Source organism: Robertmurraya mesotrionivorans, assembly GCF_050971805.1.
Classification (GTDB): Bacteria; Bacillota; Bacilli; order Bacillales; family Cytobacillaceae; genus Robertmurraya_A.
Genome location: NZ_JBPCCH010000022.1, coordinates 1 through 57,671, shown reverse-complemented (window position 1 = coordinate 57,671; position 57,671 = coordinate 1). Strand labels below are relative to the sequence as shown.

Genomic DNA, 57,671 nt, shown 5'->3' with positions numbered 1-57,671 from the left:
TCGTTAAAGGCATTAATAGTCTTATTACATTCCCAGATATCCCTGCGCTGAGTAACAGCAATCCTCTATTGGTGGCCTCTCGAATAATGCTACCAACTAGTTCTTTATCTGGCTGTTTAGAAGTCTTATCCTTTACAATTTCAAACGCACACATCGCCCCTAACCCACGGATGCCATCCACTTGCTCAAATCGATCGGACCATTGTTGAAACTTGTTCATTACTAATCTTCCAATCCGTTCCGCTCTTGCATTCAATTGCTCTTCTTCTATTATATCTAGGACAGCGAGAGCAGCTTGACACCCTAGCGGACTCCCCGCATACGTTCCACCAATTTCTCCTGGCTGACTTACATTCATAATCTCTTCTCGGCCAATCACTCCGCTGATTGGAACACCAGCTGCCATAGACTTTGAGATCGTTAGAAGATCTGGCTCTACGCCAAAATGTTCGATTGCAAAGTAACGGCCCGTACGCCCAAAGCCGGTTTGAATTTCATCTGCAATAAATAATATTCCGTGTTCTTTACAAATAGTATAAACCCGCTGTACAAATTCCCGATTTGGAACGATAAAGCCTCCTTCTCCTTGCACCGGCTCCATGACTACTGCCGCAATCGTTTCTGGAGCGACCTCCGCAAGAAGGAATTGCTCAAACTGCTGGATCATGTATTCAGTATATTGTTCTTCATTCATTCCATTTGGCTTCCGATATTCATATGGATATGGAGCTTTATATACCTCAGGAGCAAATGGTCCAAATCCATATTTATATGGTTTCACTTTGCTTGTCATCGTCATCGTCATTAACGTTCGTCCATGAAAACCTCTCGTAAACGACACAATTCCTTGTCTTTTCGTATATTTTCTAGCAATCTTCACTGCATTTTCAACAGCTTCTGCACCACTGTTAAAAAAGGCTGCTTGTTTTGGAAAATTGCCAGGAGCGAGCTTTGTTAATTTTTCTGCCAACTTGATATAAGATTCATACATCATGACATTAAATCCGGTATGAACAAAGTGCTCCGCTTGATCCTTTAAAGCCTGAACAACCTTCGGGTGGGAATGGCCAACATTGATCGTTCCTATAGCACCAGCAAAGTCGATAAATGTATTGCCATCAATATCCTCCACCAAGGCTCCCTCCGCCTTATGAACAAATGCAGCACAATTGTTACTAATTCCTTGTGGAACGACTTTTTTCCTTCTCTCTAATAACTCCTTTGATCGTGGTCCAGGGATGGACGTTTTGATTTGAACAAATTGTTTCATGTATCCGACACCTTCCTAAATGGAAAAGGAGGCTCCCCTCCTTTTCCACGTCTATATTTTTTAACGAATGGTTTGTAGAACTTCTTTAAAGGTTTGTATAACTGTATTTACTTCGTCGTATTTAATCGTAAGTGGAGGCTCAATTCGAATTGTTTTTGAGTTTACTAGAGTTCCAGCAACAAGAATTCCTCGTTCAAACATTCCTTTAGAAACTTCCCAGCCAATTTCATCACGTTCAAATTCGATTCCGATCATCAAACCTTGGCCTCGAATTTCCATTACAAGATCTTCATGACCTTCGGCAGCTTCTTTTAATCCTTGTAAGAAATATTCTCCTACTTCGGCCGCGCGAGCTGGTAAGTTCTCTTCTAACAGAACGTCGATCGTTGCAATGGCAGCCGCACATGCAAGTGGGTTTCCACCAAATGTAGTTGTATGCATGAACGGATTATCAAACCAGCTTTTAAACACCTTTTCTTTTGCGACGATGGCACCTGCTGGCATCACACCACCACCAAAGGCCTTGGCAAGACAAAGAATATCAGGAACGACTTGATACAAGTCTGATGCGAACATTTTACCTGTACGCCCCATACCCGTTTGTACTTCATCAAAGATCAGTAATGCATCATATTGGTCGCATAGCTCACGAACCTGTTGAAGGTAACCTTCAGGTGGAAGAATGATTCCACCTTCTCCTTGAATCGGCTCTAACAGTACCGCAGCAACATCTTCTCCAACGAGTGCACAGGTTTCAAATGTTTTTCTCATCATATCAATGTCACCAAATGCTACATGGCGAAAGCCTGGAATCAAAGGTAAGAATGGTTTACGGAACACTCCTTTTGCTGTTCCTGAAAGAGCCCCGAGACTTTTCCCATGGAAAGCACGAGTAGTAGAAATAAAGGTGGTTCTGTCGCTATACATTTTGGCAAGTTTTAATGCAGCCTCCACACTTTCCGTTCCACTATTGGTAAAGAAAGAATATTTTAAATCTCCTGGAGTAATATCTGCTAGTATTTTTGCCAACATCGCACGAAGTGGATCTAATAAATCTTGGCTGTGCAGAGCTTGACGCTTTAACTGATCACTTACAGCCTTCACCACTTTTTCATTCCGATGACCCACATTGTATATCCCAAATCCGCCAAGACAGTCTATATATTCCTTTCCATTCACATCCTTAAAGCATGAATCCTTATCTGACCATTCAACCGCTGCCGATAGTCCGCCCTCTGTAACGGTTTTTCGGTAATCAAGGAATCCCGGATTCACATGGTCACGGAAATGCTGGATTGTTTCCTTAGAAATCCAGTTGGCCTCCGCCTCTGTGATCTCCTCTTTTTCTATCATTTCTAACACCTGTTTAATGTACTGATGTACGTTCTTTTCCTTTACTTCCTCTTGTTTTCTCTCAATATTGGTACTCATATGATCTCTCCTATTCACGTTTAATTTGAAAACCAACCAATGGGTTCGACTTGTAAATTTATATTAATCTGCTTCATTTCTTGATAGGTTTCGAGACCGTACGTTCCAAGCGCACGCCCGAATCCGCTTTGCTTATATCCGCCCCAAGGCGCCTCATTGTACGTATTATGGAAGGTATTAATCCAAGTAATTCCCGCTCGAATTTGTTTTACAACACGAAGCGCCTTAGCTCCATCTTTCGTAAACACAGCTCCAGCTAGTCCGTAAAGGGTTCCATTTGCTAACGCAATGGCTTCCTTCTCGTCTTTGAATTTTTCGATCACAACGACTGGACCGAAGATTTCTTCTTGAACAATTCTCATATCCAAGTTTGCATCAACAAAGACAGTGGGCTCTACAAAGTATCCGTCCTGCAAACCATCTTTTTCGATCCGCTTTCCCCCACAAACCAACCGAGCTCCTTCGTTCTTTCCAATCTCTATATAAGAGAGAACTCTTTCCAAATGCTCTTTGCTTACTAAAGGACCCATTTCTACCTCTGGATCATTCCCTGGTCCCACCTTGATTTGATTCGCACGTTCAACAAAGCGAGAAACAAATTTCTCGTAAATCTCTTCTTCTACTAAAATACGAGAACCTGCTGCACAAATTTGCCCTGCCCCTGCGTAGATACCAAATAATGCGTAATCTACCGCTGTTTCAAAGTCAGCATCAGCAAACACAATATTTGGTGATTTCCCTCCAAGCTCCAACGATAATTTCTTAAGGCTGTCTGCCGCTACCTTCATAATTTGTTTCCCTGTCTTTGTACCACCTGTAAAGGAGACAAGGTCAACGTCTTTGCTCTCTGCTATTTCATTCCCAACCATATCACCAGATCCCATCACCATATTGGCGACACCTTTTGGCAAACCTACCTCTTCAAAAATTTCAAATAATCTTGTGGGAGTTACTGGAGTCACTTCGGACGGTTTATAAACAACCGAATTTCCTGCGGCAATTGCAGGCGCTAGTTTCCAAACACTTAATAATAAAGGATAATTCCACGGAACAATTAACCCACAAACTCCGACTGGTTCACGGACGACGATCCCTTGAACCGGATCGGAGACTGGATACGTCTCACCATTAGGCTTTGTAATTAAGCCCGCATAATAACGGAAACATGCAGCGGCATCCGCCACATCAAAGCTAGCTTCCCTTAATGGTTTTCCATTGTCTAATGTTTCTAGTTCCGCTAACTCCACTGCTCGCTCCTCAATTTTTTCAGCAATTTTAAATAAATAAGCCGCTCGTTCAGCCGGAGGAGTTTGTGACCAAATCCCGCTTTCAAAGGTGGACTTTGCGATCAGAATGGCTTCCTTTACATCCTCGATTGTTCCTTCGGCTGCTTGTGCAATTACTTCACCTGTTGCTGGATTAAAAATGTCACGTGTTTCTTTATTTTGTGATTCTCTCCATTCGCCATTGATATACATCCTTAACGCATGCATGTTAATCAATCCTCCTTTTTTATAAGTAATGCAAGAACTGTGCCAACACTTATCTCTTTGTTTGCAAGGAACGAATAAAAAAAAGTTATGCAGTTTTGCATAACCTTAGTTAATTTTGCATAACTTCCTTTTCTACATAAAAAATGGCACAGACATTTGTCTGCACCACTCTATTTAAAAGGAGACTTCGCCATACTTGGCTTGTCTATCATTCATGATTTTTTGATACTTTCTACTAACGGATGACTGGCTGATGCCGAGGGCTTTTGCTGCTTTTGTCGTGGTTTTATATTGCTTCATCGCCAATAGTATTAATTGCTCCTCAATATAGTCTTGTGCTTCCTGAAGCGGCATGACATTCGTGAATACTGGTTTCTCTTTATTAAAATTACTAGTAAAAGATAAAAATTGTTTCACAAAATCAGCATCCAGAGCTGGGTGATCAGCCGACACCGCTAATCGTTCAATCATATTTTGAAGCTCACGAATATTTCCTGGCCATGAATACACCTCAAGTAAATTCAATGCATCTGGTGTAAAATGATAGTTTTTATTATATTTTTCATTCAGCCTTTGAAGAAAATGATACGCCAACAGAGGTATATCTTTTGGACGTTCTCGTAAAGGTGGGACATGAATAGGAATCACATTCAAACGATAATATAAGTCCTCACGAAAGGTTCCTTCTTGAACCATTTTTTCTAGCTTTTTGTTTGTCGCTGCAACAATTTGTACATTGATCGGTATCGGAGTCGTACTTCCAATTGGAACGACTTCTTGTTCCTGCAGAACACGTAACAATTTCACTTGAAGGCTAACAGGCATTTCGCCAATTTCATCTAAAAATAAAATTCCTTGGTTAGCTTTTTGAAAGTAACCCTCTTTCCCATTTTTATCAGCACCTGTAAATGACCCTTTGCTGTACCCAAACAACTCGCTTTCTAATAGATTCTCAGGAATCGCCCCACAATTAAGCTTTAGGAACGGTTGGTTTGCGCGACTTCCACTTTGATGAATGGCCTGTGCAATCAATTCCTTTCCTACACCTGATTCCCCCGTAATTAGAACAGTAGAGGAAAAATGAGAAATCTTCGTAACATGCTCCATAATTTGTTCCATTTTTGGACTACAGTAAATGAGTCGGTTAAAGAAGCGATCTTTATTTTTAATCCTTTCAAGCTCCTGCTTATATTGGTCCGATTGCTTCTTCACTTCACGTAATTCTGATTTTAACTTGGTTGTTTCTGTTATATCCCTTGAAGCAATAATGATTCGGTCAATATTTCCATTTTCATCAAAAATCGGGTTACCTACCGCTAGAATCCGCTTATTTCTCTTTGTTTCCTGAACGACTGATACCTTTTTCTTCTGTTCCAATACTAACCGGGTAACAGACGGTGTGAATAGACCTTCACCTTCAAGCTCCAAAAGGTTCTTCCCGGTTAGTTCCTTTAATTCCACTCCCCAAAAATCAGAAAGAAACGTTTCACTATATCGAAGCAGCTCTCCTTTATGGTTCACTACTAAAATTTCGTCATAAATCGTTGATAAAATGGCATTTAAATCTTTATTTAAATTCTTGATATGTTCAATTTCCATGGCCATATCCTCAACCATTGGCAAATCTTGAACGATAATAATAATTCCTTCTACTTCATTATGAAAGTCGAAAATCGGACTATAATCCACTAGAACACCCATTGTATCAGTGATCTGAATTTGATTTAATATCGTTTGACCAGATGCAAACACTTGGTGAATATGTTCCCCGTGGAAAATGGAGTCAGCTGGCTTTCCGGAAACATCCTCTGAAGTTAGCTTCGTCATTCGTAGGCCTGACTCATTAAAATTAATAATCTTCTTTTCACGATCGACAACGAATATTCCCATTGGAATTGAGGTTAAAATCACCTTTAGTAAATCGACACTTCCATGTGGCTCTTGCTTGAATAATAGTGCAAGCACATCCTCCCGTTTGATATAACCCGATGGCTCCCCTTGATCATCGATTACAAGCGCAAATGGTTCACCGATAATTTGAAAAAGAACAGGAACAGAAATCGTATTATTTAACTTGGACACGTTGGTCATGGGAACTGCTTTTGCTTGAAAAATGTTTGATAGACTGCTAGTTTCGCTAAGATGCACATCTTTCATTTGAATATAGGAGAGTATCTCCTCATCTTTTTTAAGAAAAAGAATGGGCTCATTGTGCTGTTTAAGACATGCTGCCCATTGTTCTTCATGATCATTCAAATCAATAGAGATGATGGGTCTTATCTTATCTTTTTCTAAAGTAAACAAACGTCCCCCTCCTTCTATCCTTTTCTTTCAATTATATACTGCAAAAATATTAATTTTCAAATTTTCAAACAAGTAAGAAAAAGGGAGATGGATCAGCCATCTCCGCACGCCTCAGTCACAACCTGTTGGAATCAAATCATCTTTAATAAAGGCAAGGACCATGCCAGGTATAATACAGTCACCTGTGTTTACTTCTATTGAAATGACTTCTCCACTAAGCCCCACGCTCACTGTTTCCAGATGTCCATTTTCCGTTCGAATCGTAAATAATTTTTCCCATTCATAAATTCTTGAATGAACCTCAATCGCTACTTCCTCTACCTTCCCACTAACAGTACTTACAACAAATTCGTGATTCATGCCTCTCCCTCCTAGATTAATATTGATCAGACACTCTTTTATGGTTGAGTACCATCTTAAAAAACGCCTTACAATCCTCGATATCTACATCGACAATTCCTAATCGTTCAGCCCAAAACTCATCATTCTCAATATCCTCTTGGCACATTAACGCCCACTTCCCCGCTTGCATAGAAACGACCATTGCTTTATCAAAAAACTGATGTGAATAAACAATCGTAAAGTCATAGCGGTGCGATCCAATAGATAAGCAATAATAATGGATGGGTTGCGTTTCTCTTTCTTCTAATAACACCTCAACCATTTCCTCAACCCCTCTCATATTTTGATCCAGCCGCGAAGCTGTGACGTTTCTGCTAAAGCCTGTATCCCCACGATATAAGCAGCTACTTTTAAGTTTGTGCGATACTTTTTACTCACTTGGAGGATTTGCTCAAAGCTGGTTTCCATTTTTTCTTTTAATTTCTCATCGACCTCTCGCTCTGACCAATAATATCCTTGATTGTTTTGGCACCATTCAAAATAAGAGACAATCACTCCTCCTGAATTCGCTAATATGTCAGGCACCACGAGGATTTCCTTTTCCTCAAGTATGTTTATCGCTTCCTTTGTTGTCGGTCCATTTGCTGCTTCAAGTACAATTTGACATTTTATCTTTTCCGCATTACGTTTCGTAATCTGACCGCCAAGTGCTGCCGGAACAAGGACGTCACACTCTTTTTCTAGTAATTCTTGATTCGAGATCGTTTTCTTAAATAGATTTGTTACTACACCAAAGGAATCACGACTATCAATTAAATACGGGATGTCTAAGCCCTTTTCATCATAGATGCCACCAAGCACATCAGAGATCCCGACAATCTTCGCTCCTAACTCATACAAGTACAAAGCCAAATGACTTCCGACATTTCCAAAGCCTTGAATGATAATCTTTAAATCTTTTATGGGAAGCTTCTTTACTTCTAACACCTTTTGAAGTGTATATAGTAATCCTTTTGATGTAGCGGTTTCGCGCCCTTTTGATCCACCTAAAGCAACAGGCTTTCCGGTAATAAATCCTGGATTATCAAACTCACGAATGAAGTTGTATTCATCAAGCATCCAAGCCATAATTTGTGAGTTCGTGTACACGTCGGGCGCTGGAATATCTTTTGTTGGTCCGACGATTTGGCTAATCGCTCTCACATAGCCCCGGCTTAACCGTTCCAACTCTTGTAAGCTCATTGTTCGAGGGTCACACACAATACCCCCTTTGGCCCCTCCATAAGGAAGACCTGTAATCCCACATTTCATACTCATCCAACCAGCCAAGGCTTTCACTTCTTCTGGTGTGACATCTGTATGAAATCGAATGCCACCTTTTGTTGGACCTGTCGCATCATTATGCTGAGCTCGAAACCCTCGAAAAATCTTGGTCGTTTGATCATCCATACGAACAGGGATTTTCACTTCGAGAAAACGCAAGGGCTCCTTCAAAAGCTCAAACACTTCATCAGGATATCTTAGAATATCCATCGCTTCTTTTAAGATCGAATGAAATTCTATCAAGGGATTGTCTTGAACTTCTTCCTTTTTTTCGACCATTTGATTTTTCGACTCCATGATTGAGTCAGCCATGATAACACCTCATTTTTAGAATTTACTTTTGAGAGATGCAAGAGCCGTGCCAACTCAGGGAAGTCACATAAAGAAGGCTTTATCCTTTAAACCATTACAATTCACTTCCACTGAAATGCATAAACTATTCAATTCTGCATAATTAAAACCACAACAAAAAATCCCCTTTAACATGACCGTTTACCTAGTCACCAATAGGGGATTGGAAAATGCTTTCTCTATACTTGATTTGTTCATAGAAGATAACTGACAATGTTTGTATGATTAAAAATATAGGAAATGATAAGGCTATATGATACCCTTTTTGTAGAGTGATGATCCCTAACTGGGTAAAAAGCCAATGAGCACTCACTCCGACGATCGCCCACGCAAACACATAAAAAATAACCTTCTTCTTATTAATTTTAAACCTATGATATAAATAAAAAAAGAAATACCCAAAAGGACTAAATAAAAGGAAATATATCACATCCGTCACTTCATAAGAATTCGAATCGTTAACCCTATAAAAATCGAGAAGTCCCCCACCTATCGTAAACTCGAATAATATCCCTACTGTAAAACCCCAAACCAAAGTCAAAAGCGTGATATGTGGTTTGAATGTTTTTTTCCTTAACACAAGAAATAAGACAACATAGAAAAAAGTAAGTAAAATCAAAAGGTAAATTTCATTGTTGTCAAATTGCTTCCACATTATCATAACAGGGTTACCTCCTCTTTTTTAAGCTTTCTATACAACTGTAAAGAGAAGTACGCTATTAAATGAAGAGAAATAAAATATAAAACGTCGTACAACGTATTCCAATTAGTTAGCTTTGTAATATTAAGAAAGTTCCCTATCATCTTTAATACAAGAAGAATAACCGTAGATAGACCTACGTATAAATAAGCCTTTCCATTCACATTGGCTGATCTAACGGCATTTAACGTAATAACAATGATCAAAGGGATACCAATACTCCGATTAATTAAAAAGGCTGTATAATCCAAGGGTTGTCTTGATAATTCAAGAAACTTAAACTCTTCAAATATGATCCAAGACCAGTTCACGCTTACGATTAATATAATTAAAAATACAAATATATTCTCAACAAAAGAAAGTGATTTTTTCATTACCGTAAACAATACAGTTACAAGCCACGATACAAAGAAAAAAAAGACGAAACCCAAATTACTCCTCCTCAAAAGTTTTGTTTATCTTTTACCAAAATACTTTGATATATGCATTTCTGCATAAAAATGAAATTTTTCCCACCACTTTATAATTATTATAAATAACCGATATAAATGATACACCATGTCTCTTTGTAACAGAGATAGAACGTCACAACAAAGGAGAACCACATGTTTACTGTACCAAACTCCGTCTTCATTCTTGAAAGTGAGTATAACCTTTCACTTGTCATTTTATCTATATTAATAGCCTGTAGTGCCTCTTATACCGCACTTTCTTTGAATGAGAGAATCCAACAAAATAGCTTCTTTCATCGTTTTATTTGGATTGGATTAGCTTCCGTAGCCATGGGCTTTGGCATTTGGTCCATGCATTTTATTGGGATGGGTGCAATAAATCTTCCCTTTGATATGCAGTACGACCCTTTTGTAACACTCCTTTCTATCAGTCCTGCCTTAATTGCATCGCTTTTAGCCTTTTATATAGCTAATCGCCAGAAAAAGAGCATCTTTGCATTTATTATTTCTGGAGTCATTATGGGATTGGGCATATCAACGATGCATTATATGGGCATGGCCGCAATGAAAATGGAGGTTCATCATGCCTATAAGCCTCGAATTTTTACTGGATCCATTGTGATAGCGATGACTGTTTCCTTCGTTGCGCTTTACATTTTCTCTTCATTGCAACGTTTGATGGACCGTAGAGTGATCAAAATCGTGACAAGCTTAATCATGGGCTTAGCGATTTCCAGTATGCACTATACCGGGATGGCTTCTGTTGTTTTTTATGTAGATGCTGACACAGTGATTCCTACAAACCACTCTCATGAAAATCATACATGGATTCTAGTGCTAGCGGTTGCCCTTGGAACTTCCGTTTTGCTCATTCTTTCTAGTTTATCAGGAGCATTGGATCGATACGTTGATTACCGAATGAACTTTTTTGATCCATTAACGAAGCTTCCTAATCGACGTCAGTTTGAAAGGACGATTCATCAACTATTACACGCTAATACAGTAGCTATTCTTCATATTCATGATCTAGAAAAATGGAATATTGGATATGGATACAAGTTTGGAGATAGAATTCTTACCGAAGTAAGTCAGTTACTATTGCAGTTAAATTCAACTTCTTTAGAGGTTTATAGAGTAGAAGGCAACCGCTTTGCTTTCATTTGTAAGGAAGACTCAAATGAAAAACTAAAAATAACATTAGAGAGAGTGTCCTCTATTTTAAAAATCCCCTTACAGTTCGATGACCATTCTGTTCTTGTTAATACCGTCAGTGCCCTAGCTGTTAAAGAACGCAATGAAACTGCGAGCCAGCTTTATGCTAATGCTGTTGCAGTCCTGCATCACCCGTCAATCGAATATAATAATCAAATCGTGGAGTATGATTCAAGGATTCATACGTATAATTTTGAACAGCGCCTCTTGTCTGATATTGATATGGCCATGGAGAAAGATCATTTGTATATAGTATATCAACCAAAAATTAATGCCTCTTCACAGGAAATCTCAGGTGTCGAAGCACTCATCCGTTGGAATCACCCTGTTCATGGCTTTCTCTCACCCGGTCTGTTTATTCCGGCGTTAGAGAAAAGCGGAAAAATGTTTGATGTCACTGATTGGGTCATTGATAAAGTATGTCAGCAGCTCGATCAGTGGAATAAAGAAGGTCATCCTGTGTTACACGTAGCTGTTAATATTCCTGGCACCTATATTACATCTGCACGACTGCTAAAAACTCTTAATCATTGTGTGGAAAAGTATGATATTTTGGCAAAAAATCTCGAACTAGAAATCACGGAAACAAGCGTCGTAAGTGATATTGAAAACGCGATACGGGCAGTAGGAGACATACGAAAACAAGGATTTTCTGTAGCTCTCGATGACTTTGGTACAGGTGTTTCTTCCTTGTCGTATTTAAAAAGATTACCCATTTCCACGTTAAAAATTGATAAATCCTTTGTAGACGGTGTCCCAGAGTCTAAAAAAGAATCTGCGATTATTACCGCTATTGTCTCTCTCTGTCATTCGTTGGACATAGAAACCGTAGTTGAAGGGGTAGAAAATGTGAAACAATTCAACTATTTAACCTCCATGCCCAAGAGTCCAACCATTCAGGGCTTCTATTTTGCAAAACCAATGAAACAAGAGGAACTGATCTCTTGGATGAAGCAGTTCTATTCGCAATGTGATGGAGTTGCTCCTTTCTAATCATCTTCTTAAAAGTACCGCGCTCGTGATGCGGTACTTTTTTGTGTCTGCTGTGACATAAAGCATATGGTCATCCCGTTTGAAAATGATATGCTAGCGGTGCACAAAAGGAGGGATTTCAATATGAAGCGAATTATAACACTTAGCACTCGCAAACTAGTAGATACAGTAAAGCACGGTGGTTGTGGTGCTTGTCAAACATCTTGCCAGTCAGCCTGTAAAACTTCTTGTGGAGTGGCTAACCAAAAATGTGAGAACACCTTGAATAGATAGAAATACATATACCGCCCACTTTATCCAGATGGGCGGCCATTTTTTGTAAGGAGATTAACCATACATATGATCCATCAATATAAATTAAACGGGTACAACATTGTCCTAGATACGTACAGCGGCTCTGTCCATGTGGTCGATGAACTTGCCTTCGATATCATCGGTCTTTATGAACATGCTTTTTCGGATAAAATTGTGACATCGATGCTGGAAAAATACCGGATGAATCCAGAGATCACGGAAGTAGAAATACGAGAAACTCTTACAGATATTCAGGAACTAATCAATCATGGACAGCTTTTTACTGAGGATGAGTATAAAGACCTTTCCATTGATTTGAGAAATCGCAAAACCTATGTTAAGGCACTTTGTTTTAATGTTGCACATACTTGTAATCTTTCCTGTGATTATTGCTTTGCTAGCCAAGGGAAATATAACGGTGACCGAGCTATAATGAGCTTTGATGTTGGAAAAAGAGCCATTGACTTCTTATTAGAAAACTCTGGGCACCATCGAAACCTCGACATTGACTTTTTTGGTGGAGAACCACTTATGGCATGGAACGTTGTCAAACAAATCGTTTCATATGCACGTAGCAAAGAGAAGGAATACCATAAGAAATTTCGTTTTACTTTTACTACGAACGGGATGCTTTTAAACGAGGAAGTAACCGAATTTTTAAACGAAGAAATGGATAATGTCGTTCTAAGCCTAGATGGCAGAAAAGAGATACACGATCGACTTCGTAGAACCGTTAATGGAAAAGGCAGCTATGACCATATCGTTCCTAAGTTTCAGCAGTTCATTAAAAATCGTGGAGAGAAAGAATATTATGTTCGGGGAACTTACACACATGACAATGTCGACTTTACAAATGACATTTTTCATATCGCAGACCTTGGCTTTGATAAGCTGTCCATGGAACCGGTTATTTGTGATCCACAGGAACCTTATGCCCTAACCGAAGAAGATCTTCCCGAGATCTATAACCAATACGAAATTCTTGCGAAGGAAATGCTCGCTAGAAACGAAAAGGGAAAAACATTCACCTTCTACCATTACATGCTGGATTTATCCGAAGGTCCTTGTATTCAAAAAAGAATCTCAGGTTGCGGCTCTGGAACGGAATACCTGGCCGTTACACCATGGGGTGAACTCTTCCCTTGTCACCAATTCGTTGGCGATGAAGAATTTAGCATGGGAAACATCTGGGATGGAATTACAAAGCCAGAAATACAAGCTCAATTTAAAGGTAGCAACTGCTACTCAAAGCCAGAATGCCAGAACTGCTGGGCCAAACTTTATTGTAGCGGTGGTTGCCCGGCTAACTCACTACATGCAACAGGCTCCATTAACGGAACGTTCGAATTCAGCTGCGATATTTTTCGCAAAAGAGTCGAATGCTCGATGATGGTTAAGGTTGCTGAGTCTATTCAAGCGATGGAAATATAGAAATGCAAAACCACCCATTGCCGAGAATTATCCTAAATGTTCACGTATTTGAAAAGAAATCTGCATCGTTCCTTCATCTTTCTTATGTAATATAAAGGAGAGAGGATAATCTTGGAATATAAAGAAAGGGTGTTTCTAATGAATTATGATGAAATCAAACACGACATCACTTTGAAAATTGAGGGTTTACAAAAAAGATTAGAAGACCCAGATTTACCCCCCTCCGAATCGGAAATGATTCAGAATATGATTGACAACTACCAGTATATTTCAGAGCTTGCGGAAATGAATCATTATCATAGAGGATTACTATAGTATTTTTTACAAGGACTTGGTTTTTCTAGTCCTTGTATTTTTTTGTAGTAAAAGTAAAAACAGTTTCCACATATTTCTTACATAGTAGGGGCATTTTATTACCTATTAATAGTGTAAGGAGAACTCAAAGTGAACGAAAAATTATTCAAGTCAATTAATCAATACTCAGGTCGTTTTTCTCTCTTGGATTTTTTAATGATATTTGTATCGAATAAAACTCGTTATGTCTTTGTCTTTGTGTTAATTTTTATGTGGTTTAAAAATGGCCCTTACAGAAAAGCAGTTTATAAAGCGGGGACTTCTGCTGGGATTACGTTACTTATCCATACTTTGATTAAGCTGTTTTATTTCAAACCAAGACCATTTGTGAGACGACGAGTTGGAATACTTATTCCTTCAAAAAGAGATTCGACCTTTCCAAGTAAACATACATTACTTGCTTTTGCTATTTCTACTTCTATTTATCTTTATAACCGTGTAATAGGTTCCATGTTGTGGGTTTTAGCCTTATTAACAGGTTTCTCTCGTATTTGGGTAGGACACCATTATCCATATGATATTTTAGGGAGTGCCGTTATCGCTACCATGACCAGTATGATTTTAGATAAGACCACAAGGCGGAATGCTGCACGTTAAATAGTAGCTCTGAAAAAAACTTAAAGAATACCCATCACAAGGATGGATATTCTTTAATTAAGGCTTTATTAATTGGTTTTTTCAGGGCCTTTATTAGGAACTAATTCTTCGGCAATTTCGGCTAGTCCAGCCAAATTTCCCATTTTACTCATTTTTCCTATATCAATATTATTCATTATGTTATTAACAGGAGATTGCATTTTTTTATTTTTTCTTAATCGAATGGCAGCTGCACTAACTCCTAAACTTAATAACGAACCCCATATCCATCCTCTACCATTCCTTTTCTTCCCGAATAATGCCATTAAAGGTTTTCTTCTTATTTGAAAAAGAGACATGATCCACTTATTCATTTTTACCCCCACCTTCTTCTGATATATAAGCTTCATTTATCATTATTAGAATTCTCCTTAAAAACGTAAGCATCCTGATCAAATTTTGGTTTTGGTTTTCTAGCGTATAAAACTTCCTTTAAACAAACAATCCAAAATATACCACACAAGAAGTCGAATAATGATTTTAATTTAAGGCAAATTATATGTACTACATGATTTCAAATAAGACATAGGAGGATGATGAAGAATGAGTAAAAAGTGGTTATACACTACCATTACTGCATTGTTGTTACTAGTCAATGTAACCGGCTGTACCGCAGATAATGATAATAATCTTGAACCAGATGATGATGTCAATTACAGACCAGTACGCTACAATCAAAACAATGATGATGTGGACCTTGACACCAATCCAAGAGATGTAAGAGATGTTAAACAACCTGGAGAAATGGACACTCCATTTAACATGGATGAAGAAGAACCCGATCCAGATGAGGAACCTTCTGAAGAACGCAGAGGAGACTAAGTTAAAAAATGAAAAAGGGTTGTCGGGAAACTTATCCGACAACCCTTCTTACTTACTGAAAGTTCTTGCTATTTTCTGATCCCCCTGTTCCGTGCATATTCTTATAATGTTCCTCTAATTGCTGAACAGATAAATCTGGATGCATGTTCATCATATGTTCTTTCATCTGACCGAAATTCATGTTTTTAACGTTCATCATTGATTCCATGTCTCTATTCATCATTTCTTTCATTTCGGAATCGGAGCTTACCATCTTATCCATCATCATGTTTTCGTTTGTAATCCCTTCACTTTCTTGGGCGGAAACGTAATAAATCCCTGTACCTCCTCCGATGAGTAATCCAGCTCCTAACGTAATGGCGATTAGAGTCTTTTTCATCATGCACCTTCTCCTTTATTAAAATTTAGTTTAATAATACTTCCTCATGCATTTACTATCACTACACCCTTACTATAGAAAAGAATCATGGAGAAAGTATGGAGATTTAGAATAATCCTTAAATTTTAAATTGAAATTCCAGTTTTAGACCTTCACCTCAGTAGGAATAAACATATAATAATGATGAGGTGCTTACTATGTGTGTTTCTAATAATGCATTTGAATTTCAGGCATATAAAATGAGTGAACAAATAATTAAGCATACAATTTATCATCCTGTGAAAGTCGTTTATTTTGGGGAGAAAGAGGCAGATGTACACCAAATTAGTGCAATAGAGCTAATTACAAAAATTATTTTGCAGGACAACGAAGGACATGTTTATGAGGTGGAACCGAGCGAAAACGGGGTGAGGTTTGCCAAGGGAGAAATCACCTATCAAGAGTATTTACGGCGAGGAAAAAGGGATATTAGGAACCTAATTACTTATTCTTCTGCTTCCATTGGCTTCCTATTGATTATGAGTTGGGCATTGGTCGAATATTTTATTTAAGAACCGTGTCTTTTTACCATAAAAAAGGCATGACATAGCTAGTCATGCCTTTTTGCTGTCTTTATCTACAAAGATTTAAGTGATTTCTAATGATCTTCTTCAGCTGCCAATGCATCAGCCTTCGTTTCATGAATGGTTCCAAATGGATGCTGTGGAGGAGCATATATCGAGTAAAGTTTAAGTGGTGTATTTCCCGTATTGATAACATTATGCCATGTACCTGCTGGTATCATAAAAGCAAAATCATCAGCTACTTTTTCCTCAAAGTCAAGCTGATCTTTCTGGGCCCCCATTCGAACAATCCCTTCACCCTCTTCAACCCTTAGAAACTGATCAAGATTAGGGTGTATTTCTAACCCTATGTCTTCTCCCACATTAATGCTCATTAAGGTTACCTGTAAATGAGTTCCTGTCCATAAAGCTGTCCGAAAGGTATCGTTTTGTTTGGTAGCCTTATTAATATCCACAACAAAAGGTTTTCTTCCATAATCTGTTACTCGCGGGGAGAGTTCTTCACTTAAAAATCTAAGACACGCAGCATTCTCTTGTTCTCCAGTTAATGCCCATAAAAATACATTCTGTATCATTGGATGTTGAATAAGCGAAAAACCTTTTTGATATTCTTCATACCCCTCTACTTCGGCTTCATACGCCTTTTGCAACCCATCTCTGTAGCTAACAAAAGGGATTTGTTCGAGTTGGTATACTGGCACAGTTCCAGTAAGTTGAATATAGAGATTGTTTAACTGTATAAGTTGGGCTTTTTTTCTTTCTAATGCATACAAAATATCATTCTGATGCATCTCATTTGGAGCTACCTGAACTAACTGTCTATATAGTTCAATGGCTTCTGCTTCTCTTTTGATTCCACTAAGCAGGACATCAAATACTGGTTGAACATTCTCCTCATGATTCCTATTCATATAATTGGAAGAATAAGTCGAAGGATTTACCCAATAAGGATATGAATATGGATTTGAAACATTATACATGTTGGTCATTCCCTCCAGAATTTTATAAACCATCATATGCCTCTGGGTAAAAAATGTACTTTGATTTACATAATTAAAATAGTTGACACATTTACTAAAACATTGAACCAAAACAATTTATGTTATATTCAAGATATAGTTTTTTTAGAGAAACTGTACATTGAGGAGGATTGTATATGAAATTTATAGTACATAAAGAATGGCTTCTTAAGCATCTGAATCAAGGAGATGTAAGAGTCATCGATTGCCGCTTTGCACTTGCCAACCCTGAATTAGGAAAGCTGGAATACGATCACAATCATATTCCAGGAGCAGTTTATTTTGATTTAGAAAAGGATCTTTCAGGACAAGTGGGTATTCATGGTGGAAGACACCCTATGCCTGAAATAAACGAACTAAAAGAGAAACTTGAAATCGCAGGCATTAATCAAGATACAACCATTGTCGCTTATGATAACGGTGAAGGAGCCTATGCAGCTAGGTTTTGGTGGATGCTATCTTATCTAGGACATAAAAAAGTATATGTACTTGATGGAGGATATAAAAATTGGACAAAAGCTAATTACCCTACGACAGCTGATGTACCCGTTTTTGAAAAGTCGAATTTCCATGTTGACCTACAGCCTTATTTATTGGCTGACGTAAAAGAGGTGCAAGAAGTCGTATCTGGAAAGCATCCAAACATCGTATTAATCGACTCTCGCGAGAACAAAAGATACTTAGGAATAGAAGAGCCCATTGATAAGAAGAAAGGCCATATTCCAAGCGCCATTAATAAGCCTTGGATGGAAGGACTTCATGAGGGATATTACCATTCTATTAAAGATCAAAAAGAGAGGTTTTCAGATATAGATTCTGAAAAGGAGCTGATCGTTTATTGTGGGTCGGGAGTAACGGCTGTTCCGAACTTCCTAGCATTAAAAGAAGCAGGCTTTGAACATGTGAAACTGTATCTAGGTAGCTTTAGCGATTGGATTTCTTATGAAGACAATGAAATAAAATGAATGTGAAAAAGCCTTTCCAAAGGCTTTTTCCTTCTAGTCCTGTCCGAATAACCCCCGGATTCTGACTTCCAAAGGCAATTTCCTTCTAGCTCTGTCTGAATAACCTCTGGATTCGGACTCTCAAAGGCAATTTCCTTCTAGTCCTGTCCGAATAACCCCTGGATTCAGACTCTCAAAGGCAATTTCCTTCTAGCTTTGTCTGAATAACCTCTGGATTCGGACTCTCAATGGCAATTTCCTTCTAGTCCTGTCCGAATAACCCCTGGATTCAGACTTCCAAAGGCAATTTCCTTCTAGCTTTGTCTGAATAACCCCCGGATTCAGACTTCCAAAGGCAATTTCCTTCTAGCTCTGTCTGAATAACCTCTGGATTCGGACTCTCAAAGACAATTTCCTTCTAGTCCTGTCCGAATAACCCCTGGATTCAGACTTCCAAAGGCAATTTCCTTCTAGCTCTGTCTGAATAACCTCTGGATTCGGACTCTCAATGGCAATTTCCTTCTAGTCCTGTCCGAATAACCCCTGGATTCAGACTTCCAAAGGCAATTTCCTTCTAGTTCTGTCCGAATACCCCCTGGATTTGGACTACCAAAGGCAATTTCCTTCTAGTCCTGTCCGAATAACCCCTGGATTCGGACTACTAAAGGCAATTTCCTTCTAGTTCTGTCCGAACCCTTTACTAATATAGTTAGGCTTTCTTTTATACTATTTTATTCACTTTTTCGTTGTGCTAATTGAAGGGCTGTGTCTGATGCGGTAAAATCAACCGTTAATTGCTCGCTCAAGTTATGAGGATGATAAAAACCCCTTGATACCATATAGTTTGTAATATTTTCATGAGTTTGGATCGCAGCCCGCAAATGTTCTCTTAAAACAGACCGTAATTCAGGAGTAGCAGCTTCAGTAATAGCCACCGTATAATTTCTTACTCCCGCTTTGGCAGAAATTAAGAAATCTGTCGCTATCACCTGATCCGTTAATCCACCCATTCCCACCATATTTTGAATCAAATGGTTCATTGCTGTTCCTCCCTATTGGTCAAAAATTGCTTTAATTCTTTAACCTGTTGCTGACCTGCTATCATATCATTTGTCAGAATTGCCTTTAAATCCTCATCTTGAGCTAACGCACTCATTGTTGTTGACTTCGTTAAACTGATGCTTTTAAAAGTCAGAAGCTCATGAACATCCACCGTCTCATGTAGCCCTAAGTATTTAACCATCCTTTTCACTCCATTAGAATCATATTTGCACTTTTATATTTTCAAACAGATACCTACTATTCATTCGTAATTATTATCAAAAGTAGCATAAAAGAAAAAGTAGTATGGAGAAAATAAGTTTGATTAGTAATGGAGGTGTTTGTATGAACAACGAAAGATTAGGCATTCATGAAACGTTAGAAACTCACGAAATTATAAATTTTAAAACCGTTAGCTTATTGAGATCAAAATTAATGATGGGAATTTGCTTTAATAATGAGTTAAAACAATTAATGGCAAAGAATGTGGAGCAATCTATTCAGGATATCAATGAATTAATCCCTTTCTATAAACAAAGTGACGTACTTCATTAAACCGGAGGTGAAAACATGCAGGACTATTTAGACCCTAGAAACGCTGAAGGTATGCCGAATTTAGCCGACTCAACCTTCGCCATGGATTTTTTATTATCAGTTAAAAATGGAATTCGAAATTATGGATTCGCGATTACAGAAACTGCAAGCCCCGAACTGAGAAGGGTATTAACGAAACAACTCGAGGCAGCCATTGACTTGCACGGAGAGATTTCTGAATTGATGATCAAAAATAAGTGGCTACATCCTCATGACTTTAAAGAACAATACAAGGTCGATATGAAAGGCGCAGAAACCGCTGTTCAAATTGGACAAATGGAGCTTTTCCCGTTAGATACAGACAGAGGCGGCATGTTTGCGACACCTAATCAATAGAAGGAGGGATTTTTTAGATGAAGGCCGTTACTTATCAAGGAATAAAAAATGTGGAAGTTAGAGAAGTAAAAGATCCCACCATTAAAAATTCTGATGATATCATTGTAAAAGTTACTTCCTCTGCTATTTGTGGGTCAGATCTGCATCTAATTCACGGAATGATTCCTAACACGCCTACAGATTTTGTCATTGGTCATGAGCCGATGGGGATAGTAGAGGAAATTGGACCAGGTGTAAGAAACTTAAAAAAAGGAGACCGGGTGATCATTCCTTTTAATGTGAGCTGTGGTACTTGTTGGTATTGCAATCATGATCTTACGAGCCAATGTGATAATTCTAATCCTCATGGAGACATGGGTGGATTTTTCGGGTACGCCGAAAACACGGGAGGCTATGCGGGTGGACAAGCTGAATATATGAGGGTACCTTACGGAAATTTTACGCCTTTTAAAATTCCAGAGGATTGTGAAGTAGAAGATGAAAAACTAGTTCTACTAGCTGATGCAGCTTCAACTGCCTATTGGTCTGTTGATCACGCTGGTGTTAAAGAAGGAGATACCGTAATTATCCTTGGCTGTGGACCTGTTGGCTTACTTGCTCAGAAATTTGCATGGTATAAAGGCGCCAACAGGGTCATTGCTGTTGATTATATTGACTACCGCTTACAGCATGCAAAACGGACAAACAAAGTTGAAATTGTCAATTTTGAGCAGCATGAAAACACGGGTGAATACTTAAAAGAAATAACAAAAGGTGGAGCCGATGTAGTCATCGATGCTGTAGGTATGGATGGAAAGTGGACACCAATGGAGTTTCTTGCAAGCGGGCTAAAGCTTCAGGGAGGAGCCATGGGGGCACTTGTAATGGCCACTCAAGCAGTTCGTAAAGCCGGAACGATACAAATAACAGGTGTATATGGCGGCCGCTATAATGGATTCCCACTTGGAGATATCATGAACCGAAATATAGATATCAAAACCGGCCAGGCTCCTGTTATTCCATATATGCCATTCTTATACGACCTATTTTCAAAAGGAACGGTTGACCCTAGCGATATCGTTACACATGTCATTCCACTAGACCAAGCAAAGCATGGATATGAAGTTTTTGATACAAAAACAGAAGATTGTATAAAAGTAATATTAAAGCCATAAAAAATACCGACCTTCTTTACGAAAAGAGGTCGGTTTCATATACTATTTATTTTATTACTTTATCCCAGTAGAACTGATCCACTGCTGCCCCTCTTCATCAGGCTTCCAATCATTGAGGATCAAACGTCCGTCTTTCGATATTTCAAGTGCCTTTCCATTATGAACAGAAGTAATTCTTATTGTTCCATTATCATTTTTTGAAATGATCCAACGTTGATTATTATAGCCAAGATAATCGTACAGCTGAATTCTATTTTGACCGGTATCATAATCAAGTGCTTTGCCACCCTCGGTTCGGATAGAATAAGAACCATACTCATCACCAGTCGGAACCAACGTCCAATTTGTTGCATTGTCTGCGTCGGATACGGTCACAGGCTCTCCATTTTGAGACGTAGCCGTATAAATTGCTTGGCCTGTTGCTTTATTTGTAAAGCATGTTACCGATAAATTTGCATCTGTCATTTGGCTAACTTTCACATTCTGATAAGATGCTTGACCTCCAAATACATTAACACCAAAATGTCCTTCTGCAAAGGTGCCATCCTTTACATCCATGACTTTTTGTCCATCTACTGTGATCACAATGTGAGGACCTTTTGCTTCAATTTTTACCTTATACGTTTTTCCAGGTTGAATAAAAGCAGGAACTCTCCCAATGACCATTCGATCTTCAAAGCGACCGTCTATCTTGTAAAAAAGACGAAATGCTTTCATATTCGGATCAAGATTGAAGTAATATCCGCTTCTTCCGTCTTCACTAGCCCGGAACAAAATGGAGCCCGCTCCTCCTGATTCTCCTAGCATCATATCAGCTTCATACGTAAAGTCTCCAGCCGATTCACTAGCGACATAATTCGCATCACTTGTATACGTTCCACGAATTCCGTTTTCTGTGACAGTCCATTTGGAACTAGAGATATCTGACTTCCATCCAGAGAGATTCGTGAAGAATTCACCTTCAAATACTCTCACAACAACACTTTCAGAAGTTTTTCCATTAGAGGTAAATGCGGTAATAACCGCTTCTCCTTTGCTTCCTGCTTTAAGTACTGCTTTTGAGTTAGTAGAGGAGGCTATCGATACGACGTTCGGATTGCTAGATTTCCACTTAATGGGTTGTGTACTCTTTCCTTTTCCTGTCTCCATGGATGCGAATAAAGTAAGTTCATCACCTTTGCTCATCTCTCTTTGTTTTGTATCCATGACAATTTTTGTAGTCTCCGTTTTATCTTCCGTCCAAGTGTTAGCAAGAGAATGGACTTTTAAGGAGAGTACATTCACTTCTCCGCCCTTCGTGTAGAAGCTCATGCTACGACTGGAGGGATCTGGGAAAATAACATCAGAAAAAACAACTTTTCCATCATTTGCAAATACTTCAATAGATGAATCATCTACAAAAATATTCAGTTTGATGTGCTTATTTTCTGGCTTTAAAGGTGCTTCATGTAAAGTGGAAAATGAGTTAGAAAAATCCGTCTCTCCTGACTCCGCACGATTTACAAACATTTGATTTTCCGCTGGTTTGTATCCCACAACGGTTTTTTCATCCGCTCCTTCACGAACTTGAAAACCAAATTCGGTTGTATGGCTGTTAGATGGGATTTCAATTTCCGCCTCAATCTCAAATGCTCCTGAAGAGAGTCCTTTTAGCAGGTTCGAAGCATTGGTAGGATGTATAATTTTGTTCTGTGCCTCAAAAATAGTGTTTCGAATGGATTGCAGTTCCATAATCGGAGCCTGTGCGAGCCTTATTCCTTCCTCCGTATTCACCAGTCTGACTTCCCTTGGTATCGACAGCTCACCCTTCCAACCGGTCGTTGGAAAGGCAAATGGATAATCCCAGTTTGTCATCCATGCCATCATCACACGTCGATTATCTGGCATATTAGCAAAGGACATCGATGCGTAAAACTCTTTCCCGTAATCTGTTTTGAGTACCTTTCCTGCGGCATTGTCATTGACGAATTTTCCATCAGCCGTTAAATGCCCGATAAAATACTCTGCATCAGAGCCTTGCGTCTTCGGATTTGCTCCAGTGCTGATCATGAGAACCCACTTTTTCTCTCCTGTCCCGTCTACCTGAAGCTCAAACAGATCGGGGCATTCCCACACACCACCACGAACATAATCCCCATATCCAAAATTATCTGTAAGTGTCCAATCTATAAGATTGGTGGACGTAAAGAAGCGAATATGATCTCCTCCTGATACAACCATCACCCACCGATTGTTGGCCTCATCACGTACCACCTTCGGATCACGGAAGTCCCAGCCACCTGGATCCTCCCCATTCTTACCTGGATTATCTATCACAATAGGGTGTTCCGTTGAATATTTCCATGTTCGTCCCTGATCAGTGCTATACGCTAGACCAATTCGTTGGTTGCCATTCCATCTATCCGGATTAAACGAAGTGTAGTAAGCAATTAGCCCTTTTCCACCCGTATGAGTGAAGAGTCCGGAAGCATTATTCACATCCGCAATAGCTGAACCTGACCACACATGACCCAAATCATTCCATGGCAGCGCAATAGGTAGTCGTTTCCAATTCACCAAGTCTGTACTTACGGCATGAGCCCAAGTCCCACCATCTTGGTGGAATAAATGATATTCACCTTCGTAATAGACCAGCCCATTCGGGTCACTAACAGAGCCACGAGCTGGAGTATAATGATAATCTGGTCGATATTTTTCTTTATAATAGCTTGTTGTTGGAACAACATACACATCTTGGAAGGCTGCAGATCCAGAGGTTACCATGAATCCTACCATTCCGGTTGAATAGGTTTTATCCGAAATAGTTACAGCTGACTCTGAATATCCATCCACATACAGCTCGATTTGATCACCGTTTGCAATAACCTCTAGATGATGTTTGCTGCCTTCTTGGGAAGGATACGCAATTTCAGAGGTTTTCAGAATCGTTCCATCCATCTTCTTCAATTGTGCTTTAACCGTGTTTCCTGCCTTAATTAGTACAGCCTCATATCCCTCTGTTCCTAATTCATTTGCTCGAAAGGCTAGTGCTGCTTCTGATTGTTGCTGATTAAAAGAAATATTTCCTTCAAGAACAAAGTCACTTTCACTCGTATGAAAAACATTTTTCGCTTTTACACCATCAACAGCTATTCCTTTTAAGCCATGAATGGATGGTTCCCAAGTTCCTTCCTTTACAAGAGAAGAACCTAGATTAGTAGAAAGATCACTAACCTTTACATTTTGAAACAATGCGGAACCATTCCAGACGTTCAGTCCAAGAAACCCCTTCTCATAGGTGGCATTGTTCACATCAATAACGGGCTCATATTTATTACCCCAATATACTTTAATCTTGTCGTCTACCACCTTTACCTTCAGATGATAGATTCCCCCCTCTTGCAGTGTGACTGGATATTCTGCTTTTAACTTTGCTTCGTCACGTGCATCGCGGAGTCGAATTATTCCCGCATTCGGGACAATTTGGAGCATATAGGAGTCCCAACCATCTTCATTCGAACGAAAGACTAACGTCGCGTCTGCATTCCTATCAATGACTTGTATATCTGCTTCATAAATAAAATCTTGAGAAGTAACACTTGAGATAGCCATTACATTCTCATTTGGTTCTGAGGTTAGCAATAATCCCTGTTGCGTGTCTTCTAATGACCCTTTTCCTTTCACTTGCCAGCCTGTTAGATTCGTATTTGCTTGTAATCCACTTTCTAAAATTGTTGCCCCCTCCTTCGGCTCAGTTGCCAATCCTGCCGTAGGGTGACTAACAAAAGTTCCTACTGAGGAAGCAAGTAGTACAGCTACAAAAAATACAGAAGCCTTTTTTATGAAAGTTGGTTTCATCCTTTCCCCTCTCTTACAAATAAATGAATTTTTTGCGGTTCTCATTAATCAAACCTTTCACTTCGTCCTCGGTCGGCAAAGCTGATATAGCTCCCACTTTCGTACAAACCAATGCACCAACGATGTTGCTGTAAGCAATCACTTTTCTTAATTGATCAAAGTCTTCTAAAACCAGTTTAGGATTCTCAAAGATAGATAACTGATAGAGGGTTGCTCCTACAAAAGCATCTCCCGCTCCCGTTGAATCAATGGAAGTGACTTTTATACTAGGAACCAGCTCACACTTCTGTCCATTGGAAACCAATGTTCCTTCTGCCCCTAAGGTGACCGCCAAAACTTTAGCTCCCATTTGATGCAAAGCCGCAATTCCTTCCTTTACATCGTCCATCCCTGAGAGGATTCTTAATTCTTCCTCACTCACTTTTACAAGGTCAGCGATAGACATTCCTTGCCTTGACCATTCTTTGAAATGATCCACTCTTCCTTTCCATAGCGATGACCTATAGTTTGGATCGAACGAGAGGAACTTTCCTCTTTCCTTAGCCTCTCTCATTAGGTTGATATACGTAGATCGAAATGGTTCATTTAATAGGGCAGTTGCGGAACCGAAGTGAAGAATTTGATTCATCATGATGCTCTCTTTATCCAATTCTTCCTCTGTTACAAACGCATCTGCTCCTCGGTTGAAAATAAAATCTCTTTCCCCATCTGCCTTTAAGGAAACAAATGCTTGCGTCGTTGGATGAGCCTGATCGAATAATAGTAAGGAGGTATCTACATGGCAATTCTCTAATGTTTGCTTTAAAAAATATCCAAACGGATCATTTCCAACTTTGCCAGAAAACTGTGCCTTTCCCCCTAACTTCACGATCGCTGCACAAACATTAGCCGGTGCCCCACCTGCCTGTTTTTCGAAATTTTTTCCGTCTATTAAGTTCACGTCCACATCTGTACAGAAAAAATCAATCAGTAATTCCCCTATACAAAATACCGATGAATTGGTTGTCATTCATCATCAACCTGCCTTTTCAACATTCTTTAAGTTTCGATTCAGGCTTCCATCATTTCTCCCAAATGGAGGAGAGCTCAGTAAGTACTAATGAAGAGATATTTGTGGTTCCATTCTTTGAAAAGATGACCATCTTGTTATATGGTTGATTCGGATAGACTAAGCTTGTGCAAACAGACTTTCCATCATTGGCAAATACCTCTATGGAAGATGTGTCTAGCCAAATTTGTAAGTGTATTTGGTTGTTCTCTGTTTTTACAATTGCTTCCTGTATCGCAGCAAATGAGTCAGAGAAATGATTGATTCCTGCATTCACCCTGTCAACGGTTAGCTTTTCATTTTCCTCATCATACTGAATGATCACTTTTTCTTGGATCGAATTTTCAAAGATGACTCCAAAGGAAGTAGAATCTCTTTTTTCAAAGGAGATATTCACTTCCATTAAGCTACTAAGCAGATCACAATGAAAGGGGTTGTTCGGTTCAAGTAATACTTCCTCAATAACTTCACTCTCATTTCGTAATACTTGAATCTCTGATACAACCTTCTGAACTACACGAACTCCCGATTCAGTAGCGGTAAGGAAAAGTTCTCTAGGCAATGTCATCGCACTACGCCATCCCTCGGTTGGGAGTAAGTTTGCATACCGCCAATTGCTCATCCAGCCAATATAAATTCTTCTACCATCTTCCTCAGGTACATCCGACCAGCTCACTCCCGCGTAGTTATCTCTACCAAAATCAAGCCAAAGAGTTGTATCTTCAGAGTTTTCATTCAAGAACGTCTTTCCATCAAATTGCCCAATGAAGTATTGTGTTCGGGACCCTTCAGGAAAAGCTGGATTATCTCCAATGCTAACAAGCATCACCCATCGCTTATTGCTTTCGTCACCGTCTACAGGTAGTTCGAATAAATCTGGGCATTCCCACACTCCATCATGTGAACCTGCTTGATGGCCAAATTCACTAGCAAACTCCCACTCTATTAAATTACAAGAGGTATAAAGGGTAACTGTTTGGCCAGTTGCTAAAATCATCACCCATTTGTTGGACTCCGTATGCCAAAATACCTTTGGATCTCGGTAATCAGTAATCTCCTCGTCTGAAAGTACGGGATTTCCTTCGTATTTTATCCATGTTCGTCCGTTATTTTTGCTGTATGCCAAGCTTTGGCGTTGTCTTGGTCTCTCGGAATCCGGATACGTATCATGACTCGTATATATAGCAACTAATCCTGCTTTTCCATCAAAAAAGCCCGTCGTATCATTCCAATCGACCACTGCACTTCCAGAAAAAATCGTGCCATGCTCATCCGGATGCAATGCAATGGGAAGCTGTTCCCAATGAACCAAATCTTTACTCACTGCATGCCCCCAGTACATCGGTCCCCAAGTAGTACCAAAGGGATGATGTTGATAGAACAAATGGTATTCTCCTTCAAAGAACACCATTCCATTTGGGTCATTCATCCACTTTTCTTCAGGGGAATAATGATATTGAGGTCGATGTTTTTCTTTATATCGTGTTTTAATCATGCTTTTTCCGCTCCTTTTCTATAACTATAAGTAGAAGAAGGCTGTAAAAGGTTACAGCCTCACTCCTATTCAGCACATTACTGATTTCTGTCATAACCTGCTTGCTTAATTTCTAGCCAATCTTGTAAGCCTAGTCGGTCAAGCTCCTTTAGGTAGCTATCCCATTCTTTTTCCACTTTTCCATTTTGAATCCATTCTGCTCGTTTTCTCATTACGAAAGCAAACATATCCGTTTCAATTGCCGTTAAACGATCAAGGTCTTCAATTGAGAAGAACACTCTAGGATAAATATTTTCTGCTTGCATATGAGGAACCATAACGTCCTTCAACACACCTAATCTCCATGCAGCATCATCTGGCTTTGTTGTTACCGTACCGTAGTACTCATCTAGGATGGCCAACGGTCCACCAATATTTGTCTTTTGTCTTAACTCTACTGGTGCCGTACCTTCTAAAGGTAAGTGCTTTAGCATATTTGCCGCTTCGTCGTATTCAAAGATGTTCTGTTGCTTATCGTCTCCGTACGTTCCCCAGTTATTTTGTACAGACTGAATCGGATCGTACAGCTCATCAATCCACTTTGCTGTTAATTCAAGATTTTTATTGGAACTCGTAATCACCATTCTTCCGCGGTCAAAGCCCATACCATTTGTTCTTGCCACATTCACATGCCCATCTGGACCAGCAAGTGGTTTCATAACATCGTATTTATCGTTCATACCCGTGATATTTGCCTTATCCCATGTGAAGTAAAGACCGTAGCGATTGTCTTTTCCTTTGGCGATGTACGTATTCCAATCTTGCTCAAACGCCTCAATATCAATTAACCCTTCTGCGTATAATTCATTTAAAAATTTGATTCCTTCCTTATACCCTTCATCGGAAGCAGTGAAGGTAACCTTTCCATCATTCGTAACAACTGTATGATCCCAGTTCTCACCAAGGCCAAAAGATCCAAACAAGAAAGCTAAGTCTTCCCCACCTGGCTTATTGATAAAAGACAATGGAATTTCATCCGCTTTTCCATTTCCATTCGGGTCCTGTGTTTTAAAAGCAATTAATACTTCCTTCAACTCTTCTGTTGTAGTTGGCATCTCAAGGCCTAATTTATTTAGCCATTCGACGTTAATCCATGGAAGGTCATCAACAGAGTGAATGCTTTCTTTTCCAGCCCCGAGCTCCTCAATCCATGGAAATGAATAGATATGACCATCTGGAGCCGTCATCATCGCTTTATACTCTGGTGCTGCCTCAAGAACCTTTTGCAGATTCGGCATATACTTCTCAATTAAGTCTTCAACCGGTACAATGGCACCGTCCTTTGCTAGTTTTAAAAGATCATAGTCTCCATACCCTGCATCAATGATGGCATCTGGTAAATCTCCACTCGCCATCGCAAGGTTTCTTTTTTCTACAAACACATCGGACGTGTAGTTTTTCCACTTGATATTGACACCTGTTTCTTCTTCAAGACGTTGATAAATTAATTTTTCATTCGGATCTTTTGGAGCAAGAGGTGAGCTTTGCGTCATAAAGCTAAGTGTGACCTTCTCTTCAAGCGGGAAGCTTACATCCTCTAAGTTATACTCTTTTGATGCGGTTTCACTGCCTTTATTGCTGCAACCAGAAGCGAGTAATAGGGTAGCTAAGGTAGCGGCAGCAATCTTTTTTCCCTTTTTCATAAAATTAACCCTCCTAAATAGTTGTTTGTAAGCATTTTCATTATTCTTTATAGTTAGTGGCTCATTATTTTAATGAACCGACCATAACACCTTTTTCAAAGTACTTTTGGAAGAATGGATACATCACGATAAGCGGTAGACTCGAAATGACAATCGATGAGTATTTAATCATTTCTGACAGCTTTTTCAGCTCGGCCATTGCCAACTGATCGCTAATCATTCCAGGATCTGTTGAGTTTTGGATCAAAATCGAACGTAATACGAGCTGCAATGGATGAAGGTTTGGATCATCCAAGTAAATCATCGCGTCAAAGTACGAGTTCCACTGTCCTACGAATGCATACATCGCTAATACGAAAATAATCGGTTTTGATAGTGGCAGTACAATTTTAAAGAAGATAAGTAAATCGGAAGCCCCATCTACCTTTGCTGCTTCATGCAGCTCGTAAGGAATACCCTTGAAATACGTTCTTGCGAGAATGATATTCCACACATTGATGGCACCGGGTAGGATAATCGCCCAAATCGTATTTAACATCCCTAAATCTTTCACAAGCAGATAGGTTGGTATTAATCCACCGCTAAAAAACATCGTAATGATAAACATCGTCATAAAGAAGTTTTTTCCGACAAACCCGTTAACTGAAAGTGGGTAGGCTGCAAACAGAGACACCACGACAGTAACAACCGCAAAGCCAACCGAATACAGAATCGAATTGATAAAGCCTTTTAGCATGGCATCATTTCCAAGGATGAGCTTATAGCCCTTCAAACTCCAATCCGAGAGATTAAAAGAGATTCCTTTATTTAATAGAACGGTAGGATCCATAAATGAGGCTAGTACCACATACACTAAAGGAACCAATACGACTAATACTGCTAGGAAGAGAAAGATATTGTTTAAGGTTAATATCATCCGATCCATCCGCGTATACTTGATATTCATTGGTCTAACTCCTTTCTGATCAATATAATCCTTCGCCTTCGTTCAGCTTCTTCACAATATAGTTCACTACAACTAGCAGGATAACGTTAATGACTGAGTTAAATAGCCCAACTGCTGCTGAGTATGCATAGTCGCCTGCTTGTAAACCGACTTTGTAAACATAGGTCGGAAGAATTTCAGAGGTTGGCAGGTTCATTGATGTTTGCATCAGATACGCTTTTTCAAACCCGATCGCCATGATTCCACCTGCGCCTAAGATAAACGTCACAGCCATCAATGGCTTTAAGGTTGGCAAATCAATATGAAGCATTCTTTGTATAATATTGGCTCCATCCAGGGTAGCAGCATTATGCAATTCAGGATCCACATTCGCTAGAGCAGCTACATAAATAATGGATGACCATCCGGCCGCTTGCCAGATTCCAGATAGGATATAGATGCTTCTGAAGTAATCCGGGTCGGATAGGAACCCAATCGGCTCCCCTGTTAGCATCGTGACCACCTGATTGATGGGACCCGTTGGTGATAAAAAGATAAAAAGCATCCCAACGATAACAACGACAGAGATAAAGTTTGGTGCGTAGAGGACAAGCTGAACATTCTTTTTAATTGCTGCCCTTCGTACTTGATTCAACATTAGTGCAAGGATGATGGGTATTGGGAACCCAAGGATTAGCCCGTAAAAGCTGAGTTTCAACGTGCTCATAAAAATCGTTCCAAAGTTTGGTGAGGACAAAAACTTTGTAAAGTTTTCAAAGCCGACCCATTCGCTCCCAAGTATTCCTTTGATCGTACTAAAATCCTTAAAGGCAATGATCGCACCGTACATAGGAATATATTTAAAAACGATAGTGAGAATAATAGCGGGCGCAATTAACAAATAGAGAAAATAGTTTTCTCGGATATAACGTAATTTCTTGTTTAGGTTCGTCACCCTTTTCTCCGCCTGATTCGGGATCGCAGCATCTTTGCCTGCTTCAGCTTTTATTAATTCCTGCATTCTCGTAACCTCCAATCTAGTTTTCTACTAAAGTTCCAAGAAAGTAAGGGGTTACATTTTCTATTGTTTATGACTTCCACCATACCCCTAGCTCTCTTTCTTGTTTTAACTATAACAGGATGAGGAAAGACGATATTTTGAGTTCTTTGGAATTCTATGTTTAAAATTTTCGGCACATGGAATCGTTTTCAAAAATAAAAAAACCCCCTAGCTTATATAGCTAGAGGATCCATCCTTTATGGTTTCTGAAATTCCTGTATTCCTGCATTAATCTTTTCGACAGCCTCTTTGGCGGAGGTATGAACATCTTTTCCTCCGATACCGATGTCTTCAAATAAAACTCTAATCGCATTGCTTACCACAGGATAGGCAGGAGTAACTGGACGGTTTTGCGAGTGCCTAAGCGTTTGCTCGATAAAAATATTTAAGGGATATTGATTAAGTTCCGGGATATCTTTTACTACCGAGTATCTTGCCGGCAAATCACTCGTAATCGTGACATATTTCTTCATTCCCTCATATCCAGTCACGTACTTAATAAACTTCCACGCTTCGTTCGGATATTTGGACTGCGATGAAATACCTAGCGCCCACCCTCCATTGGGGGCCACCTGGTACACCCCCTTCGGTAAAGGGGCCACGCCAAAATCCTCTCCAAGAGTAAAATTTGAATTTCTTTCAAATTCCTTAAGTGTCCACGATCCTAATACTGTCATCGCGAGCTTTCCTTTTATAAAGTCATCTGTTCCCATTTCCACTGAAGCGACCCCTTGCTTGTGATAGAAATCCTGGAATAATTGTAGAGCCTCTATTGCCTTTTCTGAATCCAAATATCCACTTGCTGTTGTTGCATCAGGACTCAACACACCGGCTCCAAACTGCCACAAGAAAGGCATTTTAAAGTAGGCAGGTGCTTCTCCTTCTCCAAATCCTTGGCCAGGATCAATACCAACGATGCCTTTTTCAGCATTTGTTACTTTTTTGGCGATCTCAATCACTTCGTCCCAAGTTAATGGTTCATTTGGGTTGGATGATGGGAAAGGAACCCCTGCCTCTTTCAGAACATGCTTATTATAAAATAGAGCAATGCTCGATTCTGCAATTGGTGCAAGATAGATTTGGTCATTATAACTTAGCCCTCTTAAAGTGGACGTTGGGAAGTCCTCAATACTCCCCTCACTTTTCATAAAATGATCAATAGATAAGAGCGATCCTGCATTGGCATAAAGAGCAAGTGTCGGACTATCTATCGCCATTATATCCGGAGGAGTGCCTGTTGCGATTTCTGTCCGGAGTCTCACTTCATAGTCGCTGTAATGAATGGTTTTCATCTGAATTTTGATATCGGGATTCGCCTTTTCAAATGATGAAACTAACTCTTCATAAGCTTTATTTTCTGCATCATTTCCTCTGTTTCTCCAAAACGTTAGCAGGGTTTTTTGTACAGCTTTTGGTTGTGTCTCTGCCTCTTCTTTACTATCTGGTTGAAAAAGGGAAAGAACAACTAACAACAGGCCAAGAAAGATAACGAAAGATAGAATGAAAGCCATCCTTTTTTTCATCTGTTCATATCCTTCCTAGTTTTTCTTCGTATGAATGACGAAAATCAACAGGTGTTTGCTGAAAATGCTTTTTAAAAACCGTACTAAAATATCCGGAGTTCGAATAACCAACCAAATTGGCAACATCAATAATCTTAAGCTGTTTGTCCTTCAAGAATTCCTTTGCTTTTTCCATTCTTACATTCAGGAGATAATCGCTGAAATTTTGCCCCACTTGATGTTTAAAGGTTTCTGACAAATGAGCGCTATTAATATGAAACATTTCTGATAGAAAGGTAAGAGAGATTTCATTTGCATAATGCTGATCCAAATACTGACGGACACCCTCAATAATCAATTTTCCATTAGAAAATCGGGCCGTTCTTACCTTTTCAATAATCAGTTGCCCTAACTCCATAAGCTGTTCAATCACTTTAAGGAAGGAATTCAATTCCCAAATACTTTGCTGGCAACTCCACATCATGTTCTGAACGTCTCTTGTTTCCATATCATATTTACGGGCAGCTGATCCTAATAAAAATAATACCCGGTTCGAGAGGAAGGAGAAGGCCATAATGGACTGAGCTTCATTTCTTCCTAAAAGATTTTCTAAGTTTTCCTTAAACAATCCAAAATTGGCCGTTTCGACCGCATTGATTAATTTTCTTTCCATATCTGACGAAAATTCATAATCGTCCTCCTGTAAATCGGACGCATCTATAATCTGAGAACGAGAACCTAATTGGCTCTTGCTCCAAGCTAATAAACTAGAAATATAGCCATTTTTCAGGTTAGCTACTCCCCCTACCACACTACCTAAGCCAATCACTGTTTCTAAATGAAGTAGATTTTGTACATTCTTCTGGATATCTTTAACTAGACTAGGAAGCGTATCATGTTCTTTGTCTACAACCTGTAAAAAATGAATCATATTCGCATAACTAGGATCATAAAACGTATACAATCCCTTTTCACCATGTGCTATTTCTTTACACATCATTTGAAACGGGAGCCATAGTTCTTTTAAACGATATGCTTGTTCGTTTTTATCCCTGATTTCGACTGTTATAAAACGGAATTTTCTGCTTTCACTTACCATGTCTTCCAAATGAAGTTGTCGAAGTCTTTCTTTTACCATAGATGACTCCGTCCACTCTTCCTTTACTAAATAAAACAAATATTGTTCTTGCACTTCTTGGAGGCGGGTCATGGCTAGATGCCTCATTTGGGCTGCTTCCGCCTGCTTTTTCTTCTCTTCTTCCGTTTCTTTACGAATTTTTCGTAATATGTCTTCTAGTTCATCTGGAGCAACAGGTTTTAATAAATAATCCTTTACTCCCTTCTGCATTGAACCTCTGACGTATTCAAAATCAGAGTACCCTGATAGTACAATCACTTTCACCTGTGGAAATTCTTCAAAGCAGCGTTGAGCAAATTCAAGACCATCCATAATAGGCATTCTCATATCAGTGATAACAAGGTCTGTTTTCATCGTTCGTAACCATTCTAATGCTTCTTTTCCATTAGATGCTTCTCCAATGATTTCAAACCCCTCTTCTTCCCAATCAATCTTCATCCGAAGCCCCATACGCACTTGCTTTTCGTCATCCGTGATGAGTACCTTTAACATCTCGGGTCACCTCCACTATACTTAATACGCAGATGGATTTTTGTCCCTATCCCTTTGGTAGAATCAATTTGGTAAGAAAAGTCCTCACCGTAATAAAGCTTTAAACGACCGAGTACATTTCTGAGACCAATACTCGTTCCCTTACTTTGTAGGACACTTGTTGATTTCTGTGTGTCTTCCTGATGAAGAAGATCTACTAACATATCATCGGACATTCCCACACCTTTATCTTCAACCAATAATAGTAATTGCTCATCAATCATTCTTGTTTGGATGAAAATATCAGCATAACTTTTCTCGCTAAAGCTGTATTTCACTGCATTTTCCACTAGTGGCTGGAGGATAAATTTAATGATTGGAAGGTGTTTGGCCAAGCTATCTTCCTCAATCGTAATAGAAATGGTGTCCACATATCTCATTTTTAAAATATTGGTGTAACTGCGAATATAACTCATTTCTTCCCCTAAAGTGACCACATCATTTTGAGTGTTTAGGGAGTACCTCATCATTCGTCCTAAATATACGCTAACATTCATTACTTCTCTATTTTTCCCTTGAGCAGCCAAGCCACCAATGATTTCAAGTGTATTATTCATAAAATGAGGATTAATCTGTAGCAACAAGGCTTTGTATTCGGCATCTTTTCTCCGAATATTAGCCTCATATTCGGTCTCAATTCTATTTTTCAGCTGATCGACTGTATGTCCAAATACATTTACTAGATAACCAACTTCATTGTTTTGAGATTTAATCGTTGGCATAAACCGCTTAGCACCGGCAAAATCTCCTCTTTCGATAAATCCCATTGCTTTTGCCAGCTTCCCTAATGGACTTACAATATTGGACGCGAGCATATATGAGGCCAAAATGGTAAGTAAGAAAACGAATCCACTAATCGTAAGCATGCGATGGCGCAGATCATTCGCCTTTGAAAATAAGTCCGACTCCGTTACTTCGCTTAGTAAAATCCAACCACCAACAGATAATTTCTGATAAAACACGAAGTACGTTTCATTGTTCAACTTTACTTCTACCAATCCATTATTCTCTTTACTTTTATTGATTTTTGTTAGGCTAGTCGATAGCACCTGTTTCGGTGTATGAATCTCCCCTGTTAAAACATTCTCTCCTCGTTTGTTTAATAAATAGGCATGTCCTTTTTGTCCAACCTTGTTTTTATTTAAAGCCGTCTCAAGCAATTCGGTTGGAAAATTCACCTTGATGATGCCATAGGAAGCGAGTGTATTCATATCTATCAATGGCGATATATAACTATTAATATTCCCTGGAGTAGGTTGATAAGGATCATTATGGGACGCAACAAACGAGTTTCCATCTCCCATATACTCCTTATACCACCTTTCCTGCTTTAAAAGGGGGTTGTTTCCCCATGCACCTGTGCCATCATTGAGCATGACCCCGATGGACATTCCATTTGAGTTATTAACCGTCATTGAAGCAAGAAGACTTTTCATTTGATTCCTGATTAATAACCTTTGATTTTTCGTTACATCCGATGACACTTTATCTGTCTTCATCCACTGCAATGTCGTTGGATTGACGAGAATTTGTTTTCCTAAATCCTCCGCCTGAGTGGTAATCGACTGGATATACAACGAATATTGATCCATCATCTCCACAGTTAAATCCTGAGTCTGTTCTTCAATCACAGACGAAAACCAACTTGGAACCAAGAAGGAGAAGATGACAAATGGAATGGTTAACAAACAGGTAAAAACCAAAAATAAACGATTACGTAATGAAAAAAACATTTCCCACCTCCTCATGCAAGAAAGCCCTTTCTGATACTTCTTATACCCAATTTAGCATATCGTGGTATTTTGGAACATAGGAACAGGGAATATAAAAGCCTTTTGATATAAAACACACCGTAATACATCAAAATGAAGTTTTCTTGGATTTTTGAGATAAACTCACTCCCTTTTAAATAAGATGTCTTGTCCTTTATCGAGTAGCCAGCAAAAATAAAATAAGCGGAGTTTTTCCGGTTAGATGCAAAATGGAGCCCGTTTCGGGGTAAATAAGGGGAGATTTTCCGCTTATGGAAAGCAAAATCTCCCATTTTCACGTTTTTCGAGTCAATAGGCGGAATTTCTCCGTCTATTCAAGCTATTTTTTATCGTATTTACTTTATAAGTGGAATTTTTCCGTCTATTTATTAGCTTGGGTGCATAACCTGATCCCCCAACAGATAAATGCGGAACCTTTTGATCCTAGATTCGGAATCAACAGCTTTTTATCGACCAGCTTATAAAATAAAATTGGTACTAACAGAAGTTTTGACCCTCATTTAAATGTACAATACTAATTGTCCATCATAATGATGTCAATTGCTAAGTCAAAGTTAATGGAATTTCGTAGAAACCTTGATAAATAAATAAAAGACGTATGCCAATTCATACGTCTTTTATTAATAAAGCACCCGAAAACGGAACCCTTTGGTAACATATAGAGATCTTTTTTCAAAGTTTTACAATATATCAATGATGATGATCATGGCCTTCTTCTTTTTCTCGAACGTCTTTTTGTAAGTATTCTAGCTCACTCTTAGAAAGCTCGCCAACAACGATCTGAACCTGGGGTATGATGATTGCTCCACCCTTACTTGCATGGATTTTTATATAATAAAGTCCATCACGATCAAACGTTTTGTTTATCCCATATATTCCTTCTTCAAGTTTATCCGGTTTTTCAATAGTAGCGTGGAGGTAGTCATCATGTTTCCACATTTCAAATTCCACAGAATCTATCTCTTCTACTTTTTTGCCATCTTGAGTAAGAATAACCTTAATTGGCACTTGTTCCTGACTCGTTATGGTATCAGGTAGAACGACTTCTGTGTGAAGGGGCTGTTCTTGCAAATATAACTCAGCCACATCCTCTTTCAGGGAACATCCTCCAAGGAATAAACCAATGATTGCGATCAAAAATACTTTTTTCATAGTTATATCCCCCTTGTTATGCATGAAAAAATCTCTTCAAGAATGGGATTCTTTTAATCAATAACACATCCATCAGAAAAATGACGATCAGGGACAAACCAACCAAAGGAAACAGAATGCCCAAACCTGCTAAAACGACTAAAAATAGCTTCATGTTTTTGATGCTAGTCGTTTTCGGTGCACCCATACTTTTTTTCGGCTTCCGCTTTAACCATAAATAAAATCCACTAACGGCAACAAGGATGATTCCTAAGCAAATAAAAAGACTAGCCAACTGATTGATCAACCCAAATTGTGTTCCTTTATGCAAGGTAATCCCTAACGCAACAACTTGTCCGATGAAACCATAATGATCAAATCGATAGTCCGTTAACACGGCACCCGTATATTGATCAATGTGCATCGTGATCTCATCCTCAGCTTTTGGCGGAAAAGCTGATAAAGTGTACACTCCTGTTGGTTCTTTTGGAAGAAATACCGTATAACTTGGGTGAACCCCTTCACGGTTCGCAATCTGAACCACATCATCGATTGATAAGGGGATGAAGCCTTGCACCTCTGAAACCGGCACATCTAATGTCTCAGCTGCCCAAGGAACCTCCGCGATATCTTTCGTAACGGTTGAGACAGGTGCATTTCCTATCCAAACGGAAGGTGGATATCCTGCCCCAGAGTTGGTAGCGATCGTTTGAAATTGAGTTCCCCAAAAACCGGACCAAGGGAGCCCCGTCATCACCAAAAATAGCATCCCTGCCGTAATCCAAAAGGCAGGAACAACATGCAGGTCTCTTGCTAACATACTTCTTCCTTTATTCCATCTCATATAAAGGACACCTGACATATTCGGCTTCTTGCTTGGAAGCCATAAATAAAGACCTGTAACCATCAACACGATGGTCCAGCATGCAGCTAATTCTACTATTCTATCTCCCAGTGTTCCCATCATTAATTCGCCGTGAAATTCTTCTATTTTATTCATGACTCGATCATCACTATTTAATTTTCCTAAGGACATTCCCGTGTAAGGATCGATAAAGACGGTTAATGATTGATCGTTTACCGCTATACTCACTTCACTCGAACGTGTGGCATTTTCTCCAGGGCGATATTTAGTTATCACTGCGTCAGGGTATAGCTTTTTTACTTCTTCTATCTGTTGCGAGGCCGGGATTTTTTCATCCTGTGGCGTAACCTCGAATAAATCTTGATATATCACCTGTTCGATCTGTGGCTTAAATAAATAGATAGAACCCGTAACGGCAAGGATGATTAAAAAAGGCGCAACCATAATCCCAGCATAAAAATGCCATCTCCACACGGCTCGATAAAGAGATGATTTTTGTTGTGCATCTGATTTAGTTGTAGTGTTGATAACCGTTTCCACTTATAGATCTCCTTTTTGAACAATGTCATATTTAATACCGTGACTAAGTTTACCGTTCAATTGTGATATAAGTATGAAATTTATAAAAAAAGAGATAGAATCTACATAGATCCCATCCCTTCTACTTCTATAAAAGACCCACCATTTTTAGTCCGTGGAGGATACCATCTTCTTCAACTGACTTGGTAACGAACCTAGCCACTTCTTTTACTTGTTCCTCTCCATTCCCCATAGCTACGCTGTTTTTCACTGTGGAGAGCATCTCCAAATCATTGAGTCCGTCACCAAAAGCATATTGGCTTTCAGCTGGAAATCCAAGCGCATCCACGATTTTTTCTATTCCCCTTGCTTTTGATCCACCCTTTGGTACGATGTCTAGGGAAACAGGATGCCATCGAACAAAATCAAACGCATCATACTGCTCTGCGTATTGCTTTTCCTCCCCTTCTGTACAGAAAAGTAGAGTTTGATACAAGTCACGACCTTTGTAGTAGTGAGGATCATGCGTAGGGAAACGATCAATTTTCAACGTATCGATACTTTGTTTAATATAGTCATGCTCTGGTACATTGGCTCTCATATCTTCATGATCCATAAACACAACGGGATGATCATTCTCAAGAGCAGCAGCGGTTAATTTTTCTAGTGACTCAATATGTAAGGGATTCGTATGTAAGACGTTTCCATTTAACACGACATACTGCCCGTTATAGCTTACGTATGTATGGATATCCAACTCTTGTCTCAAATCTTCAAACATAAAAGGAGCTCTTCCTGTAGCAATCGCTACCTCATGACCTAGATCTTTCAATGTGAAAATTGCTTCTTTTGTTGAGGCAGGTAACTCTTTGTTATGGGTAAGTAAGGTTCCGTCGATATCAAAAAAAATCACACTACGATTTGTCATTAACTCTCCAACTTTCCATGTAGATTATTGTTCTATTTTATCAGGTTGTCATGTTTTTACAAAAATTAATTTACCAAAGCCTATAGAGAGGATTACTTGACGTAACTCTAACATTCTTGTTATTTTTAGGCCATTGTTTTACACTGAATCAATTCCGATAGTTGGAGGTTTATACTTGAATCTTATACTTAACCAGTTGAAAAAATTGACTTACAAACAAATAGTGATGTACGTGATACTAGCTCTTTGTTTTGTAGCCTCTGTTATTTTTGTGAATAACAATTATTCATTCTATGAACGCCCTATAGCGAAAGTCCTCAAGACCACGCTAGAAGATACCACCCAAGTAACTGACTTGCATAATAATAAAGATCAACTTTACACACAACAAATTGTAGCAGAATTAAAAAATGGAGATAAAAAGGGAGAGCATATCCATTTAACCAATGAATATTCCTCTTCAGGAGCTTATGACCAAGAATATCAAGTTGGAAATGAACTGTTTGTTTGGATGGATACGAATACAAATGAAGAAGGAGTATTAACGGGAAGCATCAAAAACGTAAAACGCGATAAATACGTGCTAATCGTAGCATGGATGTTTATCTTTACTTTGCTTATCGTTGGGAAAAAGCAAGGGTTGTTTTCGATTGTCAGTTTAGCAGTCAATGCCGTTCTCCTCTCGTATGCCTTAGATATGTATTTAAAAACATCAGCCATCAGCTTGTTAGTCGCTTGCAGTATCAGTGCGATATTATTTACTGCCATCTCCCTGTTACTTGTTAACGGTTTTAATGAGAAAACCTATGCAGCCATCATAGCAACCCTTCTTGCAACCTTTTTTTCTCTACTCATTGCATATCTAGTCATGTGGCTAACTTCTGAAGAAGGCCTTCGTTATGAAGAAATGCAGTTTCTAACTCGTCCTCCTCAAACCGTATTTATGGCGGGAGTATTAGTAGGATCTCTAGGTGCTGTGATGGATGTTGCCATTACTATGTCGTCTTCTATCTTTGGGTTGTACGAAAAAAACAACCATATATCAATAAAGGCTCTTACATCTTCAGGCATGGAAATTGGGAAAGATGTAATGGGAACGATGACCAATATATTGTTCTTTGCGTATATAAGTGGTTCTATCCCGATGCTTATTTTATATATGAAAAACGGTTCTCCACTGGGCTACACCCTTTCCATGAATCTTTCATTGGAATTAGCTCGGGCCCTAGCTGGTGGAATCGGCATTGTGTTAACAATTCCGATTGGTCTTTATATATCTATCTTTTTTGTAAATCGAAAGAGGGCAAAATCATGAATGCATTATTCTGTCTAGCAGCGATTTTATTTATATTGATGGTACTGATTGGTGGAAAAAAAGGAGCAAAGTCTTTTATTGCCTTATTTTTGAACTTCGCTGTTCTCTTGTTGACCATCCTTATCATGACTGATCCAAACGCAAACCCAATTATTCTAACCTTAATTGCCTGTACGATCATTAGTTGTATTAATCTCTTTTTTATCAATGAAGTAAACAATAAAACCATCACTGCCTTTGTTTCTACCATCATCACACTGGCTATTTTGCTATTTTTCATTGTGATTGTCACAGAAAAATCAATGATTCAAGGATTTGGAGAAGAAGAAACAGAAGAACTCAGCATGTTCTCTCTGTATTTAGGAGTCGACTTTGTAAAAATTGGCGCTGCCATGATCATTATGAGTACGATTGGAGCCATTATCGATGTGGCCATTTCCATCGCTTCTCCTATGCGCGAGCTCTACAATCATAATCAGCAGGTGAGTAGGAATGATTTATTTTCATTTGGAATCAGCATTGGCAGAGATATACTAGGAACCAATACAAATACATTGTTTTTTGCCTTCTTTGGCGGATACTTAGCTATGCTTATTTGGTTTAAAGACCTATCTTACTCACTAGGAGACATTGTCAATTCAAAAATATTCAGTTCCGAAATGATCAACATCCTTTGTGCTGGAATAGGCGTAGCCCTAATTATTCCGATTACCTCCTGGATAACTGCTTACTATTTGGATAAAACAAGAGAAAAATCTCATTAAAAAAAGGGCTTCGTGTGTACGATGTAAGTACGACACAAAGCCCTTTTTACTTTATAAGATGATCCCGTATCGGGTTTGGGGCTTCTGTTTATAACAGAAACGCTTTTACTAGAAAATCAATTAATATTTTACTAATAATCAATGATTATTCCGTGCTTTTTCTAACCACTAGTTCAGAACCAAGGTATAGTGTTTTAACAATTTTGCGCTTTTCTACCACTCTTTCAAGCAATAACTGTACTGCATTTTTACATAACTCCATTAAATCAATATGAAAAGTCGTAAGTGGTGGAGAAACATACTTTGCGATACTAATATTATTTATGCTAATGAGATTGACTCGTCCTGGTATCGCAATTCCATACTCATTTAAGGCCTGTAAACAACCCACCGCGATCGGATCAGCAGCTATATAAAAAGCAGTAGGCAATTCATCTCCCAAAGTATCAATGGCATTCCTCATAAGATTGTACCCGTTATCCACGGAAAAGCCTCTCCGGCAGAATACATATCGATCATTCAACTGACCCTTCTCAGCCATATAGGCACGAAATGTTTTCTCTCGGATATCCATTTCCTCAAACCCTGTATTAGGATTATGATACGTGCCTCCAATGAAGCCGATTCTGCTATGCCCCTTGTCAACAAAGAAATCCACTGCTCTTTTCGTCATTTCAGAAAGGTCCGGCCTAACGGAATCATAATGAACAGGGTCTGGTGTCGTATCAATAAAAACTCCATTTGGGGTAATGCTTCTGAGACGAGTTAATTCCTTCTCTGTAAAAGAACCCACCGCTATAAAACCCTTGATATTATCAGGGATTTTGGCTATTCCATCTGCGATTTTGTATGTGGTAAGCTCCACATTAAACTTCTTCGCCCACTTTTCTATTTCAAGCCTCATCGTTTTAAAGTAAACGTCTTCAAGCTCCTCCTGTTCTGTCAACCAATACAAAAAGGCTATATTATTTACTAACTGCCGAACCGTTTTTCTTCTATAGTTAAGCTTATCAGCTACATCATATATTTTCTCACGTGTTTCATCTGGTACAGAAAGGCTCTCATCATTATTCAACACACGGGAAACGGTAGAAATCGAAAAACCCGCCTGTTCTGCAATATCTTTAATTGTCGCCATTGTCAATTACCTCCAATAATCCATACCAATATTATACGATTCAACCACCACCCTAACAAGTAAATTTTTTTACTAATTTAAAGGAAAATTTTTTATTTAAGAATTAACTCTTATTTTTTGATGATAGGAGTATGGAATTGGCAGTATTACATAAAAAAAAGGAGTTAATCCTTTTGGATCAACCCCCACAGTCAAGGTTACTCTTATGTTATTTTACTTGAACTTCTGCAACAGTTAGTTCTACCTCAGCACGTGTTATTTTTTCTCGTCCTTCTTTCAAAGCTGTTAAGGTTTTATATGCTAGAGCAAGTGGAAGACGGCAGAATAATAAAATATTTCGCTTATTGAGAGACTTCATATATTCATCTGCTTTTGCTAAGTTTTCATCCGCATATTCAAATAGCTCCTTACGAGTCCAACCATCGGGTACAAAACTTACACCACGTTCGTCTAAATCTTCCTTCTCATTACGCAAAATGTTTACAGCCTGAAGCCCACGACCATAACCGATGGCAAGTTCAGTGTCTGTTTTTACACCGGCACAGTACTCCCAAAGATTTGAAAGCATTACTCCAACAAGTCCTGCAACGTAGTATGTATAGTCATCTAAATCTTCACGTGTATGAATTTTCCAGTTTGCTTTTGCCCATTTTGCCATACCAAATGCCATTTCACAGGCAGCGTTCATAACAAATGGTAGAGTATCCTTTGGACAAGCTTGTAGCCATTCTTCTAAACGAAGTGTAACCTCAGGCATTCCATCTTTTGTCGATCCAAGAATCCGTAAATATTTTTCGTTATCAAATGGCTGTTTAAATAGTTCACTTACTTGCATTAAGATACTGTATTTTACATCGTTGTCTATTTCTTCATGATCTTCAATTTCATCAATTGCTCGAAATACTAAATAAGCAGATGCAACCGTATATTTTAACTCCTTTTGTAAAAAGGTAATCGGAATATAAAATGTACGGCTTGTTTCTTTTAGTACAGCTATTGCATCTTTTGAAAAAGTCTTTTCGTTCATTTTATAAATTTCCTCCATCTTTGAATGCTGCCTTTATTTAAGCAACATGTTTTGTTACAAGACCTTAGATAGTTTGTTTAGCTAATTTCATTATAATTAAGTCTGTTCTACTTTAATATTCTATTTTTCGGTAAAAATCCCCTTCTTAAATAAACCTGCTCTTTTTTTGGAAGAAGAAAAAGAGCTGGTTTATTTAAGGAAAGCCCCCTTAAGTAAAGGAGTTATAATTAAATTTTTTTCGCCCCTAAGTTTACATAGTAATAATTTTCAACATCATTGGCTACATAACTAATTCCCTTTATCCATGTACTTCCTAATTCACTTACCCAAAGTAATAAAATAAGAAAACCTGCCATATGACAGCTTTAACCTAAAATTTTTTCAACACCAAGTACCATCCGAATAATTAATCCGATTTCCATAATGAACATGCCAGTGTAAATGTTTATTGCTCTGATATTCCCCGATATTAGTTGATACAGTACACGCACCATATTGATCATTTAATGTTGTAATCCCCCAAAAACACATAACCTCTTTAATAGACATTAATATAGCTTATATTAATACTTTTGATGATTTATTTTCAGTAATTCAAAAGGTAGCAAAATAGGATACTTGAAACATATTTAGTTGCTATCCGTCAAATAAGTCATGGAGGTGGAAAAATTGAGGAAAATTACACTATTAATTCTTTTAACAGTTCTTATGAATGGAATAATTGCTTGTTCAAATCAAAATGCACAATCTATAGATGAAAATGAAAATATTGATACAAGCAAACAACAAGACGATAAGGTTTCTGAAAAAAATGATGTCAGAGAAATGGTTTGGGGCCAATTGTCCACAGAACAAAAAGAATGGGTTGATGGTAACTGGAAAGATGGAAAGGTATCTAAAATAATACTTAATGAAAATATGATGAGTCAGGTTTATGATAAATCATATGAAGGAAAAGAAGTGTTTTTGATTGATTTTCCTACGAAGAGTAAGTCCAAACCAAACAATATAGTTGTTTATGCTGACGTAAATACTTTTGATTACATAGGGAACGGTCTTGTTGAATAGCTAAGTTTTATTATAAAAATCAGGGTTTTAGAATCCCCGATTACAATATAGAAGGGAAAGGAGAGTTCACTAATATGAATGCAGATTGATGATCTAATTCGTGACAGTAAGCGATCAAAATCAGTTTATCTAACAGACAAAGGAATTGAACAAGCCAGATTAAGTGTATTTATTTACAAATTTTAGATATAGTGACAGTGAAAAGGGCTCAACCTTGGTTAGCCCCTTTCACTATGATAATTAATTTACTGCCTTGAGGACTTTAAGAAAGTCCCTGGTTTTGTCTATCGATATGTTCTGGCTCACTACATCATAAATATAATCACCTTTTTCCCCTATTAAATGTACCCATTCTACGTCAGATTCCTTTTTACTCGTACCTTCCCACTTAATTCCGCTTTGTTCAAATGGAGAGACAATCGTTTCTCCAATCATTTCAAAGTCTCCAATCTTTCTAACATACGAATCTTTGTGATGAACTCTGACAGATAACATTTGTGAAGAGTTGTTGTCTTTATCCGGATCGAAACTGTAATACAAATAACCAATTTTATAGTCCCTAAATGTTTCATAACTTGCTGAAATTAGTGTTAGATCTTTATGAGTAAATTCATAAAGAAACGGCATATCCTTTTTCATAAGTGTATATACTTCATTTATTTCTGTTGAGGACTTGGTTCCTGCTACATGAACCACTTCCTCTTCACGAGGATCAACCTCAACTTCAAACTGATTTTCTTGCGCATTATATCCTTCTAAGTTTGGAACAAACTCCTGACTATCTATTGGAACATTTATTTCCAATCTCGTAGGATGTAAATAATCAACCACTTCACCTGCTGCGTTATATGTTTCATACTTTACTAGAACGCCTGTGTCCTTATCTACCCAGAAACGAAACGATTGGAAATCTCTATGGTTCTTTGTCCCTTTAATCACCAGCGTGTTATGGCCGAGGAGTTCTTCATTTTGTTTTTCTATCTCCCATCGGTTTAGATCTCGTGTGTAATTAGATGCAATCTCATAAGGAAATAAGCTTTCAGCCACCCTACTTATTGGAGGCCTTTCTCTATAATTAGTAAGAGGATTCCCATCTGAAGCTATTGAAAAGGCTTGATCTAATGTTAACGTGGTTCCTGTGTCTAGTCCTCCTTCCATTACTTGATACTCTAAATAAGTTTTTAAAGATTCTACTAAAGACCAAGCCTTTCCGTTATGATAATACTCCCTATACACTTCTCCACTATTATTGGTTGCTTTCGAATATCCACCAGGTTGATTTTTTAATATAATCGCATATTCTACTTCCTCATAACCAGGTTGAAAACTGTAATGGATTTTATATTCACCTCTAGCTGTTTCAAAATAATCTACTGTATTGATCATTTTTGTAAGTATCTCTTCCTTAGTCATATCTTCGTAATACTCTTCCTGTTTTGGTGGAGTATAGATGGATTCTTGATCTTCGGGCTTTTCTTCTATTTGTTTCACATCAACTGGCTTTTCAGAAACAGATTCTTTTTCATCATTGAATAGCTGTAACTGAGTTCCGACATAGTAACTAATCCCAGTAAACATTAAGGTGACAACGGAGAAACTTAACACGGCACCAAATCTATTTTTAAATAAAGGCTGACGTTTAGGTTTCCCTTTAGGTGCTTTAATGGAGCGTAACACCTGGTCTTTATGATGCTCTTTAAACTGTATATGGTTTAATAGGTCTTCATTTATTTCTTCTTTTAAATTTTTAAATTGTTTATCCACCAATGCTCACTCCCTTAATCGATTCTTCTAACTTTAAACGACCTCGATGCATTCTTGTTCTAACGGTAGTAGAATGAATCCCCAATAACTCAGAGATTTCTTCAATCGTGAGCTCTTGATAGTAATATAAAATAATGACTTCCCGTAATTTCACTGGCAAATCGATTACTTTACTAGATAACAATTCTTTTGCATAATCTAACTCTTTTTGCTCCCTAGTGTAAGAAGTCAGATTCTCTCTTATAAAGTCAGTTACCACTAGGTTCCTATATGTCCAACTCTTTAAAACATCTTTGCATTTGTTAACTGTAATTTTTATAAGCCATGTTTTATAAGAAGATTCATTTCGAAATGTTTCTAATTTTTCATAGCATTTAATAAATACCTCTTGGGCAACATCCTCAGCTAACTGCTCCTGTTTTAAATATGTATAAGCAATTCGAATAACATCGTTCCCATATGCATTCATTAACCAGACTAGTTTATCTTCTTGATTGAAATGACTTAATAGGGTTACTTCATTACTCTTTGTTTTCTCAATCATGTTTCTCCTCACGTTTCCCTCGTATTTACTAATTAGACGAATTAATCATGGTCAAATGTTCTATATATAATAAAATAACAGGAGAAATTTTTTCCATATAAAAAACTACCTTATTAGGCAGGTAGTTTATGGTAATTATATCCCATCTCTCTGAAATTACCCATTAATACAAAAAACTAACATTTAGTAATAGACTACTAAAACTCTTCCGTAAACTGTCTCTAGTAGAATATGTTTTAATTACTGTGGCCTAGTAAGCTAACTCTTCAAGTCATTTTGTAATTCTTTTTCAATTTCCTCATCAGGAATTTTAGGGGGTTCTTCCTTAATGTTAAGGTGTTTAATAATCAACCTTAACTGGTATTTAATTGTTGAAAGGCTAAAAATTACATATAGGACGAATAAAAAACCTAATATAAACCAAATCAAATATAATTACCCCTTTGTCAACTTCACTTTTCTTTATTTTACCATTTCCATCTGTGCATCAATTGTATTTTTTTCTCATACCTTCTCGCATTATGAAGTTAATAGTAACTTTTAAGAATAATATATATTCTACGTACTGTGAAAATTATCCTCATCAACAAATCTAGCTCCTTAGTTGAAAGAAGGTGTCTATATTTACGAATAAAAATAGACCTATCAACATCGAATAGGCCCTCTTCAACTAACTATTTTTGTTTATAATATGTGATTGCCAGTGCAAATGCTAAGACCGTTCCCTTTACGATGTCCATTGCGTAGTATGGAACGGACATCATCACGAGGCCGTTTGCTAAAATCCCGATCAACACTGCACCTACAAAGGTTCCGAATGCATTTGGTTTACCCGCACCTAAAACGGAAAATCCGATAAAGGCAGCTGCTACAGAATCCATTAAGTAAGGTGCACCTGAGTTGATTTCAGATGTCATAACCCGTGAAGCTAAGACAATCCCACCAATCGCTGCAAAAAGCGCCGAAAGCAGGTAAGCTGCCACTTTGTATTTATTAACAGGAATTCCAGATAGTCTTGCTGCTTCCTTATTGCCACCTATCACATACATGTATCTTCCGTGTTTTGTATACGTTAAAAAGATATGAACCACTACAACGACAACGACCATGATCAAAATAATCCACGGTACCTGACCGATTTTCGAAAAAAGCGGACTAATCAGACCTTCTGCCATGGTCCCATCAGGCAACACCATGTTTTGTGAAACGGTCGCTCCCTTTGTATAGGTCAATGCCGTTCCTTGAATAACGAACATTGTCGCTAGCGTCATTAACATATCAGGAATCCGCATTTTTACAATCATAATGGAGTTCAATATTCCTACAATTAACGCTGCAGCAACTGCCGAGATAATAGCTACAAAGGTATTTTGCGAAAACCAGACGAACATGGAAATAACGATTGCATTCGATAAGGATGCCACCGATCCAACTGAAAGATCGAAGCCATCAACGGTTAAGCTGATTGTAATTCCAATTGCAATGATGGTTACAATTGAAATGGAACGCAGGATATTTACAATGTTATTTCCCTGGATAAAAGCTGGATTGGCCAATGAAAATATGATAATGAGTGCAATGATCGTAATAATCGTTCCATATTTATAAAAAAATTGAAAAAGATCAAATGACGTTTTTGCTGGGGTCTGTTTCTTTGCTGTTATGTTTGCCTCCATCTTACCTGCCCCCTGTTGAATAGAATAATAGTTCTTCTTCATTGGTTGAGTTTGTTTCTAGTTCCTTCACTGACCTTCCATCATAAAGAACATAGACCCGATTAGTAATTCCCATGATCTCTGATAGCTCAGATGATGCATAAATAATAGCCTTTCCGCGGCTTGCCAGCTCGGAAATAAGATTAAAAATGTCCTTTTTTGCGCCAACGTCTACACCTTTGGTCGGCTCATCAAAAATATAGACATCAGCATCGGCTACGAGCCACTTACCAATTGCAACCTTTTGTTGATTACCACCAGAAAGATTTTGAACTTTTGTTTCTTCAGAAGGTGTCTTTATTCCAAGACGATTGATCATTGCTTTTGCAACTAACTTTTCTTTTTTGCGATCCAAGAAGTTTAATTCCTTTGAAAAACGTCCTAAATTCACTACGGTTAAATTTGATTCAACTGATTCATATACAAGAATACCTTCTTTTCGGCGCTCTTCAGGGACCAAGGCAAATCCATTCTTAACAGCTTCATAAGGATTTTTAACGCTAACCCTTTTTCCGTTAACCTTGACTTCTCCTGCCATTAATTTGCCTTCAGCCCCGAATAGGACTTTACAGAACTCGGTCTTACCGGCACCTACAAGCCCAGCGATTCCCACAATCTCTCCTGCTCTGACTTTCATGCTGAAATCTTTAATCTTATCTCTATCTGTAAGTCCTTTTACCTCAAGGAATGTGTCTCCAATGGTCATGAATTTATCAGGAAACTGTTCACCGAGTTTTTGGCCAAGCATATGCTCCACTACTTTGTTTTGGGTGGTATCCGAAATTCTCTGTCTCTCGACTACTTCCCCATTTCTCATAATCGTTATTTCATCACAAATCTCAAAAATCTCTGGAAGTCGGTGTGATATGAAAATAATTCCAACACCACGTCTTTTTAATTCTTGTACTATACGAAATAATTCATTTGTTTCTGTATGGCTAAGAGGTGCTGTCGGCTCATCCAAAATGAGAAATTTACATTCTTTCGACACGGCTCTCGCGATTAGGACCATTTGTTTTTCTGCCAATGTCAATTCACTTACTAGTTTCTTAGTAGGAAGATTCAAATTCATTTCCGATAGGATGGTGGCCGCTTTCACATGCAGGCTTTTCCAATTGACCCATTGCTTCTTTCCCATGTTATGTACCGTGTCCATTAACATGATATTTTCAGCAACCGTTAAATAAGGGATCAGCGCTGTATCCACTTCCTGATATACAATTTGAATTCCTGAATCCATGGCACTCTTGGGGGAACGAATGGAAAGAGGCTGTCCATTCATTGTGATTTCACCAGTATAGTGGTCGTATGCCCCTGAAAGAACCTTCATCAGCGTTGATTTCCCAGCACCGTTGGCTCCGATTAAGGCATGAGTTTTCCCGCTTTCAACCGAAAAGTCCACCTCATTTAATGCTTTTACACCGGGAAATTCAATTGAGACATTCTTCATCTCTAAAGTGGTCATTGTAACCGTCCTTTCAAAGAAACACTCTCTTTATCTTGTGAAAAGAGAGTGTCTATCAATAAGTCCCTTACTTCTGATAGTGTTCCTTCAACGTCGTCATCCAGTCTTCTTCAAATTCCGTCGATTGGCCCCATCCTTCAATGATTTCAGTTAGATTGACCATATTAACAGGATCTTTTGATTTCTGAAGATCTTCTTGAGAGATAAGTGAAGCTTCCAAATCATAAGTTTGTGGTGTTTCCTCGCCTGCTAATTTCTTCGCAAGTATTCTCATATTTACTGCACCAATCAACTTAGGATCAACAGCTGCCGTATATCTCCAAGCACTGCCTTCTCTTTGGATTTCCTGCAAATCAGCATTTGAAACATCGATTCCATAGATTTTAACTTCTTCTCTGCCAGCTTCTTTTAACGCGCGAGCTGCACCGATAGCAAAAGCATCCCATGTTGCAAAAATCGCATCAAGTTCACCCTTAGGGTATTTATTCAGCATCGCGGCAACAGCATTTTGGGTTTGAACACTCGTATCAGCTGCTGCCACCCCAAAGCGCTCCACTTCTTTAATTCCAGGATTTTTTGCTAATACATCTTCATAAACTTTATTTCGTCTAACCATCGGCGGGAATCCGTCTACCCATAGGTATGCAATATTGGCTTCCCCTTTTGTTTCCTTTACTAATTGGTCCAATGATAGAGTAGCTAACGCTTCATCATCTTGTGATACAAGAGTAACACCGTCAACACTAGTTAAATTTGCATTCGAGTCAAATGCGACTACGCCCTTTCCTGCGTCAACAATTTTCTGTATGTCATTAACGGTAGCATCATCATCACCGTGAGAAATAATAAATCCATCATAATCTTGATTTAACGCTTGGTTAATCGCATCATGAAATTTCGCTGTATCTCCATTTGCAGTAAATACATCCACTTGGAAACCGAAAGCTTCACCTTCTTGTTTCGCACCAGCTAAGAATTGAGCTGTGTGATCGTCCCCGCCAATTTTACGAATAACTTTGATTTTCGGCTGGTCTCCATTTGCAAAGCGTTCAGGTACACCTTCAATCGGTGTGTTTGATCCTGTTGCTTCCTTTGTTTCTCCCCCTGATGCACAGCCTGTAAGCAAAAGTGTTGCAGCGATTGCTGATACAAATGTACTTCTTAAAAAGTTCTTCTTCATGTTTTTTTCTCCCCTTTTTGTTTTCTATGCCTTCTTACCAACGTTGCTCTTAGGAGAGTTTTTTTATTAGGCTGTTAAAATTTTACTGAAGCGCAAATCAATAGCCCAGTTTAACACCGCCTAAAATATAAAAAACCTCTCCAGAAAAGAGAGGTTTCATCACAAAATAAGGACTACTCCTCTCTTATCTCTCAAAACAATTTCTTGTTTTGCAGGATTTAGCACCAATTCCAAACGGAACGGTTGCTGGGCGTCATCGGGCCAGTCCCTCTGCCACTCTTGATAAGAGAACGTATTTATTCATTTACTTTAATAAAGTATAAAACTTAATTTAATATTCTATTAACAAATTGTCAATAGTATTTTCTAAATATTTTTAATAGAGATATTTTTCCAAAGACAGCCAGAATAACTTCTGCCCATGTATTAAGTTCATCAAAAGTCCCCACTTTACTCTAATAAAGATTCTCACCGTCTACGACGAATTGGTGAACTATAGCTAAATTGAAAGCTATAATTAACACAAACGAAATTAGGTGAATTCGTTATTATGTGATACACTTTATTTACCATTTGATTTACTTTCTTACATTGTGCCCTGCTCATTCAGTGAGTGGGGATCCTTGTTATTTAAAAGAAAAAACAGACTCTAAAAAGAGCCTGCTTAGTTTGTTTTTATTATTAAGCTTTACGTACGTTAGCTGCTTGAGCTCCACGTTGACCTTGCTCAACGTCAAAAGTAACTGCTTGACCTTCGTCTAAAGATTTAAAACCGTCCCCTTGGATAGCTGAGAAATGAACGAATACGTCTTCTCCGGCTTCACGCTCGATAAATCCGAAACCTTTTTCTGCGTTAAACCATTTTACTTTACCTTGTTCCATTTTGTTTCCTCCTGCTGTGTGCTTTGCACACAATGTGTTACTATCCTTGGACTCAGTGATCATCAAGACGAAAAGTTAATCTTATACTATCCTTTACACCGAACAAAAATAATTCTACTAAAGTTTAACATTTTTTATAAGTATTTGCAAGAAGACAACTGACTTATAATTTCTCTGAAAACTACCTCTTTAAGTATATCAACAAAAAAGAGTGTCAATCCTTCTGGAATCACACCCCGATTCGAGACTATTTTTAACATCTTACATATTTGCGTTTGAAACCAAGCTTCCCTCTATCCATTTCTTTTTGAATACTTTCGTATGCGTTTAGTAAACTACTTTTTTTACTGTCCCGTTTGACTTCTACAATTCCTATTTCCTTCGAGATCTCGACTGCCTTTTCATGTTGCGGCAAATAGGAAATTCCCACGGTGTATACGAAATTATTCATAGCGGATTTGGTTCGTTCTGGCGAATCATGAATCGAACTTTTCACAGTATCAAGCATATTGGATATCTTGCTTTCGGAAAATTCTTTGTCTTTGCGATTCCCTAACATCCAGCAGTAGCAACTCCATCCGGCAGACATTCTCAACTCGTCACCACTTGCGATCCATTTATCAGCTACTTCTTGTGCAATATCTGACTCTGATAAAGTTACTGCTACCACATAATCGGAAAGCATATAAAAATACGCTCCATCCATCCAACGATCAAAATCCGACTCAGTCATGGCTTTTGGGTCTGCAATAATGCCAGCAAAGTACATTGCATCGTAGTTACCCGTAGCATAAAGCTCATCAGCTAAATCTTGATTGATTTTTATTTTCTTTGCGATTGGTTTCATAGCACCTGTAGCTACGCCAAAAAGTGGCTCGTGCGCACCATTAGATATGTACATTTTTTTAGTTCGTTCCTTACCGAGGGCTTCAAGCTCCTGCATCACTGTTTCGAAATCCATAGCTTTGTACTTCCTTCCTAAAAATTAGCCTTTTAATAATAACCAACTAATATACTTTATTGAGTCTTCCATACATCTCAATCTTACCATTCCTTGAATCAAAAACAGAATAATACATTTATTTTCTCCATACAAAAAAGAGAACATAAAGCATTCCCAATACAAAGTAGTTACTGGTAATAGATTAGCTTCTCACAATTCCTAATTTGAAACCGATAAACAAAGTAACATGAAACCAATAAGAAGCAACCAAGACCGAATAGATTGAAAGAACATCCAACGTTTTCTTATCTCCATCCAATCAGGGGGAGGATGATCAGCATCCCATTGTTTAATTTCTTTGTTAATTGGAACATTATATTTAATAGTTATTACGGTTGCTAAAATAAACATCACGGCAGAAGCAATACGGATAGTAAGTTCGAAACCTCCAATTTCATTAGTAAATAATGCGTATATTACGGTTAGAATTACACTTAAAGGCATTAATATCGGCATAATAATTCCATATGTTTTCAGTGAATCTTGTTCAAAACGTATATGGTACTTTTGCGGTAAATGACGGATAACTGGATGTACTAAGGCAAATGAAGTAAACTCAGCACAAGCAGTGAATCCAGCTATTATCAATGTAATAAAACCTAAAAAATCCAAATTAATTATCTCCTAAAAATTTAATTAATGATATGCTGCTTATCGAATGTTCTTGTGCGAGCCGTCACAGGAGGGCATTTTTTGAGATAGTCCACAAGTGCAATCCTTTAATCCCTTTCCACTGAGAATTTTCTCCATACAATTTTCAACCCTTGACACTCGAGTTTTGGATTGTTTCGGTTGAGAAAAATAAAGAATGTATGCTCTTTGCCGTCCCGGCGTCAATGCTTCAAAAGCAGTTTTCAAGTCTGGTGTTTCATCGAATTTATTTTGAAGTTCTTCTGGAATGATGAATTCTGTATTCTTTTTTAAAGTCACTTCCAAACCGGCTTTTTCAACTTCAATGGCTTCAAGAATGTATTCTTTCAAAATGGGTTCTAGTTCAACTATTTCTTGAAGATTGGTGAATCGAATCTGGCGTGCCGCCTGTACATTCGCGGTTTGTTGGACAAGAATTCCATGGGGATCTTTTAATAAGGCACCTTTGTGAAACAGAAGCGCACAATATTCTTTAAATCCATGTATTAAAACGATGTTTTTTTTCTCAAACGTATAACACGGATGCATCCACTTAAACTCTTCAGTCAGATCACAGTCAAGAACAATATGTCTCAACCTCTCAGATTCTTCCTTCCATTTTTTAGTTTTACTTAAATAATCATCAACTTTTGGATTCATTCTACTATTTGCCATCAAGGTACCTCTTTTCAATTTTCGATCGGCTGCTATGCTATTCGTTTATAGGACTTTCACGAAGGGAGATTTAGTTGCCACGATACTCCAAATCGATCATTTAGCCAACCAAACCTTTGACTAAAACCATAGTCCCCAATTGGCATAAGCGCTTGTCCACCCTCGATAAGTTTCTGATAAATGCTATTAATTTCCTCTTCACTATCACAAGTAACAAAAATTGAAATGGAAGGAGTAAATGAAAACTGATGCTTCAGATTACTATCAATACACATAAATTCTTGCCCTTTTAAAGAAAAAGTAGCCTTCATTACTGTTCCTTCATCTCCAGATTCATTCGCCCCATAGCGAACAATACTTGTAATTTCTGAATCCTCAATGATTGATATGTAATAATTCATTGCTTCTTCTGCTTTGCCATCTTGAAACATTAAGAATGGTGTAACTTTTCCCATTAGGTTCAACTCCTTAAGTTTTTTAGTGTAATTTTTATCTACAGTCTAGTTTGATTATTTATTTTTTCTAAAGGCAAAAAAATGATGATACCTGAAAGATATCATCATTTTAATTATCTGGAAAGGTTTTGGTGACTTTAACTTGAGTACCAGGATAATAGTGCCCTAAAATTTCTTTGTAGGTTTTCCCCTTCTCTGCCATTTCGTTTGCACCCCATTGACTCATCCCAACTCCATGGCCATGACCTTTGCCACTTACTTTATAAGAAGTTGGGGTCATTTCAAACGAACTTATTAGATAACTTCTAAAATGGCTTCCACCTATCATCGGTCGTATTTTTTTTAATTCAACATGATCCATTGAGACTTCTTCGAATAAAATAGTGCCATCAATCAACCTTCTCATGAATTCGATTTGGATTGAGCCTTTCATTGACCTTTGTGATTCATTTTTAATATTATCGACTTCAAAATAAGGAATACTTAAAATTTTTATGTCACCTTCATACCCATTTCGATTAAGCCATTTTTTAATAGATACACTAATTTTACCATCTTTCTCCTTTAACTCGTTCCAACCCTTCGATTTGATTTCTTCCAAATCTATTTGTGTTTTATGTAATGTAAAATCCCAGGGTTGAATGGGATCATAAGGATCTTGTTTGATAGGGAAATATGGGCTTGGACTGCCACCCCATACATTTTTATTACTTTCTGTTATTCCACCATTACTCGCAGAATAAAAAGCACTTATGGGCTTATCTTGAAACGTAATGATTTCTCCTTTCGTATCAATTACAGCCCTTTTGGTTTTCTTGAATTGATTGTACCCTCCGTAGACTTGATATTGAATGGTGTCGTCTAGTTTGGGATTTTTATGGGTGATTGTATAAGTACGAGCAGCTAACGTTTGTGCTTTTAAGGCCTCTATATTCCATTCGGGAAACACTTCAAATGGGACTACACCCTTTAAGTAATCCTCTAAAAGTATTTGATTAACTGGTCTAATGTTTTTTTCTTCTATATTAAACTCTACCGCCCCCATATAAGGTCTTCCATCAATGTATACTAGATGCTTTTCATCATAAGCATCAGGATATAAAATGAACGGGCTATCTAGTTCCATTGTTGACTCACCACAAGCAAGAAACATTTTCCCACCTTTATATGAAAGTGTATATTCATCCCCTTCTTTTAACATCCATGCTGGATCTAACGTTGAATAAGTACCTTTTATATGAAATGCTAATTTTGAGGTGTCTCCGATATAATTTCTTAATCTCACTGAGATCATCTCTTCCGCTTGCACTTCATTAGCGAACATTAGTAAAAAAACTGTGGAAATCACAAGAATTAAAGTTTTCATAACCATATTATTTATAATGTGTTTACTGATTATTCCTGAAGCTCCATTCTACAAAGGGATGCTTTTATAATTCTTTTTGATTAACATTTAGTTCAACTAAATTACCATCTGGATCAGCACAGAAAATTTGCGCAAATCCACTTTTTCCGTATGGTTTTTCAAGGAGTTCAACTTTATTCTGTTTTAACCATGTAAGTGTGTCATAGTAGTTCTCGACTCTAAGGGCAAAGTGACCTTCTCTGCTGGATAAGCTTTTATCTTGACGAATCGTCTGTGAAAAGGGATCGACGATCAAGTGGAGTTGCTGTCCCTCTATTTCATACCAGGCACCTGAAAAATCAAAATCTGGACGTGGTATTTCTTTTAAACATAAAACTTTCCCATAGAAATCTTTTGCTCTTTCCAAATCTGTAACAGTAAGACTTACATGATGGAGACTTTTATATTTAATCAAAACGTTCACTTCTTTCTATTCTACTGATTTATTTTTATCTTACTCAAAAAACCTCCTTTATGGAAGTGAGCTCAAACCATCCACCCACCTGCTACTCTTCAAGGTTTGCTGAAAAGCCCTAAAGTAAATATTTTCTTAAAAGATAAAAAAGCACAAAAAAAACGCTCAATAAGCGTTTTTTTACTTTGTTATTTTACGCGCCTTAGAGGATTCGAACCTCTGACCGTACGCTTAGAAGGCGTATGCTCTATCCAGCTGAGCTAAAGGCGCATATATAGTGGCGGAGAAGGAGGGATTTGAACCCTCGCGCCGGTTACCCGACCTACACCCTTAGCAGGGGCGCCTCTTCAGCCTC

53 protein-coding genes, 1 tRNA gene and 1 riboswitch (1 of these 55 running past the window's edge) are annotated in these 57,671 nt (G+C 38.2%); of the genes, 14 read left to right on the top strand and 40 right to left on the bottom strand.

What is annotated here, in order from left to right; all coding sequences use genetic code 11:
• The 8 genes from gabT to ACRX5O_RS21540 all read right to left on the bottom strand — a co-directional run.
• Window positions 1–1,270 carry the 5' portion of a 4-aminobutyrate--2-oxoglutarate transaminase gene (gene gabT, locus ACRX5O_RS21575; RefSeq protein WP_433907836.1) on the bottom strand. Its footprint begins 80 nt before the window's first position, so only the first 1,270 of its 1,350 coding nucleotides appear in the window; its start codon is at window positions 1,268–1,270; the stop codon falls past the left edge of the window.
• Between the two features lie 60 nt (window positions 1,271–1,330).
• Window positions 1,331–2,701, bottom strand: a complete 1,371-nt coding sequence (locus ACRX5O_RS21570) for a putrescine aminotransferase (RefSeq protein ID WP_433907835.1) — start codon at window positions 2,699–2,701, stop codon at window positions 1,331–1,333.
• A gap of 20 nt (window positions 2,702–2,721) precedes the next feature.
• The gene (locus ACRX5O_RS21565) at window positions 2,722–4,194 is read right to left on the bottom strand and encodes an aldehyde dehydrogenase family protein (protein ID WP_433907834.1); all 1,473 of its coding nucleotides are present in this window, start codon (window positions 4,192–4,194) and stop codon (window positions 2,722–2,724) included.
• A gap of 174 nt (window positions 4,195–4,368) precedes the next feature.
• Window positions 4,369–6,498: a sigma 54-interacting transcriptional regulator gene (locus ACRX5O_RS21560; RefSeq protein ID WP_433907833.1), complete on the bottom strand. Its 2,130-nt coding sequence runs from the start codon at window positions 6,496–6,498 to the stop codon at window positions 4,369–4,371.
• Between the two features lie 111 nt (window positions 6,499–6,609).
• Window positions 6,610–6,858: a biotin/lipoyl attachment domain-containing protein gene (locus tag ACRX5O_RS21555; protein ID WP_433907832.1), complete on the bottom strand. Its 249-nt coding sequence runs from the start codon at window positions 6,856–6,858 to the stop codon at window positions 6,610–6,612.
• Between the two features lie 16 nt (window positions 6,859–6,874).
• Window positions 6,875–7,162, bottom strand: a complete 288-nt coding sequence (locus ACRX5O_RS21550) for an SAV0927 family protein (protein WP_433907831.1) — start codon at window positions 7,160–7,162, stop codon at window positions 6,875–6,877.
• A gap of 14 nt (window positions 7,163–7,176) precedes the next feature.
• Complete coding sequence (locus ACRX5O_RS21545) at window positions 7,177–8,475, bottom strand: Glu/Leu/Phe/Val family dehydrogenase (RefSeq protein WP_433907830.1); 1,299 nt, start codon at window positions 8,473–8,475, stop codon at window positions 7,177–7,179.
• A gap of 696 nt (window positions 8,476–9,171) precedes the next feature.
• Window positions 9,172–9,645, bottom strand: a complete 474-nt coding sequence (locus ACRX5O_RS21540; protein ID WP_433907829.1) for a hypothetical protein — start codon at window positions 9,643–9,645, stop codon at window positions 9,172–9,174.
• A 174-nt stretch (window positions 9,646–9,819) separates the two neighbouring features.
• Here ACRX5O_RS21540 and ACRX5O_RS21535 point away from each other — a divergent pair, with 174 nt between their 5' ends.
• The 5 genes from ACRX5O_RS21535 (at window position 9,820) to ACRX5O_RS21515 (ending at window position 14,547) form a co-directional block, all read left to right on the top strand.
• On the top strand, window positions 9,820–11,871 hold the full coding sequence (locus tag ACRX5O_RS21535) for a bifunctional diguanylate cyclase/phosphodiesterase (protein WP_433907828.1): 2,052 nt from the start codon (window positions 9,820–9,822) through the stop codon (window positions 11,869–11,871).
• A gap of 123 nt (window positions 11,872–11,994) precedes the next feature.
• Window positions 11,995–12,144 (top strand): six-cysteine ranthipeptide SCIFF, encoded by a 150-nt coding sequence (scfA, locus tag ACRX5O_RS21530; protein ID WP_119709914.1) that lies wholly within the window; start codon window positions 11,995–11,997, stop codon window positions 12,142–12,144.
• Between the two features lie 66 nt (window positions 12,145–12,210).
• Window positions 12,211–13,596: a thioether cross-link-forming SCIFF peptide maturase gene (gene scfB, locus ACRX5O_RS21525; protein WP_433907827.1), complete on the top strand. Its 1,386-nt coding sequence runs from the start codon at window positions 12,211–12,213 to the stop codon at window positions 13,594–13,596.
• 111 nt (window positions 13,597–13,707) lie between these two features.
• Window positions 13,708–13,911: a DUF3896 family protein gene (locus ACRX5O_RS21520; RefSeq protein WP_433907826.1), complete on the top strand. Its 204-nt coding sequence runs from the start codon at window positions 13,708–13,710 to the stop codon at window positions 13,909–13,911.
• A gap of 129 nt (window positions 13,912–14,040) precedes the next feature.
• Window positions 14,041–14,547: an undecaprenyl-diphosphatase gene (locus ACRX5O_RS21515; RefSeq protein ID WP_433907825.1), complete on the top strand. Its 507-nt coding sequence runs from the start codon at window positions 14,041–14,043 to the stop codon at window positions 14,545–14,547.
• 68 nt (window positions 14,548–14,615) lie between these two features.
• On the opposite strand, the gene ACRX5O_RS21510 is transcribed toward ACRX5O_RS21515, so the two are convergent.
• A complete protein-coding gene (locus tag ACRX5O_RS21510) occupies window positions 14,616–14,900 on the bottom strand; it encodes a hypothetical protein (RefSeq protein ID WP_433907824.1) in 285 nt (94 codons plus the stop codon).
• Between the two features lie 229 nt (window positions 14,901–15,129).
• On the opposite strand from ACRX5O_RS21510, the gene ACRX5O_RS21505 reads away from it, so the two are divergent.
• A complete protein-coding gene (locus ACRX5O_RS21505; RefSeq protein ID WP_433907823.1) occupies window positions 15,130–15,408 on the top strand; it encodes a hypothetical protein in 279 nt (92 codons plus the stop codon).
• Between the two features lie 52 nt (window positions 15,409–15,460).
• Here the strand turns inward: ACRX5O_RS21505 and ACRX5O_RS21500 are convergent, their stop codons facing one another.
• Complete coding sequence (locus ACRX5O_RS21500) at window positions 15,461–15,790, bottom strand: hypothetical protein (RefSeq protein ID WP_433907822.1); 330 nt, start codon at window positions 15,788–15,790, stop codon at window positions 15,461–15,463.
• Window positions 15,791–15,984: 194 nt separating this feature from the next.
• Here ACRX5O_RS21500 and ACRX5O_RS21495 point away from each other — a divergent pair, with 194 nt between their 5' ends.
• Window positions 15,985–16,338 (top strand): SHOCT domain-containing protein, encoded by a 354-nt coding sequence (locus ACRX5O_RS21495; protein ID WP_433907821.1) that lies wholly within the window; start codon window positions 15,985–15,987, stop codon window positions 16,336–16,338.
• Between the two features lie 86 nt (window positions 16,339–16,424).
• On the opposite strand, the gene ACRX5O_RS21490 is transcribed toward ACRX5O_RS21495, so the two are convergent.
• Complete coding sequence (locus ACRX5O_RS21490) at window positions 16,425–17,330, bottom strand: cupin domain-containing protein (protein ID WP_433907820.1); 906 nt, start codon at window positions 17,328–17,330, stop codon at window positions 16,425–16,427.
• A 176-nt stretch (window positions 17,331–17,506) separates the two neighbouring features.
• Here ACRX5O_RS21490 and ACRX5O_RS21485 point away from each other — a divergent pair, with 176 nt between their 5' ends.
• On the top strand, window positions 17,507–18,334 hold the full coding sequence (locus ACRX5O_RS21485) for a sulfurtransferase (RefSeq protein ID WP_433907819.1): 828 nt from the start codon (window positions 17,507–17,509) through the stop codon (window positions 18,332–18,334).
• A 710-nt stretch (window positions 18,335–19,044) separates the two neighbouring features.
• Here the strand turns inward: ACRX5O_RS21485 and ACRX5O_RS21480 are convergent.
• Window positions 19,045–19,353, bottom strand: coding sequence for a spore coat protein (locus ACRX5O_RS21480; protein WP_433907818.1), 309 nt, complete (start codon window positions 19,351–19,353; stop codon window positions 19,045–19,047).
• Window positions 19,350–19,556, bottom strand: coding sequence for a hypothetical protein (locus ACRX5O_RS21475; protein WP_433907817.1), 207 nt, complete (start codon window positions 19,554–19,556; stop codon window positions 19,350–19,352). Before ACRX5O_RS21475 ends, ACRX5O_RS21480 begins: the two co-directional genes overlap by 4 nt.
• A 143-nt stretch (window positions 19,557–19,699) precedes the next feature.
• Between ACRX5O_RS21475 and ACRX5O_RS21470 the strand changes: the two genes are divergently transcribed.
• Genes ACRX5O_RS21470 through ACRX5O_RS21460 form a run of 3 tightly spaced genes read left to right on the top strand, consistent with a single transcriptional unit; the run spans window position 19,700 to window position 21,438 of the window.
• On the top strand, window positions 19,700–19,909 hold the full coding sequence (locus ACRX5O_RS21470; protein ID WP_433907816.1) for a spore coat protein: 210 nt from the start codon (window positions 19,700–19,702) through the stop codon (window positions 19,907–19,909).
• 15 nt (window positions 19,910–19,924) lie between these two features.
• Entirely contained in the window at window positions 19,925–20,284 is a 360-nt protein-coding gene (locus ACRX5O_RS21465) for a spore coat protein (RefSeq protein ID WP_433907815.1), read from the top strand.
• A 17-nt stretch (window positions 20,285–20,301) separates the two neighbouring features.
• The gene (locus tag ACRX5O_RS21460; protein ID WP_433907814.1) at window positions 20,302–21,438 is read left to right on the top strand and encodes a zinc-dependent alcohol dehydrogenase; all 1,137 of its coding nucleotides are present in this window, start codon (window positions 20,302–20,304) and stop codon (window positions 21,436–21,438) included.
• Between the two features lie 54 nt (window positions 21,439–21,492).
• On the opposite strand, the gene ACRX5O_RS21455 is transcribed toward ACRX5O_RS21460, so the two are convergent.
• The 12 genes from ACRX5O_RS21455 to ACRX5O_RS21400 form a co-directional block, all read right to left on the bottom strand.
• Window positions 21,493–25,275, bottom strand: coding sequence for a GH32 C-terminal domain-containing protein (locus ACRX5O_RS21455; RefSeq protein WP_433907813.1), 3,783 nt, complete (start codon window positions 25,273–25,275; stop codon window positions 21,493–21,495).
• Window positions 25,276–25,288: 13 nt separating this feature from the next.
• On the bottom strand, window positions 25,289–26,284 hold the full coding sequence (locus ACRX5O_RS21450) for a carbohydrate kinase family protein (protein ID WP_433907812.1): 996 nt from the start codon (window positions 26,282–26,284) through the stop codon (window positions 25,289–25,291).
• Window positions 26,285–26,336: 52 nt separating this feature from the next.
• Window positions 26,337–27,818, bottom strand: coding sequence for a glycoside hydrolase family 32 protein (locus ACRX5O_RS21445; RefSeq protein ID WP_433907811.1), 1,482 nt, complete (start codon window positions 27,816–27,818; stop codon window positions 26,337–26,339).
• Between the two features lie 77 nt (window positions 27,819–27,895).
• Window positions 27,896–29,500 carry an ABC transporter substrate-binding protein gene (locus ACRX5O_RS21440; RefSeq protein ID WP_433907810.1) on the bottom strand — a complete coding sequence of 535 codons (1,605 nt, stop codon included), beginning with the start codon at window positions 29,498–29,500 and terminating at the stop codon, window positions 27,896–27,898.
• A 64-nt stretch (window positions 29,501–29,564) separates the two neighbouring features.
• Entirely contained in the window at window positions 29,565–30,446 is an 882-nt protein-coding gene (locus tag ACRX5O_RS21435; RefSeq protein WP_391558509.1) for a carbohydrate ABC transporter permease, read from the bottom strand.
• Window positions 30,447–30,465: 19 nt separating this feature from the next.
• Window positions 30,466–31,446, bottom strand: a complete 981-nt coding sequence (locus tag ACRX5O_RS21430) for an ABC transporter permease (protein ID WP_433907809.1) — start codon at window positions 31,444–31,446, stop codon at window positions 30,466–30,468.
• 236 nt (window positions 31,447–31,682) lie between these two features.
• Entirely contained in the window at window positions 31,683–33,008 is a 1,326-nt protein-coding gene (locus tag ACRX5O_RS21425) for an ABC transporter substrate-binding protein (RefSeq protein WP_433907808.1), read from the bottom strand.
• A gap of 4 nt (window positions 33,009–33,012) precedes the next feature.
• Entirely contained in the window at window positions 33,013–34,617 is a 1,605-nt protein-coding gene (locus tag ACRX5O_RS21420; RefSeq protein ID WP_433907807.1) for a response regulator transcription factor, read from the bottom strand.
• Window positions 34,611–36,389 (bottom strand): cache domain-containing sensor histidine kinase, encoded by a 1,779-nt coding sequence (locus ACRX5O_RS21415; protein ID WP_433907806.1) that lies wholly within the window; start codon window positions 36,387–36,389, stop codon window positions 34,611–34,613. The genes ACRX5O_RS21420 and ACRX5O_RS21415 overlap by 7 nt, the downstream gene beginning before the upstream one ends.
• Before the next feature lie 729 nt (window positions 36,390–37,118).
• The gene (locus ACRX5O_RS21410) at window positions 37,119–37,580 is read right to left on the bottom strand and encodes a FixH family protein (RefSeq protein ID WP_433907805.1); all 462 of its coding nucleotides are present in this window, start codon (window positions 37,578–37,580) and stop codon (window positions 37,119–37,121) included.
• Between the two features lie 16 nt (window positions 37,581–37,596).
• Window positions 37,597–38,964: a PepSY-associated TM helix domain-containing protein gene (locus ACRX5O_RS21405; RefSeq protein WP_433907804.1), complete on the bottom strand. Its 1,368-nt coding sequence runs from the start codon at window positions 38,962–38,964 to the stop codon at window positions 37,597–37,599.
• 127 nt (window positions 38,965–39,091) lie between these two features.
• Window positions 39,092–39,871 (bottom strand): Cof-type HAD-IIB family hydrolase, encoded by a 780-nt coding sequence (locus tag ACRX5O_RS21400; RefSeq protein ID WP_433907803.1) that lies wholly within the window; start codon window positions 39,869–39,871, stop codon window positions 39,092–39,094.
• 175 nt (window positions 39,872–40,046) lie between these two features.
• On the opposite strand from ACRX5O_RS21400, the gene ACRX5O_RS21395 reads away from it, so the two are divergent.
• Together ACRX5O_RS21395 and ACRX5O_RS21390 are read left to right on the top strand one after the other, a co-directional pair.
• On the top strand, window positions 40,047–41,186 hold the full coding sequence (locus tag ACRX5O_RS21395; RefSeq protein WP_433907802.1) for a YibE/F family protein: 1,140 nt from the start codon (window positions 40,047–40,049) through the stop codon (window positions 41,184–41,186).
• On the top strand, window positions 41,183–41,950 hold the full coding sequence (locus tag ACRX5O_RS21390; protein WP_433907801.1) for a YibE/F family protein: 768 nt from the start codon (window positions 41,183–41,185) through the stop codon (window positions 41,948–41,950). Before ACRX5O_RS21395 ends, ACRX5O_RS21390 begins: the two co-directional genes overlap by 4 nt.
• A gap of 145 nt (window positions 41,951–42,095) precedes the next feature.
• Here the strand turns inward: ACRX5O_RS21390 and ganR are convergent, their stop codons facing one another.
• Complete coding sequence (gene ganR / locus ACRX5O_RS21385; protein ID WP_433907800.1) at window positions 42,096–43,088, bottom strand: galactan degradation operon transcriptional regulator GanR; 993 nt, start codon at window positions 43,086–43,088, stop codon at window positions 42,096–42,098.
• A gap of 208 nt (window positions 43,089–43,296) precedes the next feature.
• Window positions 43,297–44,115, bottom strand: coding sequence for a squalene/phytoene synthase family protein (locus tag ACRX5O_RS21380; RefSeq protein ID WP_433907799.1), 819 nt, complete (start codon window positions 44,113–44,115; stop codon window positions 43,297–43,299).
• A 669-nt stretch (window positions 44,116–44,784) separates the two neighbouring features.
• Between ACRX5O_RS21380 and ACRX5O_RS21375 the strand changes: the two genes are divergently transcribed.
• Window positions 44,785–45,183 carry a hypothetical protein gene (locus ACRX5O_RS21375; protein ID WP_433907798.1) on the top strand — a complete coding sequence of 133 codons (399 nt, stop codon included), beginning with the start codon at window positions 44,785–44,787 and terminating at the stop codon, window positions 45,181–45,183.
• Between the two features lie 240 nt (window positions 45,184–45,423).
• On the opposite strand, the gene ACRX5O_RS21365 is transcribed toward ACRX5O_RS21375, so the two are convergent.
• The 13 genes from ACRX5O_RS21365 to ACRX5O_RS21305 form a co-directional block, all read right to left on the bottom strand.
• Complete coding sequence (locus ACRX5O_RS21365) at window positions 45,424–46,947, bottom strand: sigma-E factor regulatory protein RseB domain-containing protein (protein WP_433907796.1); 1,524 nt, start codon at window positions 46,945–46,947, stop codon at window positions 45,424–45,426.
• Window positions 46,940–47,491, bottom strand: a complete 552-nt coding sequence (locus tag ACRX5O_RS21360) for a sigma-70 family RNA polymerase sigma factor (protein WP_433907795.1) — start codon at window positions 47,489–47,491, stop codon at window positions 46,940–46,942. The genes ACRX5O_RS21365 and ACRX5O_RS21360 overlap by 8 nt, the downstream gene beginning before the upstream one ends.
• A 674-nt stretch (window positions 47,492–48,165) precedes the next feature.
• A complete protein-coding gene (locus ACRX5O_RS21355; RefSeq protein ID WP_433907794.1) occupies window positions 48,166–49,167 on the bottom strand; it encodes an ABC transporter permease in 1,002 nt (333 codons plus the stop codon).
• Window position 49,168: 1 nt separating this feature from the next.
• On the bottom strand, window positions 49,169–50,671 hold the full coding sequence (locus ACRX5O_RS21350) for a sugar ABC transporter ATP-binding protein (RefSeq protein WP_433907793.1): 1,503 nt from the start codon (window positions 50,669–50,671) through the stop codon (window positions 49,169–49,171).
• A gap of 67 nt (window positions 50,672–50,738) precedes the next feature.
• The gene (locus ACRX5O_RS21345) at window positions 50,739–51,851 is read right to left on the bottom strand and encodes a sugar ABC transporter substrate-binding protein (RefSeq protein WP_433907792.1); all 1,113 of its coding nucleotides are present in this window, start codon (window positions 51,849–51,851) and stop codon (window positions 50,739–50,741) included.
• Between the two features lie 181 nt (window positions 51,852–52,032).
• Window positions 52,033–52,140: riboswitch (SAM riboswitch) on the bottom strand.
• 392 nt (window positions 52,141–52,532) lie between these two features.
• Window positions 52,533–52,733 carry a cold-shock protein gene (locus ACRX5O_RS21340; protein ID WP_433907791.1) on the bottom strand — a complete coding sequence of 67 codons (201 nt, stop codon included), beginning with the start codon at window positions 52,731–52,733 and terminating at the stop codon, window positions 52,533–52,535.
• Window positions 52,734–52,986: 253 nt separating this feature from the next.
• Window positions 52,987–53,694, bottom strand: a complete 708-nt coding sequence (locus ACRX5O_RS21335) for a DNA alkylation repair protein (protein ID WP_433907790.1) — start codon at window positions 53,692–53,694, stop codon at window positions 52,987–52,989.
• A 201-nt stretch (window positions 53,695–53,895) separates the two neighbouring features.
• Entirely contained in the window at window positions 53,896–54,348 is a 453-nt protein-coding gene (locus tag ACRX5O_RS21330) for an anthrone oxygenase family protein (protein ID WP_433907789.1), read from the bottom strand.
• A gap of 39 nt (window positions 54,349–54,387) precedes the next feature.
• Window positions 54,388–55,041 (bottom strand): YdeI/OmpD-associated family protein, encoded by a 654-nt coding sequence (locus ACRX5O_RS21325; RefSeq protein WP_433907840.1) that lies wholly within the window; start codon window positions 55,039–55,041, stop codon window positions 54,388–54,390.
• A 56-nt stretch (window positions 55,042–55,097) separates the two neighbouring features.
• Window positions 55,098–55,496: a VOC family protein gene (locus ACRX5O_RS21320; protein ID WP_433907788.1), complete on the bottom strand. Its 399-nt coding sequence runs from the start codon at window positions 55,494–55,496 to the stop codon at window positions 55,098–55,100.
• A gap of 109 nt (window positions 55,497–55,605) precedes the next feature.
• On the bottom strand, window positions 55,606–56,790 hold the full coding sequence (locus ACRX5O_RS21315; RefSeq protein WP_433907787.1) for a SpoIID/LytB domain-containing protein: 1,185 nt from the start codon (window positions 56,788–56,790) through the stop codon (window positions 55,606–55,608).
• Window positions 56,791–56,926: 136 nt separating this feature from the next.
• Window positions 56,927–57,316, bottom strand: a complete 390-nt coding sequence (locus ACRX5O_RS21310) for a VOC family protein (RefSeq protein WP_433907786.1) — start codon at window positions 57,314–57,316, stop codon at window positions 56,927–56,929.
• Window positions 57,317–57,512: 196 nt separating this feature from the next.
• Window positions 57,513–57,586 (bottom strand) — tRNA-Arg (locus ACRX5O_RS21305).
• Window positions 57,587–57,671 lie beyond the last annotated feature (85 nt).

Excerpts from the sequence above, each read along its gene's own strand:
- ACRX5O_RS21340 (WP_433907791.1), bottom strand. The coding sequence starts at position 52,733 with ATGGAACAAGGTAAAGTAAAATGGTTTAACGCAGAAAAAGGTTTCGGA.
- ACRX5O_RS21435 (WP_391558509.1), bottom strand. The coding sequence starts at position 30,446 with ATGAATATCAAGTATACGCGGATGGATCGGATGATATTAACCTTAAAC.
- ganR (WP_433907800.1), bottom strand. The coding sequence starts at position 43,088 with ATGGCGACAATTAAAGATATTGCAGAACAGGCGGGTTTTTCGATTTCT.
- scfA (WP_119709914.1), top strand. The coding sequence starts at position 11,995 with ATGAAGCGAATTATAACACTTAGCACTCGCAAACTAGTAGATACAGTA.
- ACRX5O_RS21555 (WP_433907832.1), bottom strand. The coding sequence starts at position 6,858 with ATGAATCACGAATTTGTTGTAAGTACTGTTAGTGGGAAGGTAGAGGAA.
- ACRX5O_RS21445 (WP_433907811.1), bottom strand. The coding sequence starts at position 27,818 with ATGATTAAAACACGATATAAAGAAAAACATCGACCTCAATATCATTAT.
- ACRX5O_RS21455 (WP_433907813.1), bottom strand. The coding sequence starts at position 25,275 with ATGAAACCAACTTTCATAAAAAAGGCTTCTGTATTTTTTGTAGCTGTA.
- ACRX5O_RS21425 (WP_433907808.1), bottom strand. The coding sequence starts at position 33,008 with ATGAAAAAAAGGATGGCTTTCATTCTATCTTTCGTTATCTTTCTTGGC.
- ACRX5O_RS21490 (WP_433907820.1), bottom strand. The coding sequence starts at position 17,330 with ATGTATAATGTTTCAAATCCATATTCATATCCTTATTGGGTAAATCCT.
- ACRX5O_RS21510 (WP_433907824.1), bottom strand. The coding sequence starts at position 14,900 with ATGAATAAGTGGATCATGTCTCTTTTTCAAATAAGAAGAAAACCTTTA.
- ACRX5O_RS21570 (WP_433907835.1), bottom strand. The coding sequence starts at position 2,701 with ATGAGTACCAATATTGAGAGAAAACAAGAGGAAGTAAAGGAAAAGAAC.
- ACRX5O_RS21460 (WP_433907814.1), top strand. The coding sequence starts at position 20,302 with ATGAAGGCCGTTACTTATCAAGGAATAAAAAATGTGGAAGTTAGAGAA.
- ACRX5O_RS21500 (WP_433907822.1), bottom strand. The coding sequence starts at position 15,790 with ATGATGAAAAAGACTCTAATCGCCATTACGTTAGGAGCTGGATTACTC.
- ACRX5O_RS21380 (WP_433907799.1), bottom strand. The coding sequence starts at position 44,115 with ATGAACGAAAAGACTTTTTCAAAAGATGCAATAGCTGTACTAAAAGAA.
- ACRX5O_RS21470 (WP_433907816.1), top strand. The coding sequence starts at position 19,700 with ATGAACAACGAAAGATTAGGCATTCATGAAACGTTAGAAACTCACGAA.
- ACRX5O_RS21430 (WP_433907809.1), bottom strand. The coding sequence starts at position 31,446 with ATGCAGGAATTAATAAAAGCTGAAGCAGGCAAAGATGCTGCGATCCCG.
- ACRX5O_RS21345 (WP_433907792.1), bottom strand. The coding sequence starts at position 51,851 with ATGAAGAAGAACTTTTTAAGAAGTACATTTGTATCAGCAATCGCTGCA.
- ACRX5O_RS21440 (WP_433907810.1), bottom strand. The coding sequence starts at position 29,500 with ATGAAAAAGGGAAAAAAGATTGCTGCCGCTACCTTAGCTACCCTATTA.
- ACRX5O_RS21360 (WP_433907795.1), bottom strand. The coding sequence starts at position 47,491 with ATGATTGAGAAAACAAAGAGTAATGAAGTAACCCTATTAAGTCATTTC.
- ACRX5O_RS21450 (WP_433907812.1), bottom strand. The coding sequence starts at position 26,284 with ATGACAACCAATTCATCGGTATTTTGTATAGGGGAATTACTGATTGAT.
- ACRX5O_RS21565 (WP_433907834.1), bottom strand. The coding sequence starts at position 4,194 with ATGCATGCGTTAAGGATGTATATCAATGGCGAATGGAGAGAATCACAA.
- ACRX5O_RS21390 (WP_433907801.1), top strand. The coding sequence starts at position 41,183 with ATGAATGCATTATTCTGTCTAGCAGCGATTTTATTTATATTGATGGTA.
- ACRX5O_RS21545 (WP_433907830.1), bottom strand. The coding sequence starts at position 8,475 with ATGGCTGACTCAATCATGGAGTCGAAAAATCAAATGGTCGAAAAAAAG.
- ACRX5O_RS21485 (WP_433907819.1), top strand. The coding sequence starts at position 17,507 with ATGAAATTTATAGTACATAAAGAATGGCTTCTTAAGCATCTGAATCAA.
- ACRX5O_RS21475 (WP_433907817.1), bottom strand. The coding sequence starts at position 19,556 with ATGGTTAAATACTTAGGGCTACATGAGACGGTGGATGTTCATGAGCTT.
- ACRX5O_RS21415 (WP_433907806.1), bottom strand. The coding sequence starts at position 36,389 with ATGTTTTTTTCATTACGTAATCGTTTATTTTTGGTTTTTACCTGTTTG.
- ACRX5O_RS21320 (WP_433907788.1), bottom strand. The coding sequence starts at position 55,496 with ATGGGAAAAGTTACACCATTCTTAATGTTTCAAGATGGCAAAGCAGAA.
- ACRX5O_RS21400 (WP_433907803.1), bottom strand. The coding sequence starts at position 39,871 with ATGACAAATCGTAGTGTGATTTTTTTTGATATCGACGGAACCTTACTT.
- ACRX5O_RS21535 (WP_433907828.1), top strand. The coding sequence starts at position 9,820 with ATGTTTACTGTACCAAACTCCGTCTTCATTCTTGAAAGTGAGTATAAC.
- ACRX5O_RS21420 (WP_433907807.1), bottom strand. The coding sequence starts at position 34,617 with ATGTTAAAGGTACTCATCACGGATGACGAAAAGCAAGTGCGTATGGGG.
- scfB (WP_433907827.1), top strand. The coding sequence starts at position 12,211 with ATGATCCATCAATATAAATTAAACGGGTACAACATTGTCCTAGATACG.
- ACRX5O_RS21480 (WP_433907818.1), bottom strand. The coding sequence starts at position 19,353 with ATGAACCATTTGATTCAAAATATGGTGGGAATGGGTGGATTAACGGAT.
- ACRX5O_RS21350 (WP_433907793.1), bottom strand. The coding sequence starts at position 50,671 with ATGACCACTTTAGAGATGAAGAATGTCTCAATTGAATTTCCCGGTGTA.
- ACRX5O_RS21550 (WP_433907831.1), bottom strand. The coding sequence starts at position 7,162 with ATGGTTGAGGTGTTATTAGAAGAAAGAGAAACGCAACCCATCCATTAT.
- ACRX5O_RS21465 (WP_433907815.1), top strand. The coding sequence starts at position 19,925 with ATGCAGGACTATTTAGACCCTAGAAACGCTGAAGGTATGCCGAATTTA.
- ACRX5O_RS21335 (WP_433907790.1), bottom strand. The coding sequence starts at position 53,694 with ATGGATTTCGAAACAGTGATGCAGGAGCTTGAAGCCCTCGGTAAGGAA.
- ACRX5O_RS21410 (WP_433907805.1), bottom strand. The coding sequence starts at position 37,580 with ATGAAAAAAGTATTTTTGATCGCAATCATTGGTTTATTCCTTGGAGGA.
- ACRX5O_RS21325 (WP_433907840.1), bottom strand. The coding sequence starts at position 55,041 with ATGGCAAATAGTAGAATGAATCCAAAAGTTGATGATTATTTAAGTAAA.
- ACRX5O_RS21495 (WP_433907821.1), top strand. The coding sequence starts at position 15,985 with ATGTGTGTTTCTAATAATGCATTTGAATTTCAGGCATATAAAATGAGT.
- ACRX5O_RS21315 (WP_433907787.1), bottom strand. The coding sequence starts at position 56,790 with ATGATCTCAGTGAGATTAAGAAATTATATCGGAGACACCTCAAAATTA.
- ACRX5O_RS21505 (WP_433907823.1), top strand. The coding sequence starts at position 15,130 with ATGAGTAAAAAGTGGTTATACACTACCATTACTGCATTGTTGTTACTA.
- ACRX5O_RS21355 (WP_433907794.1), bottom strand. The coding sequence starts at position 49,167 with ATGGAGGCAAACATAACAGCAAAGAAACAGACCCCAGCAAAAACGTCA.